The sequence below is a fragment of the Anaeromicrobium sp. genome, assembly GCF_025210435.1.
Taxonomy (GTDB): Bacteria; Bacillota; Clostridia; order Peptostreptococcales; family Thermotaleaceae; genus Anaeromicrobium.
This window is the reverse complement of sequence record NZ_JAOART010000110.1, coordinates 1-53,319: the sequence shown is the minus strand read 5'-3', so window position 1 is coordinate 53,319 and position 53,319 is coordinate 1. Positions and strand designations below refer to the sequence as shown.

Genomic DNA, 53,319 nt, shown 5'->3' with positions numbered 1-53,319 from the left:
TATGCTACTCCAACATGACACATGAACCTATATACGAAGATTCACACTTTCGCTTGTGACAAGGACTTGGGTGGAAAAGATTTTCAATAGTTTCCTGAAATAGGCCCACATAAAGCAAGTTTATACACCAGAAATCTATAGTATTATTAAAGCTTTCAAAAGGAGGATTTATTAGTGTATAATTTTTCTTTTTCACTAGTTCCCAAAATTGAATTTGGTGAAAACAAAATTCATGCGTTACCTAAGTATATTTTAAATTATGGATCTAATATTATACTAGTTACGGGAGGAAATTCCCTAGACAATTCAGGAAAATATGAAATGATTTCATGCCTATTAAGGGAAAATAATATTGATTTTCATCGGGTACAAGTATTGGGAGAACCCTCTCCCTATTTCATAGATGAAATTGTGAAAAATCACAGGGAAGAAAAAATAGATTTAGTAGTAGCAATAGGTGGTGGAAGTGTTATTGATACGGGTAAGGCCATATCTGCCATGTTTCTATTAGATGAATCTACTGTGGATTTTTTAGAGTTGCCTAAAAACACTAAAAAACATCCTGGTAATAAATTACCATTCATAGCCATGCCCACCACATCAGGTACGGGTAGTGAAGCTACAAAAAATGCCGTATTAAGTCACGTGTCTTCTGATGGATTTAAAAAATCCCTTAGACATAGTAACTTCATACCTAATGTGGCTATTATAGATCCTATTTTTATGGTAAATACACCTACTAAGGTTACCATATCTAGCGGACTAGATGCCTTCACCCAATTATTAGGTGCTTACTTATCTACAAAATCAAATCCCCTATCAGACGCATTAGCATTAAGTGGTATTGAAGCCTTCTCTGAGGGTTTTAATAAAGCATTGGAGGATGAAAAAGATTTAAATGCCCGTGCTTCCTTAGCATATGCTGCCTTCCTGTCAGGAATAGTTTTAGCTAATGTGGGCCTAGGCATCGTTCATGGTATTGCTGGTCCCCTAGGAGGTTATTTTAATATCCCCCATGGTACTGCTTGCGCCACCTTATTAGGTGAGGCTATTAAATTGAACATAAACAAACTTACATATGATGAAGACACTTACTATCTAGAAAAATATGCTAAAGTAGGAAGAATTCTTTCAAATGATCCTAGCTTATGCATACAAAAAGGTTGTACCACTCTTATAAACTACATAGATCACATAATTGATACTTATAAAATACCTAGATTGAGAGAGTATGGAATTACTGAAAATTCATTAGATAAAATAATAAAAAGTAGTTCTAATAAAAATAATCCAACAGAGCTTTCTTACAAAGATATGGAAAAAATATTAAAAAATAGGCTTTAGGCATATGAAAAAAGGGAAGAGGATAGTTATTAATAACTATCCTCTTCCCTTTTTACTTTAATAAATTCTAATTTAGTTTCAGTAATTATAATTCCTACAAAGATTACTATGCACCCTATAATCATTTCTCTTGTCATTATTTCTCCTAGTATATACACACCCAAAATAGTTCCAAATACAGATTCTAATGACAATATTATGGCCGCATGGGTGGATGATGTATATTTTTGAGCCACATTTTGCACCGTGTATGCAAATACTGTTCCAACTAGGGCTAAGTATAAAGCTGCCTTTAAAGTGTTAGGCTGTAAGATATATTTACTCCCTTCTACTATTAAGGCAGATACTAAAAATAATAAGGCCGTTACACCAAATTGAACTATACTAAGGACAATAGGTTCCATATCCTTTGCAAAATACCCTATAGATACAATGTGGCCTGCAAAAAATAGAGCACAACATAAAGTAAGCATATCCCCCTTATTAAGACTATCCACCCTAAAGCTTCCATCTATAGTTAAAAATCCAATTCCTATTAGGGCCAGTATGGCTCCTATTATGGAATAGCTATCTGGTGGTTTCTTATATATTATCCAAACTAAAAAGGGAACTATTACCACATATACGGCAGTTAAAAAAGCCTGCTTTGAAGCGGTGGTATATATAAGTCCTATTGTCTGAATCAAAAGGCCTAAATAAAGGATTACTCCTATAATGGCCCCTGCCCTTATCTCTGACTTATTAGACTGTCTAAGTTTCTTGTTAAATATTCCTCCTAATATGACCGTGGCTAAAATAAATCTAAGGGCCATAAACCCTAGTGGTTTAGCATGGGATAAAGTGTCCTTTATAACTACAAATGTAGAACCCCAAACCAAAGCTACTAAAACCAATGATAAATCTGCATATAACCATTTTTTATTCATATAAAATCCCTCCATAAAATATATAGATTTCTTGATTTTAAATTTGTTTTATACAGTAACTTGCCTACAAGGGAAAATATATTGAAAATCTTTGGAACCCTGGAACGTCACAACATCCTATGCTACCTCAACATGACTCATGAACCTACCTACGAAGATTCACACTTTCGCTTGTGACAAGGACTTGGGTGGAAAAGATTTTCAATATATTTTCCTGAAGTAGGCTCACATAAAGCAAGTTTACAAATAGGAAATCTATACCCCTTTTATATTTTATATATTAATTTGAAAAATCCTTTATATATAAAAAACTAACTGGAATATTTTTCCCAGTTAGTTTTTTAGTTTTTTTATTCTTTTATTTCTCATTAATATTAATCCTAATAATAATAAAACGTATATTAAAATAGAATTTGGTTCACTCATTTCTACTATATCTCCCAGTTCAAGAGAAGATTTTGCATCTAATAATTGTTTTTGCTTTTTAAGCATTCTATTTTCTTGATCTTTATTTTCTAAAACAATATAAGATGTGGAGTGACTCATGATCTTACTTCTAATACTTTCTTTTACCATGTTAAGGGTACTATCTACATATCTTTCAGGATGAAAGATACTACTCATATGAGCACTTCTTAATAAAAGGCCCTTTTCCCATATGTTATTTACCTTCACATCCTTTAAATCCATATTGTGATTTAATAATACAATACTATCTTCCCCATTATCTGGTAAATAATATATTCTTCCATCTTTACTTTGCCATTTTAGAACTTCTTTCTTTTCTATTTCATCTACTTCAAATGGCATATTAGTAAAATCTATATCACTTAAATACCTCTTTATAAGATTATTATTTTCATCCATTTCATAATAAGTCATTTCCTCTGGCATGGTAAATTTAAAATCCCTTAGGGAATCTGAAAGTACACCATTTTCTACCCAATTACTATAAACTACTATTATTGGCCTAGAGGTATTATCTTTCACATAGTTTTCATATAGTATTCTCTTTATAGATTTTTCTAAATAAAATCCCCCCTTATTTTCCACACCATTTAACTTATTTATCTTAAATTCATCATAATTAAATATATTCTCTTCATAATTTAATCCTATTATTTCTCCTACCTTATCCTTTAGGTTATTCTTTTCTATATAGGATTCTAGGTCTTTTATGTGATCATATGTATAATTTTTATTTTTATCTGAATAATCTACTATGAAATAATATTTATTAGGTCTAACTACCTTATCTAAATAATTTTTTCCTAGAGCTGATATATAAGCATAATGTTCATTTTCAAATTTCATGTTATTATCTTTTCCTTCTAACTTAATCTTTCTGCCTTCTAACTCCATCGTTATGGGCCCTTTATGAATTATTTCTATTCCAGTTTTTCTCAGTTCCTTATCCTCAAAGGGAAAAATTTTTAACAAGACCCTATTGTCTCCCCCATAAGTTAATACTCCTGGATCTCTTCTTTTTCTTTTTTCACTTTCATATATCCAATTGGCTGCCCTTTTATCTGCCACAAGGCCATATTTTTTAATATTATTAACATATAAATAATAATTACTTATAAATGACCCTTCTGGTATATTAAAGGTAGTTCTAAATTCATTTCTCCACCTCTTGTCATTTTGTACTTCTAAATGAATCCAACTTCTATATATTTTTGATTTTTCATCATATATAGTTTCACTGCTTATATTTTCTAAATGTATTCCTTCATTTTCTTTGTAGTAATCTTCCTCCCAAACACTAATGTGATCACTACCTAAAAATATTTCCTCCATTTTTTTAGCCTTTACCTTTGATATGGATTTACTTTCTAATATATTCTTTTCATAAAAGGATGTTATATAGGGAATAGTAGTTTTACCCATATCATTTCTTTCTAATCCCTTTATGTATTTTATATTAGTTAAAGTCCTTTTTATTGCTCCTAAATTTATATCACTTCTTTTAGTATCTTCAAAGGCCCTTTCATATACATATTCCATGGCCCTATTAAAATTATGCCTATCATTTTTCACACTAACATATAAGCCCATGGGTATTATATTAATTCCCATAAGAAAAATTAATATGAGACTTAACTTTCCACCTCTTACCTTTAAGGTGACAAAATCATTCCATAGACATATGGTGTGGACTATCATCAGAAATATGGGAACCATCATTAATATGCCTAACCCCATAAATACAATACCAACAATGGAAAGGGGAATTAGTTGAACAAATATTACAAAAAAATATAAAGTAAAGGAAAATGTTATGGATTTTATTCCATACAAAATTAATTTCTTTTTTTCATCTGATACATTCACAATAGATAAATTTACGCATGTTACAATGGCTACTATATAAAAAATAGGGTGAGAAAAGTCCCCAAACAAATTATCTATAGATTCATTTAAGGAAAGTCCACCTATTGCTCCCACTAAAATAATAATACTCGTATATTTCTTCCATGAACCATCCTTATTTTTCATCTTAGCATAAACAGCTTTAAAGATATAAAAAATAATAGCTATGATTGCTCCTACAATTATGGTCAATGTTCCTCCTAGGGCAGTTTCCTTTATGGCTAGAAATTTATTCATTATTAAACTAGCTATCACATACCATCCTAAAGGAACTCCTATGAAACACAGTTTTTTATATTCTTTTCTCATAAACCTTCCCCCATTTCTCAAAGCCCTTTAAAAATATATAATAGGATCCTATCATATAGGTGAAATAAAAGGACACACCTACAAACTCATGAATCAATCTTTCATACTTCATATACCCAACAGGAATTAATCTCATAATACATATGGATCCTATTATCCTAGCACTAGTGGATAAAATAGTAGCCATATATGAATATATTAATACTAACAGTATAAAGAATAGTTTATTTATACTGCTTTTTATGTTTTTCACAAATGAAGTAATTATCATAAAAAACATTACTATAAAAAAATTAATTCCTAGGCAGGACTTTCCAATATTTATATTCATATCTTCACTTAAAAATCCTAAATTTTCATAATAGGAAAAGTTAATATTAAGGTACTTTTTCACAATCCAAACTATGGGATTTAATAAAAATAAAAAGTTATTCAGTGGGGCTTTAACACTTATGAACTTAATAGTCCCTATTAAAATCCCCAGCAATATATACCAAATATAGTTCATTCTATACCCCTTCTAAGGCATATTCAAAAAATAAATTATTCATTTCACTGGTTATTTGAATTATTTTCTTCGTTATAAAATCGCTTACATATGTTCAATATGCTCCCTCACCATGCCTTGAAAATAATCCAAATCCCTTAGAGAACTGACTAGTTTATTTCTTTCTTATTCCTAAATATTTTTCATTACTTTCTCAAGTTTATTTTTGTAGTAATTATATTCATACCAATAGGAGCCCTTATGAGTTTTATTATCTATTATTTTTAAACATTTTTTAGCACCATCTACCACAAGTATACTTTGTGATTTTAGTAATACCTCTATCTCCTCTGTAGCATCACAGGATAGACTTGCCATATACCCCATATCAATGCCATAGTCCTTATCATATCTCTCTATGTTTTTTTTAGCTATTATTTTATCCACATTCATAAAGTTTAAAGATATATATACTATTAATGTACATACTGCAACAGATTTACATAAGGGTATTTTCTTTATCCATATACTTAATAAAAGAATTACTAGTACTAAACCTAAAAGTGCCATAAAACTTTCAACAAATAACCTAAGTCTAGTATAGCCAAATCGTTCTTCATATAGGGCCATCTTATAAGCGGCAGATACTAGCATATTACATGTAAATACCACTAATACACTATAGGATAGATCCATTAGTTTATTTAATTTTTCATTATCTTTCTTAGAGAATTTCATAAATAGCATTAGAATAACAAAGTTTATTAGAGTTACAAATATTAATTCAAAAAATCCCCTTCGAGCATAGGAAGCATGGGATAGACCTCCTGGTAGTACATTCTTTACCCCACCATATAAATAGGAAAATTGAATACTAGTGAATAATCCATAAACTATTGATATGAAAAAGATTATGGTTAATAAAGTTATAGGTTCCCATAATTTAATATTAATGATTTTTTTATTTATATTTTCTTTATATTCGTATTTAAAATTAGCTATGAATCCTATTGTATATAAACTAACCAATAAAAATACAAGGGTACGTATAAAAAATATATTTCTGTTCATATTAATTACGCCTTCGTATATGTCAGAGGTATAATAGGCAAATACCATATCTGCTGATGATAATAATTTTATTATTATTATTAATAAGGGACAAGATATTAAAATCCCCTTTAATATTCCCCTATATATGGTATTATTTTTACTTTTCTTACTTATTTCTTTTGAATGCTCTATTGTCCAGTCTGTAAACTCATAGGAGTTTGTCACAGAACCAACAGTGATTTTTTTCAATATATTCTTTAGAAAATTAAAATTTAATATATTCATCTCTTCATATGAAATTATACATAGGTATGAAACTATCAATAGGGGAATTAATACCATATTAATATAATTTAATACTTCATTATTGTATATTCCAAAGGAAAGACATAAAAGAATTATACTCAACAAAAGTACCCAACTAAACTTGTTAACCCTATACTCCTCTTTTCTTATGGTCCATATGGTTAAACTCAAAAATATGCATACATACATTACTACGGAAATACCTAAAAGCCTATCTACAAAAAAGTAATTAAATATGACTCCCATGATTATTCCAATAAAAATAATTTTTAACCTTTCATCTATACTCATACTATTCCTCCTAACCCCTTCTAACATAAACTATAATTTAATCCTCCACATACTCTAGTATGTCCCCTGGTTGACAATTGAGTTCATTGCATATGGCCTCTAATGTTGTAAATCTTATGGCCTTAGCCTTGTTGTTCTTCAATATAGATAAATTGGCATTAGTTATACCTACCCTACTAGCCAGCTCAGATAGTGAAACTTTTCTCTTTGCCATCATAACATCTAAATTCACCACAATAGCCATTTTCCCCCTCCTCTATATGGTAAAATCATTTTCTTCTTTTACTTCTACAGCCTGTTCAAAGACTTTAGATAAAATTAATATGAAAGACCCAGCAAATAAAAATATGAAAAATTCCATGTCCGTATGTATTCCTTTCATATCTACTGTAATTAGATTAAAGTCCACATACTTAGGGTTTATGAAAAAATTTATTAAATAACAACCTGTAATAATAAAACACTCTATGGCTATGGAATTGAGCCTTTTTACATTTTCCCTTATGAAGGGATTTACATGTACTAGTGAATCTACTATTTTCTTTAAGTTATAAACTATAAGTATTAAGGATATGCTTCCTATCACAAATAATCCATATATGGATATTTTCCTAAAAATACTTATGTTCAAGTCATTAGAACTTATCACATTCTTAGATATATAGGTAAACATACAAACTCCAATTATTAATAAAAGGTTTAAAACAAGTTTTAATATACTTGCTAAAGATCTTTCTCCATAATATTTCATATTATCTAACCTCCCCTTTAAATTTCTCCAATTCTCATTCATATAATATCATTAAAACGGATGTTTTTCAATATATTTTTATCGAAAAACGATATGTTTTTATTATATTTCAATATATTTTTTTATACAAACAAAAAAAAGATCTTTCACCTTTTTAGTGAAAGATCCTTAAATTTATATTATTTAGATTTTCTTTTTCTTCTTCTCTTGTTACTTCCATTAGCTGGTTCTATAACTATTTTATTTCCTTTGATAGTGTTTTTACTCATAATCTTTAATACCTTTTCAGCATCCTTTTCTGGTATTTCTACAAAGGTATAGTTATCATAAATATCTATATCTCCAATTGAATTTCCTCTAATACCCGTTTCTCCTGCAATGGCTCCTACCACGTCATTAACTCTTATTCTCTTTTGCTTTCCTATGTTAATGAACATTCTAACCATTCCAGCTTTTCCACCCGTATCATTATAACCACCAGAACGTCTACCTGACCCTCTTTTATTATCTCTATCTCCAAAGTTGATAACTTCAACTTCCTTAGAGTTTTCCATTTCAAGTTCCATTTTAAGTAGGGCTGCTGCAATTTCTACAGAAGTATGATCATCATCTTCCATTAATTTATCAACTATCTCAATATACTTCTTAAGTTTGCCCTCTTCAATCTTATCCTTTAATTTCTTCACAAAGGCTTCAATCTTTATATTCTCAATATCACTAATAGTTGGAATTTGTTGTCTCTTTATTTTCTTTTTAGTATATTTCATTATATTCTTTAATAGATAGAAATCTCTTTTAGTCACAAAGGAAAATGCTTGTCCTTCTCTTCCAGCTCTTCCTGTTCTTCCTATTCTATGAACATAATATTCTTCATGACTTGGTACATCATAATTGAATACACATTCCACATCATCAATATCAAGACCACGGGCTGCCACGTCTGTTGCCACTAACATTTCTACATCTGCTTTTTTGAACTTATCTATTACATTTAATCTTAGAGATTGCTTCATATCTCCATGGATTTTATCTACTAAGTAACCTCTCATTTGAAGTAAATTAGTTACTTCATCAACCTTTTTCTTAGTGTTACAAAATACTATGGATAACTTAGGATTATTCACATCTACAAGTCTAGATAATACTTCTAATTTATCCTTTTCTTTCATTTCTAAGTACCATTGGCTAATATTTGGTGTAGTCAATTCTTTATGTGCCACTTTTACTATTTGTGGATCCTTTTGGTATTTATTTATAATTTCTAATATGGCTCTAGGCATAGTAGCTGAAAATAATAGAGTTTGTCTTTCTTCGTTTTCAACGCCTTGTATTACAGTTTCAATATCTTCTCTAAATCCCATATTTAGCATTTCATCAGCTTCATCTAATATTAATACTTTAAGATTTTTCAACTTTAAAGTTTTTCTTCTCATGTGATCTAATACTCTACCAGGAGTTCCAATTACTATATGAGCTCCCCTTTTAAGTCCCTTTATTTGTCTTTCTATAGGTTGTCCTCCAAATACAGGAACAATTCTTAAGTTCTTTTTATATTTACTAATCTTAGACATTTCTTCTGAAACTTGAACGGCAAGTTCCCTAGTAGGACATAAAATTATCCCCTGTGTTGATCTATCGTCTAAATTGATTTTATCTATTAAAGGTATGCCAAAGGCAGCTGTTTTACCTGTTCCCGTTTGAGCTTGACCTACTACATCCTTTCCTTCTAATACAAGTGGAATCGCCATTGCTTGTATAGGAGTAGCTTCTTCAAAACCCATATCTCCTATGGCTTTTTTGATTTCATCCGAGCAATTCAATTCTTGAAACTTTACTTTTTCCATATCATCATTCCTCTTTAATTTTTAGTTTTTCGTCTAGCAAACACTTTATTATATCATTAATCTTCACTTTATAGTATTTTTTCTTTTTTTATTTATAATACACTGTATTTTAAATTTCTAATAAAGTTTTTTGTTAACCCAATAGGGTTTATTATATACATAGAGTGATGAATTTTTCAAGTGTTTTTTTATAAAATTTTATTTTAAAAAAATTCCTACCTATATGTTTAGTAGAAATTTTCATATTATTTTCTTCTTTTTTTGAGCATATTTTTTAAGAAATCCTCCACAGATGTTTCCTTTATATATTTTCCTATATCTTCTATTTCCTCTAGATCCACCTCTCCTCTTTTTAGTACATCTAAAGCCCCCAATAAGGTTATTTGTACTTGTTGGCTTGTATCTAAAGTCAAAGCAAACACCTGGAGGGCTCCTGTAAGTAATCCCGCTATTATTAAAATCTCTGCAGGTGTTATGCCTGGCCTTGTTCCCGATTCTATTTCACCAGACTCTGTTGTTTCTTGTTTTTTCTTATAGCGTTTATCACCTTTAAGCCCTAGACTTCTATTAAATTCATTTATTAATTCTTCCCATTCACTAGAAGCAAACACTTAATATCCTCCTCTTTTTTAATTTTATCCTATCACTATTGGTATAGGCGTACTTCCTGCTGTTGTAGTTTCTGTGGTTCCACTTAATAGAGCTGCTACTAAGTATGTAGCTATTACTATGAGTAATATGTCATTAAATAGATCTATGTTCCCACAATTAGTTGCCATATACTATTCTTCCCTTCTAAAAATATATTCGTCCTTCCTATTAACATATTATTTCACTAGGGGTATAATGGTTACTCTAATAATATATGCTTAGAAGTATCATAAAAGAATAAGGGGAATAGTATTTAACTATCCCCACAATTTTCTTCTCCCACATTTAAACTATACCTTTTCAAATACTTATCCACGTTTATTCCCTGATTTTTAAGTATCTCATATGTTTTTTCGCTCATTTGTTTAAAAGAAAACTTTTTACCTTCCTTTTCAAAATGTTCATCCGTATTCTCAATCATTAATATGGCCTTTAATAAATTTGATAAGTTATTATTAGAAATACTTTCTTTTAACTTGTTATCATAATATTTAGACATGACCTTATCAAGTTCACTAATAGTTCTTACACCCATATTTTTCAATTCTTTAATTACCTTATTATAACTTTGCTCATTCACTTGAATTTTACCCATGTTATTATCATTTATATGTTCTTTAAATTTAATACTCATATACTCCCTTAAGGATGTGGAATTTAATTCTATATCTAAATCCCCCTTCTCAATATTATTAACAGTAGCCTTTGCATACATATCTAGATCCTTTGATATGGAGTTAAATTCCCTATCAGCCATTTCTAATAGACCTGCTAAAAGGGCGAATCTTCTTTTTATATTAGATTCCTTAGGCAACACACCTTTAAACTTATAATTCCTATCATGTTCTATTTCAGCCCAAGTATGCTGAAGTAATGTTCTTACTTGTATTTCAAATACATCATCCTTATATCTTTTAAACTCTGGAAGTTCTAACCTTCTATCTGATAACCTGGCCACATAATGGACAGACTTATATCCAAAGGTATTATTTGTAAGACCACTGGATTTATCTATCTTCTCTTCCACCTTAAATAATCCTTCTATAACATGACAAGTACTTTTAACGTCGTCTTCAATATAATTTATAATTCTAATGCCGGATAAGTCTTGCATCTGCCTTAGTGGGTCCTTATAGCCCTTTCTTACAATTTTTTCAGCGAAACTTTCCACTTCCTTTGCCCTATTGTTAATACTGTGGCAACTTATATGTTTTTCTTGTAAAACTTCATTTATGATATTTTTCACTATCTCTGATAATTTTTTATAATGTTCTCTTTTATCTGAATATTGTCCAATGTATTTCTCGACTTTTTTAGATCTTGTCTCCATCCCTGTCCTCCTAAAGTGATTTACATTTTCTTTTTACTACTCTCGTATATTATACCAAGTCTTCCAGTTAAACCCTATACCTTATTTAAAATCCCCTTGTAAATTTTTACAAGGAGATTTTCACATAATATAGATTTATTGGTTTTAAATTTGTTTTATACAATAACTTGCCTATAAAGGAAAATATATTGAAAATCTTTGGAACCCTGGAACGTCACAACATCCTATGCTACTCCAACATGACACATGAACCTATATACGAAGATTCACACTTTCGCTTGTGACAAGGTCTGGGGTGGAAAAGATTTTCAATAGTTTCCTGAAATAGGCTCACATAAAGCAAGTTTATACACCAGAAATCTACAAAACCCTATAGATTTATCATATTTTTATCCTTCCCATATTCCCTAATTTTGTTATAATCCCTGACACTAAAGCCGTCAAAATAATAATCAATACTCCATATGCCATGGCCAGACCTATTTCATACTCAAATAAGGCATTGACCATTGCCATGGAAATAGGCTTATTCCATACGGTATATAAATATACGGATGTGGTATATTCTCCCACACATCTTATGAAACCAAGTAATATGCCTGCCATTATTCCTGGCATAATAATTGGCAATGTTATTCTTCTAAAGGTGTATAAAAAAGACCCTCCAAGACTTTTAGAAGCTTCCTCATATGTATCACTTAAGTTTTGTAGAGATATACTTGTGGTTCGAAGAACAAGGGGAAGTATCTTTACAAAATAAGCTAAGGGCAATAGGATATAGGTTCCCACGAGTATACCTTTAAAAGAAAATATTGATGGCTTGTTAAAGGCATTTATCATATTTATGGCTATTGCACTAGCTGGCATGGCCCAGGGTAACATGGCCAAAACTTCCACAATAAATTTAAACTTATACTCTGTCTTTACAATAATATATGCACAGGGTATGGCAACAAATGCACCAAATAAGGAAGCTATAATTGACATACTTATACTATTCATAAAGGGAGCCATTGTCCTTGATTTTGTAAATATTTTCATATAATTATCTAATGAAAATTCTCTTGGATAAATTTCTACCATCCATGTGCCAGGTTTTACAAAAGAAAGAAAAACTATGGTTAAAAGAGGTAATATAATAAAAAATATAAATGTGATGGATATTACCATAAATATGGTTTTAATAAATTTATTTTCAATATTTATAGGTACAAATCCTTTCCCATTAACAGATGATATGAAATGTACCCTCTTCTCATAATGTCTAAATAATAATAAAAATACAATAGATATAATAGTTAACATGATTACCTGTACTGCTGCCAATTCCATATAATTATTTGCCTTTGTAAAAAGAATCTGAGTAGTAAGAACTTTATAATGATCCCCTATTAAACTAGGTGCCGTAAAAGAACCTATCCCCGTCATAAAGGTAATAATACTAGAGGCAATTAATGCGGGCCTTATGAAGGGAAGAATAATAGTAGTAAATATTTTAAACTTAGATGCCCCCAAATTTTTTGCAGCTTCTATTACAGAATAATCTATATGTTTTATGGCCACAGATACATTCATAAAAAAATATACATATTGTGTATATGCATGGACAAAGAGAATTCCTAAGAACCCAGAAAAAAAATATGTTCCTTTATTCATTTTAAATAAGATTTCCACTGTCTTTGTGATCATTCCACTTTCCCCATATAACTGTATAAAAGCTATTACAATTATTATTCCTGGCAACATTAAAGGAGTAAGTAATAGTTTATATGTGAAATTCTTTAAGGGAAAATTAAAATAGGTCACATAAAAGGCTAAGGTTGTTCCTATTATTCCACAGACAATAACAGTGGAAAAACCCAGTATAAGTGTATTTACTAATGCTTCAACATTTTCCTTTGTTAAAAAAAATTCCTTGTAAAAGGAAAGGGTAAGACCCTCTTTTCCAGTGAAGCTTACACATATTGTTTTTACTGTGGGATACAATATATATCCACCTAAAACCCACACTACCATGAAAAAGACAATAATTTTCATCATATTAAATTTTTCCCTTGTAAGGATATTGTACATAAAAGTCTCCCTCCCTTCCATCCTAGCTTTTTTCAAATTCAAGATAAATAGCTGAAGCATCATCATTTTTTTTGAATCTAGGATATGCTTTTCCGTCCCAATCCTCTTCTTCTATTCGTCTTAGTATATTATACAATTTGTCTAAACCTAACTTTTCAACATATTTTATAAGTTCATCCATACTTAAATAATTATATTTTTCCCCAAGGGCATAAAATCCATCACTTCCTATGAAAATCTTCGTATTCTTCCTCACTTTTATCTTTCCATACAATCCATTATCTGAAGCCCTTTCATCAAAACCTAGTATCCAATATCCATCTTCCCTATTTTTCAAAAGTCTATTGTCTATGATCAAATCCATAATTTCACCTTTAGCTTCAATCATGGTCTTTTTTTCTCTATTCATTAAATCTTCTATGGCTTTGAAAACTTTATTATCTAATTTACCTATTTTATGATCCATTATAATTTCATTTTTCTCTTCATTTTGGATGATTAAAGCCACATCCCCTAATGAAAAATATTCTAAATACCCATCTACCCATCTAATTATTACAATAGAACTAGAGGGAAAATCTAGTTTAGATAATTGACCCCCTGTGAAATTGAAAAATTCATCTTTGATTAGTTTAATACCCCTTTTAACAATAATTTGAAGACTTTCAGCTCTACATATATTTTTTGATATGTATTCATCCCACCAGGTAACAAACCATTTTGCATCACTTTCTTCATGCATTATATTTTTTCCATTTAGTCCAGTGGCCCCATCTAGTACCCAAGCCCCATATTCATTAATATTTGCAATATCTTCATTGACTTTAGTTCCACCTTTGCATATTATATCTTTCTTTAAAATTTTCATAATAGATGCTGTCTATTACAGCTCCCCCCTTAATTATCCTTCAAAATCTTAATTACGTTTTTATGTATAACAATGAATACATAATCCCCTACCCCTATTTGAATATCTGTATATGGATTATTTAATTCACTAACTTTAAATTTTATTCCTTCCACATTTACCACATAATCTAGCACCATACCATTGAATTGGATTTTTTCCACTTTTCCCTTAAATGTATTTGCTTCCTTCTCTTTTCTTCTCAATATTTTCATATCTTCAGGTCTAATTGAAATATAATTTCCCACAGAGTCATTTTCAATTTCCAGTATGACATTATTATTTAAAATAGCCTTTGAATTTTCTATTTTTGCCTTAAATAAATTATTTTCTCCTACAAAAGTGGCAACAAAAGGGCTCTTAGGATTTGAATAAATCTCCCTTGGTTTTCCTATTTGTATACATTTCCCCTTATTAAATACGGCTATTTTATCAGACATGGTCAAAGCTTCCCTTTGATCATGGGTTACAAATAAAGTGGTTATTCCCAGTTCCTTTTGTAGATCCCCTATTTCTATCCTCATCTTATCCCTAAGCCTTGCATCTAAATTTGATAAGGGTTCATCTAACAAAAGAACCTTAGGTTCCATTACAAGGGATCTTCCTAGGGCTACCCTTTGTTGCTCTCCTCCTGAAAGTTCATTAATTTTTCTATTCCCATAACCATCTAAACTAACAAGGTTAAGATATTTATCAACCCTATTTAATATTTCCTTTTTATTTATTTTTTTTATTTTTAAACTATAGGCAATATTTTCATAGACATTCATATGGGGAAATAATGCATAATTTTGAAATACCATACCTATCTCTCTCTTTTCCGATGATACATGGGTCATATCCTTATTTCCTATGATGACCCTTCCCTTATGGTCCTTAACAAATCCTGATATTATTCTTAAGAGGGTAGTTTTTCCGCACCCAGATGGTCCTAAGAAAGTAAAAAAACTTCCTTCTTCTATAGCAAAATCTATATTCTCTAGGGCCACTGTATCTCCAAACTTTTTTGATATATTTCTTAATTCTACCTTACTCATTCCTGCCTCCTATAAAAAAGATTTTCATACATAAAAATATAATGAGGAAAAAATTCCTCATTATATTTTTATCTTTTTATTTTGTGTCCTTATTGGCATCCTTTATTTTTGTATCCCATTTTTGCATCCACTCTGACTGTTTTTCTGATAGTACTTCCCAATCCACATCCATAATCTTATACTCTTTTTCCTTCATCCACTCTGGAGAATTTTGTATAGCCTCTGGATGGGTTGGCATACGGTTAAATTTCTTTGCAATTTTTCCTTGAATATCAGGTCTTCCAGCAAATTCTATGAATGCCTTTGCAGCATTAGGATGTTTAGCTCCCTTTACCATGGCCATACTATCTGTTATTACTGGTGAACCACTTTTCGCATCTATAATTGTAAGGGGTAAATTATTCTTAACCCTATTGTCTACAATGGCATTTAATGGTGCATAACTTATGGCTGCTTCCTTACGTCCTATGGCTTGGAATTGTAATGATCCACTACCATAATACTTCTTTGTATTGCCATCTAAATCAGCCATAACTTTCCAACCCTCATCTAGTTTATCTTCCTCACTAAATTGATATAAAAGGCTTGAAAATGTAGCTCTTGCCGATGAGGATAATGCATTTCTAAATACTAATTGATCCTTATACTGATCCTTTGTAAGATCAAACCAATCCTTTGGTGCTTCTTTTTCACTAATCACTTCATTGTTATAAAATAACATTACTGGAGTTTGGATAGTTCCAAACCAATATCCTTCTGAATCTTTGAATAATGGATTTAATTTATCTGACCATGTGGGTACATACTTTTCAAATAAATCTTCCTTTTTTAGTTCAATAAACACAGAAGATGCTGCTCCATACATTACATCGGACTGAGGATTAGCCTTTTCTGCACGTACCCTATCAGGTAGCTCCCCTTTAAAGTTTAAAAATTCCACTTTTACACCTGTTTCTTTTTCAAACTCTGTAGAAACATATTCTAATAATTTTTCTGGGTGTGTAGAATAAATTACTACTTTATCCTCTAATTTTGATTCTGCTTCACCACTATTTTGTTCTTCCTTTTGTACACTATTACTTTCAGTTGATTTGTCACTAGTACATCCTACTAAACTAACAAATAATAATAATGTTAAAATAATACTCATTATTTTCTTCAAATCTGTACATCTCCTCTCTGTTCACATCATGTCCTTGATAGTACTAGACACTTCCATAAATTTCAATATTTATAAATTTTTTCTATATGTCAAGAAGATAGTATAAGGTTTTTCTATGCAACAAAAACATTTTATTACTTATAGGCATTTATTCTTTCCTTCATATTGAAAATACTTTTGGATTATTTTGAGAAATCAGCATCTTTATGCTAAAATATAGAAAAAAGTGGGAGGGATTCATATGATTGTTAGTTCCATGAAAGGCCGTATAAGAATTTTAGACTCAAACTTAAAGGATTTAAAAAGAATAGATTTGGTGAAAGAATCATTAGAAAAATTAGATGGTATCAAAGACATACGTATAACAGATACTGTAGGAAGTTTATTGATTAATTATGATCCTATTGTCATTCCATTAGAAGGAATATTAGGATCACTAGAAGGATTAGTAAATCTTGAAATGGAATCTGTGGATAAAAAAGAATCAAATATTCTAAATAAAAAGGCCATGGGAAACTTTTTAGGAAACATGATACAAGAGACAGGACGTGGACAAGGAAGAGGTGGGGGAAATGAAAGAAATATTAGTAATACTAATTTCCTTTCTATCTTTCTAGATCAGGTAAGTGACAATCAACTTGTTAAAACAGCTTTGCTTGGTTTTGTAGGCGTAAAAGGATATAAAAAGGGAAAAGGAATGTACAAAAATAGGTAAATCACATAAAAAAACGCATTTATCAAAGGATAAATGCGTTTTTTTATCAATTGAAAATTATTATCTATAAAAACACCCTATTTTATGTAGAAATATGGTATAATTAACAAAAAAAAGTAGAAAGGAGTGTGAACTCTTGAGTAATATAGTGGCTAGTATAGTAGCAGGTCTTTTTTTAGGTAAAAAAACATTCATAAAAAGGGCAAAAAAATCAAGATTACCCAGCTTTAAGGGTGTGATAGAAATAAAACATACCCTAAATGGGAGAATTAGATTATATGTTCCAAAACTCATTGGAAATGAAGTAGAAAAAGATATGTTACTAAGTCAAATGATTCGTATGAAAAGCGTTGAACATATTGAAGTCAACACCCTAACAGGAAGCATATTACTACACTATAATCCTACGGAAATTGAGCCAATAATCCTTATTTCTGTGATTATAAAGTTAATGGGATTAGAAGAAAACTTGGATAAAAATGAAAAATCTAAAATATCAAAGGAAATCCAACAATTTGGAAATGCCTTAAATAGATCCTTTTATGAAAATACACAAGGAATTGTTGATTTAAAAACATTACTTCCCTTAATGCTTATTTTCTGGGGGGCAAAAAAAATAGTTATTGATAAAAATAATACAACGCCAGGACCCTATAATCTGTTTTGGTGGGGCTACAATCTTTTAAGGAAGGGATAGATAATGATAAACATTTTTGGTAAAGTATTTGATATGTTTTATAAAATAAAAGTTGTTCATAGTATACCTGGTAGACTTCGCGTTCATATTCCTGCTATTAAAAATATTCCTTCAGAATGGCAAATCAAGGAAGATACTTTAAATCCTATCTTTTTAGAGTTACAAGGGGTAGAATCTATTTCTTTTAGTTACATATCTGGAAATGCAGTTATTCAATATGATAAGACAGTTACTAATGATAAGGAAATATTAGAGGAAATGAATAAAATTGTAAAGATTCTTGGTAAACACAGAAAAGAAATAGAAAATATTTCTCAGGATCAATTAGATGAAGAAGTACAACACATGATAGAAATTGTTAGAAATGAATTAAGGGGGTAAAAGTTCCGTGGGTATAAATAGAAAAACCCCACTTTTAAAGTGTGAAATTATACATAGTATAAAAGGAAGAATTCGAATAGGAATTAGGGCATTACAATACTTAGAAGATTATTCAGAGGATTTAGCGAAAAATTTGAATAACATTACTGCTATTAGAGAAGCTCATGTGAATAGCCTTACGAAGAATATATTAATTTTTTACGATAGTCAAGTAGCAACGCCAGAAGATCTTTTAGAAATTGTAGAGGCTGTTTTTTCTTCTTACTCTCTTGTAGCCCATAAGAGAGAAAGGGATGAAAAAAATCAATTAACTGTAACAGAAAGACGTATACAAGAAGAATCTATTTCTACAATGGTAAAGAGATTGGTAATAACAGGTGCTACAATTGGGTATTCTGCCATTGCAAATAACAAAACAACAGTGGGAGGATCCTTTTTATCTAGATTTACAACGATACCTGCCATAGGAAGTATTGCTTTATCTACTTCCATATTTAAAAGTGGAATTAAATCACTAGTAAAGACCCATCGTCCAAATGCAGATACTTTAACTATGGCATCTATTGTTACAAGTTTAATCACAGGAAGAGACGTTTCTGCTCTTACGACCATTTTATTATCTGATATTGCTGAATTGTTAACAGCTTATACTATGAACCGTACCCGAAATGCCATAAAGGATATGCTTCATGTGGGAGAAGAATTTGTATGGTTACAAAGAACAGATGGAAGTCTTAAGAAAGTTAGCATAAAAGAAGTACAGAAAGATGATTTAGTAGTAGTACACACGGGTGAAAAAATCAGTGTGGATGGTATAGTCCAATCAGGTGAAGGAGTTATTGATCAGGCTTCTATCACAGGAGAATTTATGCCTATTTTAAAGGAAAAGGGAGAAAATGTTTTCGCTGGAACAGTGGTTAAATCTGGAAACATCACTATTAAAGCACAAAAGATTGGTGATCAAACGGCTGTATCAAAAATTGTTCATTTAGTAGAAGAAGCAAGCCATCAAAAGGCACAGATGCAAGTATATGCAGATAAATTTTCAGCACAAGCTATCCCATTAAATTTCGCCTTAGCAGGACTAGTTTATGCCTTTACAAAGAGTGTTACAAGGGCTCTAAATATGATGATCATAGATTATTCCTGTGGTGTGAGACTTTCAACAGCTACGGCTCTTTCAGCAGCCATCCACACAGCTGCTAAAAATGGGGTTTTAGTAAAGGGTGGAAACTATATAGAATCCTTGGCTGAATCAGATACTTTAATATTAGACAAGACAGGAACCATGACAGAGGGAAAACCTAAAATTATAAGTATTGTACCAGCCCATGAGGACATGACTCCAAGAAGAGTAGTTGAAATTGCATCAGCAGCAGAAGAAGTATCTACCCATCCAATGGCTGTTGCAGTCATGAATAAAATAAACAGATCTGGTTGGAATATTCCTGCCCATGGAGAAACTAAGGTTCATGTGGGCAGAGGAGTAGAAACGGATGTTGATGGAAAAATTGTATTAGTTGGAAATAAAAAATTCATGAAAGAAAATCATATAGAAATTAATTCACTTAAGAAAGAAATAAACCAACTTTCATCAAGGGGAGAAAATGTTATTTATGTAGGATACGATGGAAAATTCATAGGTATTTTTGGCATACAAGACACGTTGAGAGAAAATATGAAAAAATCTATCAACAGGCTTCGTCAATTGGGTATAGATGATGCCATCCTTCTTACAGGTGATATTGAGCATCAGGCTGAGATTATTGCAAGTAGAATGGCTATGGACCGTTTTGAATCGGAACTATTACCAGAAGATAAAGCAAAATCCGTATTGCAATTACAATCTAAAGGATCAAAGGTAATCATGGTAGGAGATGGAATCAATGATGCACCAGCTCTAGCCTATGCAGATGTAGGTGTTGCCCTTGGTGGAGGAACGACAGATATTGCAGTGGAAGCTGCAGATATTACCATTACTCGAGATGAACCATTGTTAATACCTTCCATAGTGAATTTATCCAAGGTTACTATGAAAATTGTAAAACAAAATTTTGCAACAACTATTGGAATCAATAGTTTAGGATTGATCCTAGGATCTATCGGAGTATTGCCTGTATTTTGGGGTTCTGTCCTTCATAATTTTAGTACAATTGCAGTGGTATTAAATTCCACAAGATTGCTTTATCATGACTTCGAAAGGAGGACTTAGTCTTAGATGCAAACTTTAGGTATAACTATTTTACACACTTTATCTGGTCGTTTAAGATTATCTCTTTCCTGGCCACCTAAAAATGTAGAGAAGTTTGAAAAAGATGTTATGGGACATGCAGGAATTTATTCTGTTAAATATAGTCCTATTACAAAATCTATTTTGATTCATTATAATCCAAGTGAAGTAGATGCATCTGAAATACTCATAAGAGTAGGACTAGCTGTATCAGTAGATCATGATTTAACAGCAGTAGAAATTTCTACAAAAACAGCAGAGAAAGAGTTTCATAGCTTAGACCGTTATGCAGGAATTTCATTGACTGCTGCATGGGCCATGAAGCTTACAAAACTACCCTTAGGTATACAAAACTTTCTAAAATGGAATGCAGCACTAAGCAGTATTGGATCCATTATATACCATGCATGGTCTGAAGTTAAATCCCATGGTGTTTATGATCCTGAGGTTTTATCAGTAGTTTATCTTATTAATGCCATGAAAAAAGAAAACTTTTTACCAGCCACAACGGGAACCTGGTTAACTGCCTTTGGAAGACATTTAATTGATGCTTCAGGAGAGAAGATGATTCTACAAGCCTTTAAAGTCTATGACAAAGAACAATCATCCACCTATTATGATGTTGCAATCATGCCAAAGAAAAGTATAAAGGATGGTAAAGATCTAGTTGGTAGATTGATCTATTCAATGACCAAATCTATTGGACTAGAGACAAGTCAAATTGGATGGATGAAACAAATGAAGAACGTATCAAGATCCCATGGAGATATTTTAGAGGGTATTGGAAAATTAGACAATCGCATATTCTTAAGACTTAAATATTAATAAATACATAATTGAAAGGAGGTGAAATTATGCCAATAAAAAGTGAATACATTACTGGTTTTGCAGTGGGAGTAGGTGTTTCCGCTTTAGGATACTATGCTTATAAGAAAAACCAAGAAAAAATTGATGATTTCTTAAGACAACAGGGAATTCAAGTACCTAGTCACGGTACCTCTAAAAATAGAAGTACTATGACCTTAGAAGAGTTAGTTTTAGAAAAGGAAAATATTGAGGATTTAATAGCTGAAAAGGAAATGGCTGCAAATGATAGTTTAGTTTCTGATCAGGCTAAATAAACTCATCTATTTGTTTTAGGAATTGGGAAACCAGTTCCTTTTAACACTTGTTATCATAAACAATTTTATTTATATAACAAAACCAGTTAACAGGGATTTTTCCTTTGTTAACTGGTTTATATTTGTTTAAACAACTCAATAGGTATATCAGCACCTTTTTTAATTTTACCTGATGTTATACCGTAAGCAATACCCCTTGTTAAGAACCATAAGAACAAGAAAGTTACTATCCCCTTTAAGAATGGCAATGGTATAAAACCACCTGTATCACTTCCAAATGGAGAATCTTGTGGAATTAAAGATATTCCCACTAAAGCCCAATATACAATTGTGGCGATACCAGCACTTTTAAGTCCCTTTGCTTCTTCTTCAGTGATACCTGCTAATAATGCATCCGTTCCAACGATTATAAGGTTTAGAATTTATTCTAGAAAAAATAAAATCTCCTGTTAAGGAGATTTTATAGACTATGATTAAATTTTCACCTTCCATTTAGCCGCTGTTTCTCTGCTCATAACAAATGTTTTGTAAATGCCTTTATTAGCCATGAGCTCATTATGATTACCTTGCTGAACAATACTACCCTTATCAACCACAAGAAGTTGTTCTGCCGAGCGGACAGTTTTTAATCTATGGGCAATCATAATAATTGTTTTATTGTGGGTTAAGGATTCAATTGCCGTTTGCAGTTTATCCTCGTTTTCAGGGTCCACATTGGCTGTGGCTTCATCTAAAATTACAATAGGAGAATCTTTTAAAAGGGCACGAGCAATAGATAATCTTTGCTTTTCACCTCCAGAAAGAGTATCACCACCTTCGCCAATTACAGTATCGTAGCCATCGGGAAGTTCCATAATGAAATCATGACAACAAGCCTTTTTAGCCGCTATTATTACATCCTCTCGGCTTGCATTTGGCTTACCAAATTTAATATTATTTTCAACGGTATCGGCAAATAGGTATACCTTTTGAAACACCATACTAATTTGATCCATAAGTGATTCCAAACTGTAATCCTTTATATTCTTTCCTCCAATAGTTATACTACCACTATCTATATCCCAAAATCTTGCAATCAAATTACAAAGAGTTGTTTTACCAGAACCACTTGGACCCACAATGGCTGTAGTGGTTCTTTGAGGTATTTTAATATTGATGTTACTTAGAATCTTTCTTTCTTCATAAGAGAAATCAACATTTTTAAATTCAATATCATGATTCTTAGGTTGTATGTTTGTTCCCTTTTCGTCTATTTCGGGAATAGTATCCATTTTATTTGCCTCGTCTATTGAACTACTTACTATTCTTAGTAGAGATATACTACTACCAGCAGATTGAATATGGGAAAAAACCAAAAAAGACACAATCACCATCATCAACGTATTTAATAAAGTCATCGTTCCATCCAAGTAAAAATTAACACTTAAAAGGATTATAGCAATACTAAAAATTTGTAAAACAAGCTCTTGCATCATAATATAGGGAGTGAACATCTTTTCCATATTTAAATTACTTTCGCAGTTATTTTCCAAAGCATAACGCAATGTTTTATCCCCTTTTCCTGTAAGATTAAAGGATTTTACAATGCTCATACCTTGAATATATTCGAGCACAGCTGAAACTAGAATTGCTTGGGATTTTTGTCTTTTCGGAGCAAACATGACTGATTTTTTCTCCGTGGAAGAAGAAATGGTCAGATAAATAATAGTTCCTGCTACCACAAGAATTCCGATTCTCCAATCAAAAACAAGAATCATCACAGTAAAAATTAAAGAATTGATTAGTCCACTTAGGACATTTACCAAAACCATAGGTGCAACCATTTCCACAGTTTCTAAAACGGTAGTAGAAACACCTGTAATTTCACCCAAACTATTTTCGTTAAAGTATCCCATTGGTACATGCTTTAGTTTGTCGGCAATTTGAATTCTCTTATTTGCTACCATAAAATATCCGGCATGAGTTTGCTGTAATTGAGAATAATATTTCATTGTTGCTTTTCCAAATATGCTGACTAAAATTAAACCAAAGGCAATCAAAGCTATATTAAGATTTTGACTTCCCCCTAAGATTCCAGACAAAACCAAATATATTGAGGTAATTTCTAACATAGAAAATATTGCGTAAATAAAACTTATAAAAACTGACTTATTTATGTTTCCTTTTTCTTTTCCTGCAAAGCTCCATATTTTCTTAAATGTTTTAATCATGCTATTTCCTCCTCTCTCATGCCCATATGTGCCATCCACATATTTTTATAGAGTTTGTTTTCTTCTAATAATTCATCATGAGTACCCTCTGCTTCAATAAATCCGTTTTTCACCACCACAATTTTATCTACGTTTGTAATTGTAGATAAACGATGGGCGATTAAAATAAGAGTTTTACCTTTTACAAGCTTAGCAACAGCCATTTGAATAATCCCTTCATTTTCAGGATCTATATAGGCAGTGGCTTCATCTAAGACAACGATAGGAGAATTCTTAAGCATTGCTCTTGCAATAGAAATTCTTTGCTTTTCCCCTCCTGAGAGGTGCACTCCTCCACCGCCGACTTTTGTATAATAACCACGCTCTAATTCTTTAATAAATTCATTACAACCTGCCTGTATTGCTGCTGCAATTACTTGTTCATCTGTTGCCTTGATATTACCCATACGAATATTATTCATAACAGTATCATCAAACAAAAAATTATCTTGGGAAACAAAAGCAACTTCATCATAAAGCTGTGAAAGAGGAATATTTTTTACATCAACTCCGCCAATGGTGATTTTCCCTTCTGGAACATCCCAAAATCCTGCGATTAACTTTGCAATAGTAGATTTACCACTGCCAGAAGGGCCTACCAACGCTGTTACAGAGCCAGTTGGAATAGAGAGATTTAAATTGTGTAAAATCTCTTTCTCTTCATTGTAGCTAAAAGAAACATCTGATAGCTTAATATCTCTATTTTGGAGAACAACTTTTGTTGCTCCATGATTTTGTTCCTCAGCGTTTAATAGTTCATCCACAGAGGCAACCGTTGTTCCCACCTTTGCTAAATTGTCAATAAAAGCCATAGCAGCAATCAAAGGACCCACAATGCTCATTGATAAAATAATAATCATAATAAAGCTTTCTAAATATAAACTTCCATTTGAATAAAAAATAAATCCCATAGGAAGAACTGTAATTAAAGTAGTAGGCGCAATAGAAAAAGCAAGTGCCATGCCAAATTGGCAACGCTTCATCCAGTTGTAATAATAGGAGGCATTTGCGTTTACTCTAGTTTCAAATTTTGCATAGGAGTTTTTACCCTGATTATATGCCTTGATTACTTCGATACCACTGATATACTCAACTATGGTTTCATTCATATCTTGTGTGGTTTTTACGGATTTTTCATAGTCCTTTGAATAATTTCTCATAATCATCATCATAAAAAGCATACCGATAGGAATAGATACCAAGGATAAAAATGCCATACGCCAATCTAAAACAAAAAGGTATATAATAACCAATATTGGTGCGATTAGATTAGATGTCATTTCGGGTAGAAGATGGGCAAGAGTAGTTTCCATACTCTCAACTTGATCCACAATAATTTGTTTTAACTTACCGCTAGATATTTCCATTACAGAACCTAGGGGTAGCTTGGGTAATTTTTCTAAAACCATTTGACGAATATTTTTCAAAATCCTAAATGTCCCTTTGTGGGAAAAGGCAAGTGCTAAGTTGTAAAGCAAGGTACGCAAAAAATATCCTGACATGGCTATGCCACTCCAAAAAAGATAAAAGTTAAAAGTCTTTTCATCATTTAGCAAACCTACAACAATCTTTCCAGCGCAAAAATATGGTACTATGCCAAAAATCACGCCCAAAAGCGCCAATATAATAGCACTTTTTAACTTGCCTTGTTCACCCTCTCCAAGTTCCCATAACCGAAGCAAAGGATTTTTTGTTTTCATACTATTTCCCCCTTAAGTAGTTAGTTTTCTCTAACTTTTTTTATTGTAAGGCTGAAATCCCATTAAGAATAACAGCCCAATAAACTTATTTAGGTACATTGAAAGACAGCTTCAAAACCTGCAAGATGATAATTGCTTAATACTTTAATGTATTTTTTTGCTTCTTCTTTTTCCATATTATGACGAATCACTTCAAAAAAACTTTCAAAATAAGCAGTAGTAATCATATGAACGATGTCTTTTAAAAATTTAAGATTTTCGCATATTTCACAGCCTACGGTTTCAATATATTTGTGGGTATATTCCTCCTCAATAGAAATAAAATCATCAGTAAAATTCTCAAATTTTGTACCTTGGGAGCCCTCCAGTAGTAACTTACATTCCCCCAAATGTTCATACATAAAATCAATCATATTATCTACACTATGAGAGGTATATTCGCACATTTGTTCTCTTTGATCTTTTCTACTGAAATTATGGAAATTTTCCTGTATTTCTATAAACATAGCAAGAAGTTTCGTTGCAAAAGGCTCTACTATTGCTAAAAAAAGTCCTTCTTTATCTCCGAATCGAGTATAAATAGAGCCAGTTGTAGTACCTCCCTTTGTTGCAATAGTGCGCAAAGAAGCCCTTTGAAAACCATTTTGTAAAAATTCACTTTTTGCAACTGTGATTACTTTTTCATAGACCCCTTCAATTTGTTTTGCCATTTTCTTACCTCCATTCATAACACTGTTATGAATTTACCATATTTTACCGTTTATGTCAATAAGAAAGTTACCGACCTTCAGGGCAAACCCATATTTATAAGATATTTATTTAATATAATAAATAGTGTTGGAGAATTCATTGATAAAGCTATTTTAAATTAAAAAAATCTCCCAAATAGGAGATTTTTTATTTACATCAATATTTTTTATAATAGTCCATTATAAGCTATATGTGGACTTCTTTATTAAAACTTAAGCTTAGCCAATGCATCTGCTAAAGCAGTGTTTATTGGCTCATTATTCTTTTGTTGCTTCTTTAAATAATTTCCTACATCTCTTTTGGAACCTTGTTTTTTCTTTTCATCTTTTCTCTTTTTAAATGCAGACATTCTCTCTCTATGGCCACATGGACAAACGAATATCTGTCCTTCTCCTTGACCACGTAATTCCATCTTCTTATGACAATTAGGGCATCTAGCATTAGTAACTTTACTAATTCCTTTTTTGTATCCACATTCCCTATCTTGACATACTAACATCTTACCCCTTTTATTTTTCACTTCTAAAAGATATTTTCCACACTCAGGGCATTTTGTTCTAGTCATGTTGTCATGTTTGAATTTACCTTCACCAGTTTTTATGTCCTTAATGATTTCTTTAGTATAATCTTTCATTTCACTTATAAAGTTATTTTTCTTCATTTTACCCTTAGATATGGACTCTAGCTTTTGTTCCCATTTAGCCGTTAGTGCTGCTGATTTCAAGTCTTTTGGAACTAGGACTAGAAGTTGTCTTCCCTTTGAAGTAATATGTATATCTTTTCCCTTTTTCTCTATTAAATAGGAATTAAACAACTTTTCTATAATATCTGCCCTAGTGGCTACTGTTCCTATTCCACCTGTTTTACCTAGGGTCTTTATTAGTTCCTTATTTTCTCCTGCCATAAACTTAGCTGGGTTTTCCATGGCTGAAAGTAGGCTACCCTCATTAAATCTAGGCGGTGGATTAGTAGCACCCTTAGTCTTTGATATTCTATTTATCCTTAGGGATTGCCCCTCTTTAATATTAGGTATATGTTGTTCTTTAATAGAATCTTCATCTTCATCATCATATCTATTTGAATAAATCTCTTTCCAACCGTTTTTTAGTATGGATTTTCCCTTAGCTGCAAAATTCTCTGTGCCTACTTTTGCCTCAACACTTATTTGTTCATATTCAAAAGGATCTGATAATACGGCTAAAAATCTCTTTACTACTAAATCATATATTTTTCTTTCTTTATCTGAAAACTCTCCTAAATATGGAGTTTCCTCTGTAGGTATGATGGCATGGTGATCTGTTACCTTTTTATTATCTACAAAGGATTTACTAGCCTTTAGATTCTTTCTATAAAGTTTTGATGCAAACTCTGAGTATGGTCTTATCATACAAGCCTTTATTCTATCCTTTAGGGTAGGTACCATATCATCTGTTATATATCTAGAATCTGTTCTAGGATAAGTAAGGACCTTGTAATTTTCATATAACCTTTGAGTTATGGATAAAGTTTCCTTTGCCGAATATCCAAAGATTTTGTTAGCATCCCTTTGAAGTTCTGTAAGGTCATATAATCTAGGTGCATAAGTTTTTTTATGAGCTTTTTTAATGTTTACTATTTCTAGTTTTTCACCATTTAACCCCTTAATAATCTTATCTATTCGCTCTTCATTAAAGGAACTTGTACTTCCTGATTTATTATCTTTCCAAGTAAATTTTAATTTATCTGTAGAACAAGTTATTCCAAAATAATCCTTTGGTCTAAAAGTTCTTATTTCCTCTTCTCGCTCATTTATCATGGCTAGAGTTGGCGATTGAACTCTACCACAAGAAAGTTGGGCGTTGTGTTTACATGTAAGTCCTCTAGTGGCATTTAGACCTACTATCCAATCAGCCTCTGCACGAGCTTGAGCTGATGCATAAAGATTTTCATAGTCTTTACCATTCTTTAAGTTGTTAAATCCATCCCTTATGGCCTTATCTGTTACTGATGATATCCAAAGTCTTTTTATAGGTTTATTTACCTTAGCCTTTTGAATTATCCATCTAGCCACAAGTTCTCCTTCTCTCCCAGCATCTGTGGCTATTATTATTTCTGATACATCTTTTCTATGCATTAAACTTTTTACTGTGTTAAATTGTTTAGAAGTCTTCTTTATTACTACAAGACCTAATCTATCTGGAAGCATTGGTAGGTCTTCCATGTTCCAATTTGCATACTTCTTATCATATACTTCTGGAGCTGCTAGGGTTACTAAGTGACCTAAAGCCCAAGTTACTATATATTTATTTCCCTCAAAGGACCCATTCCCTTTTTTACTACAATTTAATACCCTAGCCAATTCCCTCCCTACTGAAGGTTTTTCAGCTAATACTAAACTCTTACTCATTTAAACATTCCTTTCAAATCTGTCTTCTTTTTATCTTCTCTATTTTACCACAAAATATCCTTCATAAAAAAGGGGATTAGTTCCTTCATAGATTAGCATTAATATCCCTTCTCAGTTACTTATTGGTTACTATATTCAAAGAAAGTGCGTACTTTACGTAAATTGGGTGAATCTGTATACTAGCATTATAAAGCAGAAACAATTTAGTAGAAATGAAATTTACAGCGAAATGCTGATAACTTGTAATCATATAGAATAAAAAAATTTTGGAGGTAATATTATGAAAAAATTAGTAGTTATAACAGGAGCCAGTTCTGGATTTGGAATGGAATTAGCAAAGGAATTTGCAAAAGATGGATATCCAATGCTTTTATTAGCAAGAAGAGTAGAAAAAATGGAGGCATTAAACCTACCTAACACAATGTGCAAAAAAGTAGATGTAACAGACAAAGAATCTTTTGAATCAGCTGTTAGAGAAGCAGAAGCTCAATATGGAAAAACAGATCTAATTATAAATAACGCAGGTGTTATGTTATTAGGTGATCTATCAGTGCAAGATCCAAAAGAGTGGAAAAGAATGCTTGATGTAAATGTAATGGGTGTAATGAATGGAATGCAAATTGTAATGAATGATATGAAGGAAAGAAGATTTGGTACTATTATCAACCTATCATCTATTGCAGGAGTAAAGCCATTTGCTAACCATGCAGCATATTGTGCAAGTAAATATGGAGTAGCAGGATTAACAGAGGTAGTTAGAGGTGAGTTATCACCATACAATGTAAGAACATTATACATCTGTCCAGGTGCTGTAAGTACAGAATTGTTAGGACATACAACTGATAAAAATATTATTGAAGGATACGAACAATGGAAAGAATCAGTAGGAGCAACTAATATAACAGCAAATGATGTTGCTAAAACTATTAAGTATGCCTATGAATTGCCACAAGCAGTTTCATTAAGACAAATCGTTATTACTGATACAATGCAAGATGCTTAGAAAGAAAAAACTCTTACACTTTAATTTGTAAGAGTTTTTTCTTTTTTTTAATTTTTTTACACAATCTAATTTACTCAGTATACCAATAAATATTTAATCCTAAACAGCTAATATTTTTTCCTCTTGTTTATCTAATTCTTCCTCCACTATCCTTTTTAATCTTTCAAGTATTTGAACATTTTCTTCCAAACTCAATCCATCCACACTCATGGTAGGTTTTTTAGTACATCCATCTACTGCTCCTGCCCTCAGCATACCTTCTAGGAGTAATATTTCCGTCTTGGCATCATGTAATAACATGACATTAGAAAGTATAGAAAGAGCTGCTACTAGGCCATGACCACCCCAATTTGATACTCCTGCTACTATTAGATGATCCGTAGCAATCTTGGCACATATTTGGCTACCCTTATTTACGGAATTTATCACAAAAGGTGCCACTTTTCCCATTCCTACTTCATTTCCACCATCTCCAACGGCCAATGTTCTTATTCCAAGTTCCTTTGATTTTTCAAATAGTATATCTGTGTTTGGAACTAAATCACTAAGATTTTCTCCTCTCATGGAATAGCAACATCCATCCTTGCCTCTACCAGATCTTTCTATTCCTACTATATGAGATGGATTATATTTTATTAATAAATCACTACAAAACTCTTCTGTGTCATTATAGGGAACCACTTCTATAGGAGTTTTCATATGCTTTACCATACAACAATTATACAACATATCTTTAGAATATTTGTCCGTTATAAGTACCACTTTTTTACCAAGCTTTTCTAATGCACTAGCCAATGATATGGCTCCTATAGGGCCATCCGTTTCCCCTGTAAGGCTATCTCTGATCACAAATCCAGTCACAATGAAAACTGTGGAACTTCTTAAAAGGTCTTTTACCCCTCTTTCAAATTCTCCTAATAATTTAATTTTATCCATGCCTCTTTTATCTAAATTTTTTCTCATTACATTTTCTATTTCTAAAAAATATTTTTTATCCATATGATTTCAGCCCCCTATATTTAAATACTATATTCTAAATTATAAAACTGCTAATTCATGATTTTTCATATCTGTTATGAACATATGTCCTGGTGCATGGGTTATGATTATTTCAGGTTTTACTTTCATTGCCACAGCTTGAGGAGTAACTCCACATGGCCAAAACACTGGAATTTCACCATCTTTTATTTCCACAGGATCACCAAAATCAGGTTTATTAATATCATTTATCCCTATTATTTTTGAATCTCCCATATGTATAGGTGCTCCATGTACCCCTGGATATCTAGAAGTTATCTGTACTACTTTAGATACTTTATCCAATGGTATAGGCCTCATACTCACTACTGTTGGCCCTGAAAATATGCCTGCTGGCTTACACTCAATATTTGTTATATACATGGGCACATTACTTTTATTTGTTATATGTCTAACTTCTATACCTTCATCCAAAAGGGCTGACTCAAAGGTAAAACTACACCCTAATATGAATGAAACAAAATCATCCCTCCAAATAGATTTTAAATCTCCATACTCTCCTTCAAGTTTCCCATTCTTATATACTCTATATTTAGGAATATCTGTACTTATATCTGACCCGGTGGCAATAGTTTTTAATTCCCTATGTCCCTCATCTGTAACTTCTAGTATGGGACATGCTTTAGGATTCCTTTGAGCAAATAATAAAAAATCATAGGCAAGGTTTTTAGGTAGAATTACTAAATTCCCTTGTACATATCCTCTGCACATACCAGCGGTTGGGCCTTGTATTTCACCCCTTCGTATCATCTTTCTCACTTCAAAGGGTTTAGAAAAAGATAGATCTATCATTACTTTATTCTCCTTTCAGTACAATCCAAATATTTTCTAGTTACTCAAATATATCTTAAAAAAATGCAGAAAGACCCAGTTAAACTATGCGTTAACTGGGTCTTATCTATAATTATATATAGAGGATAGTCCATATACTAATAAACAAAACTTAATATTCAATTTTTATCCATATATATTTATTATACTTATATAATACTCTATTTTGTTAAATATTTCAATTATTTTTAATCATCATATATTTATTTCTAGCATCCTTCACAGATGCAATTACTGCCTTCTGAGCCATTCCATAAAATCTTTCTCGTATCTCTTGTATAATTTCATCAATATCATCCACAAGATTATAATTTATGAGAATAGATCTTATAAAATCATTAGTAACGTCCCTTACCATATTACATGTTGTATCAATTATCTTACCACTATCCCTTTCTACTATAATTCCCGTGAAAAAAATTTCATACATGGCTGAAATGGGATCATTTTTACTTATCTTTGCAGTTCCTAAAATATAGATTGTATTTTTATCATAAATCAAATCTATGCCTCCCCCCTATTATAGATTTATCAACACTAAGCTTTATTTATACAGTAACTTGCCTACGAAGGAAAATATATTGAAAATTTTTGGAATTGTGGAACGTCACAATATCCTATGCTACTCCCACATGAATCATGAACCTATCTACGAAGATTCACACTTTCGATTGTGACAGGGACTTCAATGGAAAAAATTTTCAATATATTTTCCTGAAGTAGGCTCACATAACTCAAGTTTGAAAATGATAAATCTATATAGTTAATCTAATTATTTTACTACATTTTTTAATTCATGACCACAGGCTCCTGCTTTATATGATTTAACAAATAAATAAAATATGTCTTTTACCCTTTTGGCATTTACACTTTCATCATTCATTTTAAGAAGTTCTATACAAGCTTCTATGGTACATAATGACTCTATACCACGTCTTAAATCATATTCCGTTTTTAAATCCCCTTCTAAGGGTAATATGGGAATTTCATCTAGATAATGGCTTTTTCTTAATATTCTCCTGGCCTCTTTCCAAGTTCCATCTATCAATATGAAAAGAGGAATATTCTTTGATTTATTAAATAATCTTTTTCTTTTCTCAAGTTCTTCGTTATATGCTGGAAATACTATATATGGGTCGTATCTAGGATTTCTTATCATTTCTATAAGTTCCTTTGGTTCACCAGTTCTCTCCCATATTAATATTTTAGTTTTTTCTTCATTTAAAAGTTTTAATAACCTAGCCGTGTTAGATGGCTTTTTTACTTCCCTTAAGGTAGAAAGTATTACAAACTCTGCCTCTGTATTTATTTTTTCATATTTATCACAAATACATGTTACTATTGGTAATCCACAATTGTTGCAACTTTTGTATTTACTAGTTATTTCTTTTACTTTGAATTTTTCTTCCATAATTCCTCCAATAATCTTATATATCCTCTTTCACTCTACTTTTTATCCAATCCCTTAATCCTACAGCAAATAAAGAACCTATTACAATAATAATACCTATAACCTTTTTAATATTCATAATTTCATTTAAAAATAAATAACTAGCTATTGCTGTAACAGCAGGAATAAGATTCATGTATAAAGAAGAAATTTCCACACCGATTTTTTCCATTCCATAGATGTAAAAAAAATACCCCAAGGCTGAACATATAATACCTACAAACAAGAGATTTCCTATTAAAGGAACTAAAATATCTCTTTGCTCAAATACTTTTATTGCTTTTTCACAATCAAATAGGGCCACTACTAAAAGAAGTGCCGTTGCAGATAGAGTTTGTTTGTAAAGTAAATAAATGCTATCATATTTTCTTTGTAATTCGTAGGTTTTTATAGTATAAGCAATCCAACTAAATATAGCCAATAGCATAAAAATGCACCCTATTAGCTTTGAAAAATCAAATTTTTTCTCTAAACCTATATCTAATACTAATAAAACTCCTAGTACTGCTATTATGAAGTTTACTATTACAAAGGGGTCAAATTTTTTCTTGTATATAATAATATTGGCTATTAAAGTGAAAATAGGAATCATAGCACATATTAATGCACCTAGAGAAGCACTTATGTACACTAGGGCTAGTCCATACAAAGAATAGAAGATAGCTACCCCTAAGAAACCTGTAACTATTACTGATATCTTATCATCCCTATGAATTTTTTTGTACCCTTCACTTTTAAATGATTTTATTTTAACAATGAACCCCAGAAAAACAGAAGCAATGGCAAATCTTAAGAAAATTAATGTAAAGGGGGGTATATGCTTTATTAAGAACTTCATACTGACAAAGTTTATTCCAAAGATAAATACTCCTAATCCAACAACTAAATTTCCTATTTTCTTTTCACTCATCTTATCACTTCCCTCTAAAAAAATTCACAATCATTATAAATCCCTGTCTTATATGATATTTTTTAGCCATAACACCTACTCATATTTCAAAAGATAAATATAAGTTTATAGTTTCTACAAAATTTCTCCTTTTCCTCTTTTAATATACTTGTGCCATAGATTTTGCCGTAATTTTTCCATATTTTGTACTAACCATATGTTCTAATGATTTTAAACCTTACATAATCCATGGTTACATAGATTTATCAAGATTAAATTATGTATGTAGCCTCCTTTTAAAAGGTATGATACAATATTTAAGACTTTATTCAATTAAAAAAACTTAGAAAGTAGGAATTTCACATGAGATTATTAAAGAAAATGATACACAAAGATATAAAAGAAATAACAGGCAATATATATGAAAGAAAGGCAGCACGTGGAATAATATTAAAGGGTGAAGATATTTTACTTTTATATACAAAGAGATACAATGATTATAGCTTCCCAGGTGGTGGAGTAGATTTAGAAGAAAATCTGTTTGAAGGTTTAACTAGAGAATTAGAGGAAGAAACAGGGGCTAAAAATATTAAAATAATTAAAGAATACGGATTACTAGATGAGTATAGAAGTTGTTACTACGAAGGTTATGATCTAATGCACATGACTTCTTATTTTTATGTATGTGACATAGATGATGAATTAGGTGAAACTCACCTAGAAGATTATGAGATTTCTAATGGTATGGATGCTAGATGGGTAAATATTCATGATGCCATAGCTCACAACAAAAAAGTCATTGAATCAAAAGAAGATAGTATGGGCCTTTCCATTGAGCGTGAAACCTTTGTATTAGAATTAGTAGCTGAAGAATTAATTCATAAAAAATAGGGTGGTTTATTTTAAACCACCCTATTTTTTATATGCCTAAGGCCCATTAAAAACATCTTATCCTCCAAGGGTTACATCCTGTGTATTATACCAATTGATAGCATCATAAAAATGATTTTCCTTAAAATCTGGCCAATATTCATCTACCACATAAAAGTCTGCATAAATGGACTGGACAGGTAAAAATCCACTAAGGCGTCTTCTTCCTCCCCATCTTATTATTAAATCTAATCTAGATATATCATTAGAATAAATATGATCTATAATTTTTTTATTAGTATTGTCACCATTTTTCAAATAATTCAAATCCCATTTCCAACCATAATTAACTAAGAAATTAACTTTAGTTCCTCCATTCCCAAAGTTCTGCCTTGTAGTATAGGGCATTAATTCTTCTGGAAACATGGGTGACTCTGTATTTCCCACCACTAGTAATGATGCATTTTCCTTTGATAACTTCTTCACTGCATTTACACAAGCACCTGTAAAGGCAAGTCTTTGTTCTTTAGGTCTCTTAGTATTATCCGTAGTAAATCCATAGTAGGTTATCTCCTTTACCCCTATCTTTTCACAAAGCTTAAATAATTCTACTCCCACATCTAAACCTTCATCATATCCCTTTTCCTTTGTCATCCCTTTAGATGTGGCCCATCTTCTATTGCCATCTGGTATTACCCCTATATGATCTGGTATTCTCATCTATATCACCCCCTATTTCTTCTTTCATTTTTATATTATTGACATAGATTTAAGAGGTAATACTATATAATTATATTATTTTATCATATCTTACTAATATTTGTGTTCCTTCTGTTTTTTTTCAACATATGGTGAAAATTTCTTTTATTCATGGTTTTAAAGATAAAAAAATAAAGGTATGATACAGCCTAGAACGTATCATACCTTTCCCTAACTTTAAAGATGTTTAGCCAAATCCTTTAAAGAAATAATTAAGCTATTTAATTCTTGTACAGCATCAAATACTTCTTTTATATCAATAACATGCTCTGAAGAAATTGACTTGCTTTTTTCTACTAAATCCTTTGTCAATTGATTTGCTTTTTTTATATCTTCCAGTACAACTTTCACATCATTAACAGCCTCAGCACTTGAGGATCCAAGTTTCTTAACTTCATTTGCTACAACACTAAAGCCTCTACCAAAATCACCTGCTCTAGCAGCCTCAATTTGTGCATTTAGTGCTAATAAATTAGTTTGATTAGAAACCATTTTTATAAAATTTAGAACCTCATCTGTTTTTTTATAATTATTAAAAGAGTCTTGTACTGTTTTTACCATATTAGTACCAATAGATTCCTGACTCCTAGACCCTTCCAATATTCTATTTATATGACTTGATATATTTTCTATAGACTCCAAAAGTCCTTCACTAATATTAGATACCTGTTCTTCTATCTCAAGTTCATATCCTAATGCCATCCCTCCCACTATTGTTCTACCATTATCCCTTATGGGAATATAAATGGCTTTAAATGGAATTCCATATAATTCTCTATCTACCCTAATTTCCATAGATTTACCCGTTTTCATTACTTCTAACATTGGATCACCTTTAGGAAGTATTGAATTAGGCTGTATTTTTAAATCTATAACTTCATTTGGAAAATATCTTATGGTTTTCTCTAAATCAGTAATCCCTATCATAAAACCATTTTTTCTTCCTTTACCAAAGTAAGGGGCAACATCAATAATTTTTTCAATAACAGGATGTATATTATCCACTCCTCATCCCTCCAATTCTGAAAATATATTTATAGGATTATTTTCTACTATTTATCAAATAATCTAGGAATAGATTCTTCATATGGTGGGTATGCTATTCCCTTCTCAGTAATTATAGCACTTATATATTCTGCATCCGTTACATCAAATGCTGGATTGTAAGTTTTAATTCCTTCTGGTGCCATTGGTTTTTCATACCATGTCTTATATATTTCTTCACCAGGTCTAAGTTCAATATGTATATCATCACCAGTCTTTGTCTTCAAATCTATAGTTGATAAGGGTGCATGAACATAAAATGGAATGCCGTATTTTTTAGCAAGTATGGCAACACCAGATGTTCCAATTTTATTAGCTGTGTCCCCATTATAAGCTACACGGTCGCAACCAACAACAACTGCATCTATCCATCCATTTTTCATAACAATTGATGCCATATTATCACATATAACAGTAACATCTATGCCAGCCTCATTTAATTCCCATGCTGTTAATCTAGCTCCTTGAAGTAAGGGTCTAGTTTCATCTGCAAATACTTTAAAATCATATCCCTTTTCAGCTCCAAGATACAATGGTGCTAGGGCTGTACCATATTTAGCAGTGGCTATAGTTCCCGCATTGCAATGAGTTAATATACCCATCCCTGGCTTTAACAGGGATAATGCGTATTCTCCAATAGTTTTGCAAACTTCCTTATCTTCTTCTCTTATGGAGTGTGCCTCTAATCTAAGAGAATCTTTGATTTCATCAATAGTTTTATCCTTATTATTTTTTAAACATTCTTCCATACGATCTAAAGCCCAAAACAAATTAACAGCTGTAGGTCTAGAAGAGGCTAAACGTTCCTTTACTTTCATAAATTCATTGTAAAAATCTTCATAACTTGTAGATTTACTATGCTTTATACCTATATAAGCTCCATAAGCTCCAGCAATACCTATAGCAGGTGCCCCTCTTACCTTCAGCTTATATATAGCTTCCCATACGTCCTCAACAGTTTCAAGCTCTAAATAGCTTGTACGATTTGGTAAAGCAGTTTGGTCAAGAATAACAAGCTGACTCTTTTCTTCCTCTAGCTTAACTGATTGAAAGTTTAGTACATTATCTGACATACTCTCTACCTCCTTTAAATTTCTTCTTTGGCTTCCTTCATAATATTTAGGAAATCTCTACCCGTTTTTAGTTCTTCTCTTCTCATAATGAAGTTTTTACCTGAAATCATACAAAGTCTTTCCGCCCTTACACGCTTTTGTTCATCCTCAATTATAGTAATGTCTTTAACATGGGCAATTCCTACTATTCGTCTTATTCCTTCTAGTCCTGCAACTGCCGCAGTATCCCGTAGTACAGTATCTAGATAGTATTCTTTAAAACCTTTGTATTTTGCAGTATACTCAATAGCCTTCTCATCCCAAAGCTTTAAGAACTTCTCTTTAAATAAATCAATTACATCAACTATAGTCTCTTCTAGCCATTTTTTCTGCTTTTCATTGTCTAAAACATGAGCATTTGCTAATGCAAACATTAGGTTAGCAATAACATTTCCAACATCATATCCCATTGGTCCATAAAAGGCAAACTCAGGATCAATTATTTTTGTAGAGTCTTCCTTAATAAAAATAGAACCCGTATGTAGATCTCCATGTATTAAAGATTGGGCATTGTTCATAAACTCAAACTTTAACTTGGCAGTTTCAAGCTTTAAAGCCTCATCTGAATAAAGGTTATCCTTTACCCACTGCACATTAGGTCCAAATACCTGATTTCTGTTATTTACATCGGTAAAGGGTTCTGTATATACAAGATCTTCAGATATTTCACAAAGCTCAGGATTAATAAAGTTTTTTACTTGATCTTTTTTAGCCTTGTGGTCCATACAAACATCTGTAGTTAAAAGTAGTGTATTTACCATAAATGTTGATATATCATGGGCAAATTGCTTAAATTGCTTATGATTAATCATTTCTGTTCTCATTATCACATGGTCAGATAAATCTTCCATTGCAGTACAGTTCATAATAGGATCGTAGTTATATACCTCTGGAACTAGACCTGGAGCTAGTTTGCTCTGGGACTTTAGTATTTCATATTCGATCCTATTACGATCAGGAGATAACTTAAATTCATCTGATATTCTTGCAACAGGTCCAGATTGTTTTATTATAATTGATTTTTCACTATTCACTGAATAAATCTTGAAGATATAGTTTAGGTTACCATCTCCTATTTCTTTACAGATCAATTCTTCATTATCTTGAAAAAATACTAACCTTTCCTTAGCATATTCTATAGCATCAGCTTCACTCATAGTAAAATATTTATTAAATTTCATTTTACCCCTCCCAACTTGAGTATGTTCAAAAGATATATGATTACTTATGTTCATTTTTATAATATGTTAGACCTAATGCTAGGACTAATACAGCTCCTTTAATAATATCCATAGAATAGTATGGAACTGATAACATGACTAAACCATTAGAAAGGGATACCATCAATAGGGCTCCAAAGAAAGTACCTATAGCATTTGGTTTGCCTGCACCCGCCACAGAAAATCCTATATATGCAGCTGCAACAGATTCCATCAAATAGCCTGAACCAGCGGAAGGATTTGACTGACCAATACGAGCAGCTAGAAGAATACCTCCTACACCTGCTAACATGGCTGATAATATGTAAGCAACTCTTTTATACTTGGCAACCTTGACACCAGAAAGTCTAGCAGCCTCTTCATTTCCTCCAATTACATACATATATCTACCATGCTTAGTGTATTTTAGGAATATATGAACTGTAACTATAATTAATGCCATTATAATTATAATTGTAGGAACCTTTCCTAGTTCTCTAAACAATGGTGATATTAGCCCAACTGAAGTCTCTCCATTTGCCATTATCATATTTTGGGAAATAATTTTTCCACGTGAGAATGTAGTTGATACACCATTAAATATAAACATTGCGGCTAAAGTTGCAAGCATATCAGGAATCTTAACCTTTATAATGAAAATGGAGTTAATAAAACCTATTATGGCTGCAACTACTAATGATACAAAAATAGAAACAAATATATTCTGATCATGCCAAACGAACATGGCAACTGACACAGCCATGGTCATTGAAGCCACTGATCCAACAGATAAGTCAAAACCGCCAACAACTAGTGAAATCATAACCCCCGTTGCAATAACAGTTGTAATTGACATGGCCCTTAATATATTAATCATATTAGTGTACTTTAAAAATCTACCTTGTGTAGCAACTGAGAAAAATACAAATATTACAACTATAGTTATAAGTGTTCCATACCTATATATAAAATCAAAAAGATCAAACTTTTTATTCTGTTTTAAACTTGCATTCTCATTCATTATAAATTCCCCCCGGCCGAATGGAATAATATTTCATCCTCTAAAGTGTCTTTTGTGATTAATTCTTTTACAATTTGTCCATCATACATTACATAGATTTTATCAGAAATTCCTAATATCTCTTGAGTTTCACAAGTAGCATAAATTACTGATTTTCCCTTAGATACAAGATTTCCAATAAGATGAAAGATATCCGTCTTAGCTCCCACATCAACTCCCTTTGTAGGTTCATCAAATATGTACACATCTGCATCTGCAATTAACCATTTGCCAACTGCTACCTTTTGCTGATTACCACCAGAAAGATAAGTAACCTTTTGACTTTCATTAGGTGTCTTTATTCCAAGGTCTTTTATTATTTCCCATGATCTATCGTATTCTTTCTTAAATTGAATAAAGCTATTCTTTGAAAAGCTTTCAAGACTTCCTAGGGTTAGGTTAGTCATAACTGATTCCTCTACAAGGATTCCTTCCTTCCTACGTTCCTCAGGCACTAAGGCTATTCCCTCTTCAACAGCATGGTTAGGGTCCTTTAAAGATAAGTTTTTACCATTAAGAATAATTTCACCACTGGTAATGGGCTCTGCACCAAAGAGAGCCTTACATAATTCGGTCTTTCCAGCACCAACTAGGCCAGCTATACCAACTATCTCACCTTTCCTAACATCTAAGTTTATTCCTTTGAGCATTTTATTGTCCTTAAGATTTTTCACCTGTAAGGCAATCTCACCAATTTCAACTTCATACTTAGGATAACTCTCATCAAGACTTCTCCCCAACATGTGCTCAACTACTTCCTTTTCATCCGTATCCTTGATTCTCATTTTAGTGATAAATTTACCATCTCTCATGATTGTTATATTATCACAGATAGTAAATATTTCAGGTAATCTATGAGATATAAAAATTATTCCAACACCCTTTTCTTTTAACTCTTCAACAACTCTAAAGAGTTCATCCGTCTCAGATTTAGATAATGGTGCAGTAGGTTCGTCAAGTATTAATAAAGAGCATTTTTGAGCAATAGCTCTAGCAATTAAAACCATCTGTTTCTCAGCCAAAGTCAATTCTGCTGCCTTCTTTTTAATAGGAATGTCCACGTTAAGGTAGCCTAATACTTCCTGTGCCTTTTTATTAATACTCTTCCAGTTAATAAATTGTCTTCCATCCATACCATTAACCATTTCATCCACTAAAATATTCTCAGCTACAGTAAGATATGGTATTAAAGCCACGTCAACTTCTTGATATACTATTTGAATTCCAAGATCTTTAGCTTCCTTAGCTGATCTTATATTCACATGATTTCCATCAATGATTATGTTACCTGTCCAATGTGAATAGGCCCCCGATAGAATTTTCATAAGTGTAGACTTTCCAGCACCGTTAGCTCCAATAAGGGCGTGTACTACTCCACCTTTTGTAATAAAGTTGGCTCCCTTTAGAGCTTTAACTCCTGGAAACTCAATAGAAATATCCTGCATTTCTACCTTAAAGGCTTTCATTTAATCACCTCAAATTATTAATTTAAATGTTCTATATAAAGGTCATCTACTAGTAATCCAGATCAACCCATCCATAATATCTTTATCTATAATAAGGTTAAAATTTAGTTTAGGCTCATTAAAAAAATAAAGTAGTCACATTACCCAGTAATTTTGTTTAGTTTATTGATTAGGTAAACCCGGCCATATGTAAGGGTTTGCGTCATTGATAAAATGGACAAAAGGACAAGTAAGCTGTCTCATTTATTTTTTAGTGTGCCTTAATACTTTCTTTTACAATTTTTGAGGAAGAAAGTATTATCTTTCCTCCTCAAAAGTAGTATTTACTTATTAGATCTTAACTTCTTCATCCATTCTTCATTGAATAATTCAGATTTCCCCCAAGTATCATATACATCTGCTAATGTTTGAACAGTTACTTGTCCACCAGCTTTCATTAAATCATCTTGCTTTATAGTTGTTGCTGGTATCTCAAATGCATCTGGTGTTTCTTCTCCAGCTATTTTCTTAGCCAGTAGTCTAACATTTAAAGTACCTACAAGCTTAGCATCTGCTGCTGCAGTCATAACCCATGAAGAATTCTCTTGCTGGATCATTTGAAGGTCAGCGTTTGAAACGTCCACACCAAATATTTTTATTTCATTTCTATCATTTTCATTCAATGCAGTAAAAGCACCAGTGGCAAATGCATCCCAACTTGCCCAAATAGCATCAATTTCCCCCTTTGGGTATCTAGTAAGAAGTGAACCTATGGCATCAGCATTTAATCCTGCAATATTTGAAAAATCTCCAACTTCTCCTACTACTGCTATTTCTTCAATCTTACCTGCTTCAACATATTCTTTATACACTTCTTCTCTTCTCTCCATAGGAGGGAATCCAGCGATCCACATTTTAATAATCCTAGGAGTCTTACCCTCATTGGCCTTAACTAATTCTTCTAAGGATAATCGTGCTAAAGAAAAATCATCTTGTGCTGTACTTGTTACTCCACTAACCTTAGCATTGGTATCAAAAGTTACAACAGGTATGTTTTCTTTTATAGCTTGCTCTATTAAACCTTGAGCATTGTCCTGCCCATGAGATACAACTATACCATCATAGTCCCCAATTAGCACTTGATTAAAAATGTCTTCAAACTTTGCATTATCACCATCTGTAGTAAATGTATTTACCTCAAAGCCTAAAGATTTCCCCTCTTCAACTGCACCTGCCAAGAATTGAGCCGTATGCTCATCAGCACCAAGATTTCTAATAACAGCAATCTTAATTGGCCCCTTGTCTGCAAGAGGTGTTCCTTCATAAACATTCATCACTTCTTTGCTACCACCATTATCAGCACACGCAGCAAATGACATTACAGCCATTACTAAAACTAACAATAATGTGAATTTTCTTTTCATTTTTAATCTCCTCCTTCTTATTATCTATGAATAAATTAAATACCCAACAAAGTCATAAGTTGTCTAGTATAAGGATTTTTATTTTTATCTATATTCCTTATAAAATACACCTTTAGAATCAACCCTTTTAAGACCATTTAATTTATTGCCTATAGATTCCTTGATTTTAAATTTGTTTTATACAGTAACTTGCCTACAAGGGAAAATATATTGAAAATTTTTGGAACCCTGGAACGTCACAACATCCTATACTACTTGAACATGACTCATAAACCTATCTACGAAGATTCACACTTTCGCTTGTGACAAGGACTTCAATGGAAAAAAATTTCAATATATTTTCCTGAAGTAGGCCCACATAAAGCAAGTTTTTTGTTACAAAATCTATACAATTCTCCCATATATGTTTTTCTATTTTCATAATTCATTCTGCAATTTTCCCAATATAATGTAAAAATAACCAAATATTTGATTATTTTTACATTATATAACATGATCTTGACTTTGTGAAGTTTCTATTCTCATAGAAATAGCCCTAATTATAAGAAAAATACATATTTTTCTTATAATTAGGGCTATTCTTTAAGGAAATCCTAAAATATTTATAGATTTCGTAACACTAAGCTTTCTTTATACAGTAACTTGCCTATAAGGGCAAATATGTTGGAAATTTTTGGAACTCTGGAACGTCACAACATCCTATGCTACTTAAACATCACTCATGAACCTGTCTACGAAGATTCACACTTTCGCTTGTGACAAGAACTTGGGTGGAAAAGATTTTCAATATATTTTCCTGAAATAGGCACACATAAAGCTGGTTTATAAATACGAAATCTATAATTATGTGCCAATCTATTAATAATCTTTACTTTGCTCTTTGGGCTGAATAGGACCCACGCCTTCCCCTTCTAATATAGGGGAACATCTTATTTCTTCATTTTTTTGAATTTTAAATAACCTTTCTTTCTTAAATCACAAGCAGGACAATCTCCACATCCATTTCCTACAATTCCATTATAGCAAGTTAAAGTCTCATTCTTGACTATATCTAATACGCCTAGATCATCTGCCATTTTCCATGTTTCTGCCTTATCTATCCACATAAGTGGTGTATGGACTTCAAACTCATAGTCCATAGATAGATTTAGTGTAACATTTAAAGACTTAATAAATACATCTCTACAGTCTGGATATCCACTATAGTCGCTTTGGGATACTCCCGTTACTATGTGATTTATTCCCCTTTGCTTTGCAAATACAGCTGCAAAGGTAAAAAATAATAAGTTCCTTCCATCCACAAAGGAATTTGGTAATCCTTCCTTAGGAGCTATCTTGTCCACTTCTATATCTACCCTAGTTAATGAATTAGGTGCTAACTGATTTAATAATCCTAAATCTAATATATGATGCTCTATACCATGTTTTTTACATATATCCTTTGCACATTCTAACTCAAATCTATGTTTTTGATTATAATCAAAGGAAATGGCTATAACATGTCCAAACTTTTCTTTAGCCCAAAACAAACATGTGGTACTATCTTGCCCTCCACTAAATACTACAACAGCTTTTTTGTTATTCATATCTAAACCTCCTTATATCATCCTAAATAATCTATTATTAAGGATAGGGTCCCTATTAAATCTCCCCTTTAGGGTAGTCGTCATAGTTTTAGTACCAGGTTTTTTAATTCCCCTTACGGTCATGCAACCATGTTCCCCTTCAATAATAACTGCCACATCTTCACTTTCCGTTATTTTCATTATTATATCTGCTATATCTTCTCCAATTCTCTCTTGGAGTTGTAGCCTTCTTCCTACCATATCTGCAATTCTTGCTATTTTACTAAGGCCTATTATCTTAATCTTTGGAATATAAGCCACAGAAACTTTCATATTATACATTAAAGCTAAATGATGCTCACAATGGCTAAATATTTCTATATCCTTCATTAATACCATATCATTCTCACTATTATCACTCTTTATATTTTCTTCAAAGGTCTTTCCATACATTCTAGCTAAATCGTCATTTGAGTATTTCATTCCTTCAAATACTTCTTCATACATTTTAGCTACCCTAAGTGGAGTTTCCCTTAATCCTTCACTATCTATATCTGCTCCCATTGCTTCTAAGATTCCTCTTACATGTTCCTCTATTTTTTTTATGTCCATCTTAAACACCCCTTTCCTCTGGGTCCCAAATGAATTTATGCATTTGTAGCTGAAGTTTCACCTTATTTAATCTATTTTGTTTCATATAATCAACAATCTGTCCAGGAGTAATTTCTTCGAAGGAAGGACTTAGATACACATGACACCTATTAGTTAAATCATATTTTTTTATAATTTCCTTTGCCCTGTCTAAATCAACCCTTGTTCCTGCCACAAATTTAACCACATCACTACTTTTTAATTGATTATAGTTATTAGTATTCATTAGATTTTCCATATTACTCGATGGTAATTTGTAGTCTAATGTGAATGATGGAGTATTATCTAATTTTGAAAAAGAACTTATATCCACACTTCCATTCGTTTCAATTTCTATATTAACACTTTTATCTTTGGAAATAAACTCTAAAAGTTCATACATATTATCTTGAAGTAATGGTTCTCCACCTGTTAATGTAACATTTTTAACCTTACTCTCTTTAATAAGTTCATATATTTCTTCCTTGTTCATAAAAGTAAATTTAGTATGCCCTTTATTAGCCCACATGGTATCACAATAACTACATGTAAGGTTACACCCCTGAAACCTAATAAATAAGGCCAGTTCTCCCGCTTTTTTTCCTTCTCCATTTATGCTTATAAAATGTTCTACTACCTTATACATTATCTATCTCCTTCATATATGGCACAATTAGTAGGTGTTTCATATACTTCTATTCTTTTTACTTTATATCCCTTTTTAGTCATATAATCATAAAAATATTTAGAGAAGTTTTCAGCAGTAGGTCTAAAATCCACTTCCATTATTTTAAATCCTTCATCCTTTAAAAGTTCCACTAAACTTTTTTTCATAGTTTCCCTTTCTATTATTAATTTGTGGTCATGGAAGTCTACTATTTCCTTTAAATCCTTTTTCAAATCTCCAAAGTCCACAACCATTCCATCTAATTGGCCACCAGATTTTAATCTTTCTTCCATAACTTCTACTACTACTCTCCATCTATGTCCATGAATATTACTACACTTTCCCTCGTATCCAGCTAAAAAGTGAGCACTATCAAAACTATGTTCTGCCCTTAATATATACATTTATTTACCTCCGTTTACCTTTTCACCATAATAACAAGACCCTATCGCTCCATTAAATTGAGGACTTGAAACCTTAACTATCTCATCATAATCATTTACCAAGTATTTTTCTATGGCTTCATTTTTAGATACTCCACCTACTAATACTAATTTCTTTCCCCTAAACTTAGTAAGCATAGGCCTTAACCTCTTATACATGGAATAATTTACTCCTGCACACAATCTTTTAATATCTACTCCTTTAGCAATCTGTCCTATTAATTCCGATTCTGAAAATACTGCACAAGTGGCATTTAATTCTACTGGGTCCTTGTAATGTTTACTCATTTCATCTAGATGAATTTCTAGTACATTAGCCATATTTTCCAAATATCTACCACAGGAAGCAGCACATTTTTCATTTAACTCTAAATCCGTTATAACTCCCTTTTCTACCTTTACTATTTTCACATCTTGGCCACCCACGTCTAATAATATGAAATCCTTTAAACCTGTTTGATACATGGCTCCATATGCATGGGCTTTTATTTCATTTATAGCTTTAAATTTATTTAGGTCCGTATTATTTCTTCCATATCCTGTAGACACATAAATATCCACATCTTTAATTTTGAGTTTCTCTAAATTAACTATTATCTTTTCATCATAAGTACAATAATCCCTGTAAAAGGACATGGTACTTATTTTAAAAGTATTTATGACTTTCTTATTTTCCATCAAGGCAATCTTTACTTCTCTACTGCCTAAATCTATACCTAATATTCTCATATCCTACTCCTTTAAATCCTTTAACATATCTAAAAATGCTTCTAATCTAAGCTTTGTTCTTTCATCTAATTTGTTGTTAGTATCCCCTTCTATATTTAAAATAGGAATATGTAACTTTTCCTTTAATACAATGTCCTCTATGGCCCTATAACAAAAGGCTTGAGTATAATGGATTATTCCATCTAATTGCCTTAAGTCTATTTGCTTTTTTAACTCTTTTATCCTAAAGTTCACATCATATACATAAGTGTAGTCATAATATTGTTCGTAAATGTCTTTAGCCTCATGGGCCCTTGGAAATGCAAACTCCCTTTGTACTTCGTTGTATACAATAAGTCCATCTTGTTTTTCTACAAAATCGTATAAGTCTCCTGTCATAGGAGGAACTCCCACATACCCTATTCTTAGGGTCTTGTTAAGCTTTTTTCTTTTTTCATATTCATCTATTTTATTCTTTAGCTCTTCTCTAAAGATATTAATGTCTCCCCATAAATCACTAAAGGATACTTCATACAAATGATTCTCAAAACCACTAACTTTTAAATCTTCATATGTTAATCTATCTATTTCAATGCCTAATTTTCTAACTTCATTTATCTCTTGCCTTACCTTTTCTACTTTATCTATATTTACATTAAATCTCTTCATAAAATCATCTATTTGCACTTTTAGATCTTCCATTTTATGATTATGTGGAAATCCAAAGGGATGTACTTTTATTCCCTTTAATCTTAATACTTCTATAAGGCCCTTTGTATTAGAACAATCGCCTTCTGTAACCCCCACAATTTCCTTTATTCCCTTATCTATACAAACTCCATATATACCCTTTATCCAAGCACAAAGACTTTTGGGAAATCCATCCCTTTCTGCCATATCTATATATTTTTTATGATTTTCATCCGTTATAAATATATTATTTAAATCTATAGGCTTATATCCAGCAGCTAAAAGTACCTCCACAGGTACTGTTGTAGTTAATCCTATTTCTTTCAATGAACATCCTCCCTTTTCTATTAGGCCCATTAAAAAGTAGCTCTGCAAAAGGACAGTATTAGGCCTTTTTTTATTATTTTTTTAATTTAAAAAACAATAAAAAAAGGGCATAATCTGCCCTATAAACAAAAAACTACCTTGAGATAGTCATATCCTAGTTTTGTTTATAGACAGGATGGTTACGAACTGTCTTCATATTCATTTAGAAACCTAATTATATCATCTTATTTGTGCAAATTCAAGAATACATGGTGATTGGTTTTTTTGAGAATTTTGAGAAAAATCTGTTTTTTGACTTTTTTCTATTACACCTATGCCTTCGTCTCATATTTCTTGCAAATTTATGCAATATTTCTTTCTTATTGATTTTGTAAAACATATTCCTAAAAACCACCTCATGCTAGTAGCCTAAATGGATATGATCATATTTTTAGCATAATATATATTCATGGATTCATGTATAAAATAATATAAATATTGATACATATACATTTTTTTGCTATAATATTCTCATTGTTTCAAAAAATTTAATAGAAGAAAGGAGATTGAACAATGGGAGACTTATTGACGAATATAGTGGGAAGTCTTAACACTTTATTATGGTCTTATGTACTTATTTTTTTATTGATAGTTCTTGGAATTTATTTTTCATTTAGAACTAATTTTGTACAATTTAGGTTTTTAGGAGAAATGATTAAACTCCTAACCGATGGAGCTAAAAAAGAGAAAGGAGAAGGTATTTCATCTTTTCAAGCTTTCTGTATATCTACAGCATCTAGAGTTGGTACTGGTAACTTGGCTGGTGTTGCCATAGCAATAGCAACGGGGGGGCCTGGTGCTGTATTTTGGATGTGGCTTATAGCTTTAGTAGGGGGTGCTTCAAGTTTTGTTGAAAGTACCTTAGCACAAATTTATAAAATAAAAGACAAAGATGGTTACAGAGGTGGTCCTGCTTATTACATGGAAAAGGCCTTAAACCAAAGATGGATGGGTATTATATTCTCAATCCTTATAACATTATGTTTCGGTTTAGTATTTAATTCAGTTCAATCAAATACTATTGCCTTATCATTCCAAGAATCCTTTCATACTAGTAGGGCTATGGTAGGTATTATATTATCTGTAGTAACTGGAATCATCATATTCGGTGGAGTAAAAAGGATTGCAAGGGTAGCAGAAGTCATTGTTCCTGTAATGGCAGTTGCCTATGTAATAATCGCAGGATTCGTAATAGTGAAAAACATTGGATCTATTCCACAAATATTTAGTTTAATAATAGGAAGTGCCGTTGGTCTTAAGCAAGCTGCTGGTGGTGCCATTGGAGCTGCTTTAATGCAAGGTATTAAAAGAGGATTATTCTCAAATGAAGCAGGTATGGGAAGTGCACCTAACGCAGCTGCTACAGCTGAAGTATCTCACCCAGTAAAACAAGGTTTAATCCAAACATTAGGAGTATTTACAGATACTATTTTAATTTGTAGTGCCACTGCATTTATAATATTATTATCAGGTGCGTACACAAATGGAGATTTAACAGGTATACAATTAACTCAAATAGCATTAAGTTCTCAAGTTGGTCCTTGGGGAGGTTCCTTTATAGCAATATGTATATTATTATTTGCATTCAGTTCTATTATAGGAAACTACTACTATGGTGAAACTAATATTGAGTTCATAACTGGAAATGGAATTTGGTTAACAATATATAGAACTTGTGTTGTTGGTATGGTTTACTTTGGATCTGTTGCAAAAATCCAAATCGTATGGGATTTAGCAGACTTATTCATGGGACTTATGGCCCTTATAAACCTAATTGCAATTGGCCTTTTAGGACATATTGCCTTTGCCGCATTAAAAGACTATGCTAGACAAAAGAAAGAAGGAAAAGACCCAGTATTTAAAGCATCTAACATTGAAGGTCTAACAAATGCTGAGTGTTGGGAAAGTAATATTAACATGAAAAAAGTCAATTAGGTATATGAAAAAAATAAACTAGTCAGGACCCTGAGGGATTTGGATTATTTTCAAGGCATGGTGAGTGAGCATATTAAACATATGTGAGCGATTCCATAACAAAGAAAATAATTCAAATAACCAGTGAAATGACTAATTTATTTTTTGAATATGCCTTAATAAGGACTTAAGGATAATTACAAAAATCTAGGCAAAATCTTGCCTAGATTTTTGTTTTTTTGTATTTTTTTCACATTTCAATATTTTGCAAATTTTCAGGCAAAATGCTAAACTAGTACTAGGGAGATTATATTATTATGTTTTAAGGAGATGGACTATGAATATTAACTTAATAGGTGCTCCAACCTTCTATGGGGCCGACAAAAAGGGACCTGATCTAGCACCAAATAAACTTAGGCAACTAGGTCTAATAGGTGTTCTTAATAAATCTAACAAGGTTTATGACCTTGGAAATGTTTATGTTCCTTCTGTGCCTACGGAAAATAAGTTCTTAGATCACAGTAATGTGAAATACTACAACCCTCTTATGAGCTTAAATGCCAGTATAGCACATTTAGTATCCCTTTCATTAAAAAACAATTATTTTCCACTAATTATTGGTGGAGATCACTCTGTTGCCCTAGGAAGCATTGCAGGTATCAGTAGCGTTTATAAAAACTTTGGTGTAGTGTGGTTTGATGCACACACAGACATTAACACTTACAAAACATCTCTATCTGGCAATTTCCATGGTATGCCACTAGCCTATGCCATGGGCCTTGGGGATAATGAAATACAAAATATCTATTCCCATGGTTCTCATATTCCATGTGAAAACGTCTTCATAATTGGAGCTAGAGACATTGACCCAGGAGAAAAAGGATTTATCAAAGAAAAGGATTTAAAGGTTTATTCACCCCAATATATTCGTAAACATACTATAAAAGGTATATTTAATGAAATAATGAAAGATGTTAAAAATTTGGCCATAGAAGCCCTTCATATAAGTTTTGACTTAGATTTTTTAGATGAAAGGTTAGTTCCAGGAACAGGTACTCCTGTAGGTAATGGTTTTTCCCTTGAGGATGCTAAAGAATTTTTAAGTTTATTTAGTTCAACAAATTTGGTAAAATCTATGGATTTTGTGGAATATAATGTTATACTTGATAAAGAGGATATAACTGGAAATCTAAGTATAGATTTACTTAATCACATTTTTAATAAATCTACTTAAATTTTATGACCCTAATTATTAAGCTCATCATATTCTTATATACTTATGGGAGGAGGTTTTCTTATGAGAAAAACTAAATTAACCCTGTGCTTTATCATCCTATTCATTCTTTCTTTTTCTGTGGCCTATGGAGAAAATCCTAATTTATATGTAAATAATATTAAAATAGAAAATATGGACAACATAGATGAAAGTCTTATTTCCATAGAAAATGAGATTTTAAATAATCACATAGTAATAACCTATGTTTATGAAGATAAAAATACAGTACTAACATATAAGCTAAAGGATTTAGGATTTAAATTAGATAAAGTATCTATGATTAATGATATTTACAATTCCATGTATTACAATACTCAAATCGGTCCTGGTGGGCATGTCCACTTAAAAAACCACTATATTGTGGATGAACAGGTCTTTTTATCTGCTTTAGCTCCATTAGATGAAATCCCAATTCCTCCTATGGAAAATGCAAAATTACATATATCAAAGGGTACTATTACTATAATTCCAGAAGTAAATTCCTTTGAATTTGATAAAATTAAACTCATGGAAAATATAAAGGCTGCTTCTTTAACTGGAAAAGATACGTTTAGGGTACCTACTAAGGTGACTATAGCCCCTGTTACAACAAAAAACTTTGAGAACATGGATTTAGAACTACTCAGTGAATTTACTACGAAATATTCCCCATCAAACAAACCACGTTCTAGTAATATAGCCATGGCTACTAGCTATGTTAATGGAACACTATTAAAGCCTGGTGAAATATTTTCATATAATGACACAGTAGGTAAACGTACAAGTGAACGTGGCTTTAAAATAGCAGGAATATATAAAAATGGGAAGGTTTCTAAGGGATTAGGAGGAGGTATATGTCAAGGCTCTACCACCTTATATAATGCAGTTTTATTAGGTGACTTAGAAATAGTAGACAGAAATAATCATTCCCTTACAGTTCCATATGTTCCTTTAAGTAGAGATGCTACCGTATCTTGGGGAACTCAAGATTTTAAATTTAAAAATAATACGGATAAGGATATATATATTTATGGAAGTACTACAAGAAATACGGTTACATTCAAAATATATGGTAAACAACGAGATAAGGAAATTAAATTAATATCTAAAGTCCTAGGTAAAAAATATGCTCCCGTGGAAAAAATAGAAGATCCTAGTCTAAATCCAGGAGAAGAAAAAATATCAGATAAAGGTCATACAGGCTATACTTCACAGTTAATAAAAGAAGTTTATGAGAACGGAGAACTTGTAGATTCTTACGTAGTTTCTAAAGACTACTACATGACTACTCCAAAAATAATAAAAATAGGTACTAAAAAAGAAGCATCCCAATAGGAGGCCACTGAAAAAGTCTCTTTTTCAAAAAATCTATAAAAGAAGACATAATAATCATTGAAAATATGATTATTATGTCTTTTTATTATATAATTAATGTATCAAAAATAAGTAGGTGAATCACATGATAATGCAACCCAAAATGATTTTAAGTCCTTATATGGAAATATATAATTTAGTAGTCCCTAAAGATAATATGTTAAGAAAAATTAACGATATGGTTGATTTCTCTTTTATTTATAATGAATTGATTTCAAAGTACTCTATTAGCAACGGACGTGCTGCAATAGACCCTATTAGGATGTTTAAATATTTATTATTAAAAACCATATTTGATTTATCAGATGTGGACGTGGTGGAACGTTCAAAATATGATATGTCCTTTAAATACTTTTTAGATATGGCTCCAGAGGAAAGTGTTATTAACCCTAGTTCACTTACTAAATTTCGAAAACTTAGATTAGCAGATATGAATCTGTTGGATTTACTTATTAATAAAACTGTAAATATTGCTATTGACAAAGAATTTATTAAAAGTAACTCTATCAT

Annotated in this window: 50 protein-coding genes; 13 read left to right on the top strand and 37 right to left on the bottom strand. The window is 31.6% G+C overall.

Translation table 11 applies throughout. The features are described 5' to 3' along the window. The first annotated feature begins 174 nt into the window (after positions 1-174). The gene (locus N4A57_RS13880; RefSeq protein ID WP_293658591.1) at positions 175-1,344 is read left to right on the top strand and encodes an iron-containing alcohol dehydrogenase; all 1,170 of its coding nucleotides are present in this window, start codon (positions 175-177) and stop codon (positions 1,342-1,344) included. 29 nt (positions 1,345-1,373) lie between these two features. Here N4A57_RS13880 and N4A57_RS13875 read toward each other — a convergent pair whose 3' ends face one another. The 14 genes from N4A57_RS13875 to N4A57_RS13810 all read right to left on the bottom strand — a co-directional run bounded on the left by N4A57_RS13875 (position 1,374) and on the right by N4A57_RS13810 (position 16,844). Further along, complete coding sequence (locus N4A57_RS13875) at positions 1,374-2,270, bottom strand: DMT family transporter (RefSeq protein ID WP_293658590.1); 897 nt, start codon at positions 2,268-2,270, stop codon at positions 1,374-1,376. Positions 2,271-2,603: 333 nt separating this feature from the next. Further along, positions 2,604-4,952, bottom strand: a complete 2,349-nt coding sequence (locus N4A57_RS13870) for an MSEP-CTERM sorting domain-containing protein (RefSeq protein WP_293658589.1) — start codon at positions 4,950-4,952, stop codon at positions 2,604-2,606. Continuing rightward, entirely contained in the window at positions 4,936-5,460 is a 525-nt protein-coding gene (xrtK, locus tag N4A57_RS13865) for an exosortase K (protein ID WP_293658588.1), read from the bottom strand. Before xrtK ends, N4A57_RS13870 begins: the two co-directional genes overlap by 17 nt. Before the next feature lie 171 nt (positions 5,461-5,631). Next, the gene (locus N4A57_RS13860) at positions 5,632-7,089 is read right to left on the bottom strand and encodes a DUF4153 domain-containing protein (RefSeq protein ID WP_293658587.1); all 1,458 of its coding nucleotides are present in this window, start codon (positions 7,087-7,089) and stop codon (positions 5,632-5,634) included. 37 nt (positions 7,090-7,126) lie between these two features. Continuing rightward, positions 7,127-7,333 carry a helix-turn-helix domain-containing protein gene (locus N4A57_RS13855; RefSeq protein WP_293658586.1) on the bottom strand — a complete coding sequence of 69 codons (207 nt, stop codon included), beginning with the start codon at positions 7,331-7,333 and terminating at the stop codon, positions 7,127-7,129. A 12-nt stretch (positions 7,334-7,345) separates the two neighbouring features. After that, complete coding sequence (locus N4A57_RS13850) at positions 7,346-7,840, bottom strand: DUF2975 domain-containing protein (RefSeq protein WP_293658585.1); 495 nt, start codon at positions 7,838-7,840, stop codon at positions 7,346-7,348. Positions 7,841-8,019: 179 nt separating this feature from the next. Further along, positions 8,020-9,684: a DEAD/DEAH box helicase gene (locus tag N4A57_RS13845; RefSeq protein ID WP_293658584.1), complete on the bottom strand. Its 1,665-nt coding sequence runs from the start codon at positions 9,682-9,684 to the stop codon at positions 8,020-8,022. Between the two features lie 245 nt (positions 9,685-9,929). Continuing rightward, positions 9,930-10,295, bottom strand: coding sequence for a hypothetical protein (locus tag N4A57_RS13840; protein WP_293658583.1), 366 nt, complete (start codon positions 10,293-10,295; stop codon positions 9,930-9,932). Positions 10,296-10,319: 24 nt separating this feature from the next. Next, complete coding sequence (locus tag N4A57_RS13835; protein WP_293658582.1) at positions 10,320-10,463, bottom strand: hypothetical protein; 144 nt, start codon at positions 10,461-10,463, stop codon at positions 10,320-10,322. A gap of 125 nt (positions 10,464-10,588) precedes the next feature. Next, positions 10,589-11,665 carry a GTP pyrophosphokinase gene (locus N4A57_RS13830; RefSeq protein WP_293658581.1) on the bottom strand — a complete coding sequence of 359 codons (1,077 nt, stop codon included), beginning with the start codon at positions 11,663-11,665 and terminating at the stop codon, positions 10,589-10,591. Between the two features lie 381 nt (positions 11,666-12,046). Continuing rightward, positions 12,047-13,738 (bottom strand): ABC transporter permease, encoded by a 1,692-nt coding sequence (locus tag N4A57_RS13825; protein WP_293658580.1) that lies wholly within the window; start codon positions 13,736-13,738, stop codon positions 12,047-12,049. Positions 13,739-13,760: 22 nt separating this feature from the next. Continuing rightward, positions 13,761-14,606, bottom strand: a complete 846-nt coding sequence (locus N4A57_RS13820; protein WP_293658579.1) for a hypothetical protein — start codon at positions 14,604-14,606, stop codon at positions 13,761-13,763. Between the two features lie 29 nt (positions 14,607-14,635). After that, positions 14,636-15,682, bottom strand: a complete 1,047-nt coding sequence (locus N4A57_RS13815; protein WP_293658578.1) for an ABC transporter ATP-binding protein — start codon at positions 15,680-15,682, stop codon at positions 14,636-14,638. Between the two features lie 76 nt (positions 15,683-15,758). Then, the gene (locus N4A57_RS13810; RefSeq protein WP_293658577.1) at positions 15,759-16,844 is read right to left on the bottom strand and encodes an extracellular solute-binding protein; all 1,086 of its coding nucleotides are present in this window, start codon (positions 16,842-16,844) and stop codon (positions 15,759-15,761) included. A 241-nt stretch (positions 16,845-17,085) separates the two neighbouring features. Here N4A57_RS13810 and N4A57_RS13805 point away from each other — a divergent pair, with 241 nt between their 5' ends. The 6 genes from N4A57_RS13805 to N4A57_RS13780 all read left to right on the top strand — a co-directional run bounded on the left by N4A57_RS13805 (position 17,086) and on the right by N4A57_RS13780 (position 21,988). Next, entirely contained in the window at positions 17,086-17,559 is a 474-nt protein-coding gene (locus tag N4A57_RS13805; protein WP_293658576.1) for an HMA2 domain-containing protein, read from the top strand. A 136-nt stretch (positions 17,560-17,695) separates the two neighbouring features. Then, entirely contained in the window at positions 17,696-18,256 is a 561-nt protein-coding gene (locus N4A57_RS13800) for an HMA2 domain-containing protein (RefSeq protein ID WP_293658575.1), read from the top strand. Between the two features lie 3 nt (positions 18,257-18,259). Next, complete coding sequence (locus tag N4A57_RS13795) at positions 18,260-18,637, top strand: HMA2 domain-containing protein (RefSeq protein ID WP_293658574.1); 378 nt, start codon at positions 18,260-18,262, stop codon at positions 18,635-18,637. 7 nt (positions 18,638-18,644) lie between these two features. Beyond that, positions 18,645-20,849 carry a heavy metal translocating P-type ATPase gene (locus tag N4A57_RS13790; protein WP_293658573.1) on the top strand — a complete coding sequence of 735 codons (2,205 nt, stop codon included), beginning with the start codon at positions 18,645-18,647 and terminating at the stop codon, positions 20,847-20,849. A gap of 6 nt (positions 20,850-20,855) precedes the next feature. Next, the gene (locus N4A57_RS13785) at positions 20,856-21,692 is read left to right on the top strand and encodes a hypothetical protein (protein ID WP_293658572.1); all 837 of its coding nucleotides are present in this window, start codon (positions 20,856-20,858) and stop codon (positions 21,690-21,692) included. A gap of 29 nt (positions 21,693-21,721) precedes the next feature. Further along, positions 21,722-21,988, top strand: coding sequence for a hypothetical protein (locus N4A57_RS13780; protein ID WP_293658571.1), 267 nt, complete (start codon positions 21,722-21,724; stop codon positions 21,986-21,988). 116 nt (positions 21,989-22,104) lie between these two features. Here N4A57_RS13780 and N4A57_RS13775 read toward each other — a convergent pair whose 3' ends face one another. The 5 genes from N4A57_RS13775 to N4A57_RS13755 form a co-directional block, all read right to left on the bottom strand. After that, entirely contained in the window at positions 22,105-22,365 is a 261-nt protein-coding gene (locus N4A57_RS13775; RefSeq protein WP_293658594.1) for an AbgT family transporter, read from the bottom strand. A 96-nt stretch (positions 22,366-22,461) separates the two neighbouring features. Further along, positions 22,462-24,198: an ABC transporter ATP-binding protein gene (locus tag N4A57_RS13770; RefSeq protein ID WP_293658570.1), complete on the bottom strand. Its 1,737-nt coding sequence runs from the start codon at positions 24,196-24,198 to the stop codon at positions 22,462-22,464. Continuing rightward, positions 24,195-25,937: an ABC transporter ATP-binding protein gene (locus N4A57_RS13765; protein ID WP_293658569.1), complete on the bottom strand. Its 1,743-nt coding sequence runs from the start codon at positions 25,935-25,937 to the stop codon at positions 24,195-24,197. The genes N4A57_RS13770 and N4A57_RS13765 overlap by 4 nt, the downstream gene beginning before the upstream one ends. 89 nt (positions 25,938-26,026) lie before the next feature. Beyond that, positions 26,027-26,647 carry a TetR/AcrR family transcriptional regulator gene (locus N4A57_RS13760; protein ID WP_293658568.1) on the bottom strand — a complete coding sequence of 207 codons (621 nt, stop codon included), beginning with the start codon at positions 26,645-26,647 and terminating at the stop codon, positions 26,027-26,029. 245 nt (positions 26,648-26,892) lie between these two features. After that, entirely contained in the window at positions 26,893-29,073 is a 2,181-nt protein-coding gene (locus tag N4A57_RS13755) for a DNA topoisomerase III (protein ID WP_293658567.1), read from the bottom strand. 280 nt (positions 29,074-29,353) lie between these two features. On the opposite strand from N4A57_RS13755, the gene N4A57_RS13750 reads away from it, so the two are divergent. After that, positions 29,354-30,076 carry an SDR family oxidoreductase gene (locus tag N4A57_RS13750; protein WP_293658566.1) on the top strand — a complete coding sequence of 241 codons (723 nt, stop codon included), beginning with the start codon at positions 29,354-29,356 and terminating at the stop codon, positions 30,074-30,076. A 99-nt stretch (positions 30,077-30,175) separates the two neighbouring features. Here the strand turns inward: N4A57_RS13750 and N4A57_RS13745 are convergent, their stop codons facing one another. The 5 genes from N4A57_RS13745 to N4A57_RS13725 all read right to left on the bottom strand — a co-directional run bounded on the left by N4A57_RS13745 (position 30,176) and on the right by N4A57_RS13725 (position 34,305). Continuing rightward, a complete protein-coding gene (locus N4A57_RS13745) occupies positions 30,176-31,075 on the bottom strand; it encodes a DUF4392 domain-containing protein (protein ID WP_293658565.1) in 900 nt (299 codons plus the stop codon). A gap of 39 nt (positions 31,076-31,114) precedes the next feature. Beyond that, positions 31,115-31,906, bottom strand: a complete 792-nt coding sequence (locus tag N4A57_RS13740) for a putative hydro-lyase (protein ID WP_330671524.1) — start codon at positions 31,904-31,906, stop codon at positions 31,115-31,117. Positions 31,907-32,123: 217 nt separating this feature from the next. Next, the gene (locus tag N4A57_RS13735) at positions 32,124-32,447 is read right to left on the bottom strand and encodes a DUF3870 domain-containing protein (RefSeq protein ID WP_293658564.1); all 324 of its coding nucleotides are present in this window, start codon (positions 32,445-32,447) and stop codon (positions 32,124-32,126) included. A gap of 270 nt (positions 32,448-32,717) precedes the next feature. Further along, a complete protein-coding gene (locus N4A57_RS13730; protein WP_293658563.1) occupies positions 32,718-33,356 on the bottom strand; it encodes a tRNA-uridine aminocarboxypropyltransferase in 639 nt (212 codons plus the stop codon). Between the two features lie 16 nt (positions 33,357-33,372). After that, positions 33,373-34,305, bottom strand: coding sequence for a DMT family transporter (locus N4A57_RS13725; protein WP_293658562.1), 933 nt, complete (start codon positions 34,303-34,305; stop codon positions 33,373-33,375). A gap of 342 nt (positions 34,306-34,647) precedes the next feature. Between N4A57_RS13725 and N4A57_RS13720 the strand changes: the two genes are divergently transcribed. Beyond that, entirely contained in the window at positions 34,648-35,175 is a 528-nt protein-coding gene (locus tag N4A57_RS13720; RefSeq protein ID WP_293658561.1) for an NUDIX hydrolase, read from the top strand. Between the two features lie 57 nt (positions 35,176-35,232). Here the strand turns inward: N4A57_RS13720 and uppS are convergent, their stop codons facing one another. From uppS to N4A57_RS13655, 13 genes are all read right to left on the bottom strand, one after another. After that, complete coding sequence (gene uppS, locus N4A57_RS13715; RefSeq protein WP_293658560.1) at positions 35,233-35,874, bottom strand: polyprenyl diphosphate synthase; 642 nt, start codon at positions 35,872-35,874, stop codon at positions 35,233-35,235. 216 nt (positions 35,875-36,090) lie between these two features. Beyond that, positions 36,091-36,918 (bottom strand): methyl-accepting chemotaxis protein, encoded by an 828-nt coding sequence (locus N4A57_RS13710; RefSeq protein WP_293658559.1) that lies wholly within the window; start codon positions 36,916-36,918, stop codon positions 36,091-36,093. Between the two features lie 47 nt (positions 36,919-36,965). Continuing rightward, entirely contained in the window at positions 36,966-38,030 is a 1,065-nt protein-coding gene (mtnA, locus tag N4A57_RS13705) for an S-methyl-5-thioribose-1-phosphate isomerase (protein ID WP_293658558.1), read from the bottom strand. Positions 38,031-38,044: 14 nt separating this feature from the next. Then, positions 38,045-39,250 (bottom strand): S-methyl-5-thioribose kinase, encoded by a 1,206-nt coding sequence (gene mtnK / locus N4A57_RS13700; protein WP_293658557.1) that lies wholly within the window; start codon positions 39,248-39,250, stop codon positions 38,045-38,047. A 40-nt stretch (positions 39,251-39,290) separates the two neighbouring features. Next, positions 39,291-40,289 (bottom strand): ABC transporter permease, encoded by a 999-nt coding sequence (locus N4A57_RS13695; RefSeq protein ID WP_293658556.1) that lies wholly within the window; start codon positions 40,287-40,289, stop codon positions 39,291-39,293. Beyond that, positions 40,289-41,794 (bottom strand): sugar ABC transporter ATP-binding protein, encoded by a 1,506-nt coding sequence (locus tag N4A57_RS13690; RefSeq protein ID WP_293658555.1) that lies wholly within the window; start codon positions 41,792-41,794, stop codon positions 40,289-40,291. The genes N4A57_RS13695 and N4A57_RS13690 overlap by 1 nt, the downstream gene beginning before the upstream one ends. Before the next feature lie 323 nt (positions 41,795-42,117). Beyond that, complete coding sequence (locus tag N4A57_RS13685) at positions 42,118-43,197, bottom strand: sugar ABC transporter substrate-binding protein (protein ID WP_293658554.1); 1,080 nt, start codon at positions 43,195-43,197, stop codon at positions 42,118-42,120. A gap of 929 nt (positions 43,198-44,126) precedes the next feature. After that, positions 44,127-44,783, bottom strand: coding sequence for a 7-cyano-7-deazaguanine synthase QueC (gene queC / locus N4A57_RS13680; RefSeq protein ID WP_293658553.1), 657 nt, complete (start codon positions 44,781-44,783; stop codon positions 44,127-44,129). Between the two features lie 12 nt (positions 44,784-44,795). Continuing rightward, the gene (gene folE / locus N4A57_RS13675) at positions 44,796-45,374 is read right to left on the bottom strand and encodes a GTP cyclohydrolase I FolE (protein ID WP_293658552.1); all 579 of its coding nucleotides are present in this window, start codon (positions 45,372-45,374) and stop codon (positions 44,796-44,798) included. Position 45,375: 1 nt separating this feature from the next. Beyond that, complete coding sequence (gene queE / locus N4A57_RS13670) at positions 45,376-46,038, bottom strand: putative 7-carboxy-7-deazaguanine synthase QueE (protein WP_330671523.1); 663 nt, start codon at positions 46,036-46,038, stop codon at positions 45,376-45,378. After that, positions 46,038-46,463, bottom strand: a complete 426-nt coding sequence (gene queD, locus N4A57_RS13665) for a 6-carboxytetrahydropterin synthase QueD (RefSeq protein WP_293658551.1) — start codon at positions 46,461-46,463, stop codon at positions 46,038-46,040. Before queD ends, queE begins: the two co-directional genes overlap by 1 nt. Continuing rightward, the gene (locus tag N4A57_RS13660) at positions 46,464-47,231 is read right to left on the bottom strand and encodes an acyl-CoA dehydratase activase (RefSeq protein ID WP_293658550.1); all 768 of its coding nucleotides are present in this window, start codon (positions 47,229-47,231) and stop codon (positions 46,464-46,466) included. It abuts the gene before it with no gap. Positions 47,232-47,234: 3 nt separating this feature from the next. Beyond that, positions 47,235-48,227 carry a 2-hydroxyacyl-CoA dehydratase family protein gene (locus N4A57_RS13655; protein ID WP_293658549.1) on the bottom strand — a complete coding sequence of 331 codons (993 nt, stop codon included), beginning with the start codon at positions 48,225-48,227 and terminating at the stop codon, positions 47,235-47,237. Positions 48,228-48,779: 552 nt separating this feature from the next. On the opposite strand from N4A57_RS13655, the gene N4A57_RS13650 reads away from it, so the two are divergent. The 4 genes from N4A57_RS13650 to N4A57_RS13635 form a co-directional block, all read left to right on the top strand. Then, on the top strand, positions 48,780-50,201 hold the full coding sequence (locus N4A57_RS13650; RefSeq protein WP_293658548.1) for an alanine/glycine:cation symporter family protein: 1,422 nt from the start codon (positions 48,780-48,782) through the stop codon (positions 50,199-50,201). Positions 50,202-50,517: 316 nt separating this feature from the next. Beyond that, positions 50,518-51,414, top strand: a complete 897-nt coding sequence (gene rocF, locus N4A57_RS13645; RefSeq protein ID WP_293658547.1) for an arginase — start codon at positions 50,518-50,520, stop codon at positions 51,412-51,414. 63 nt (positions 51,415-51,477) lie between these two features. After that, on the top strand, positions 51,478-52,770 hold the full coding sequence (locus N4A57_RS13640; protein ID WP_293658546.1) for a VanW family protein: 1,293 nt from the start codon (positions 51,478-51,480) through the stop codon (positions 52,768-52,770). Between the two features lie 124 nt (positions 52,771-52,894). Continuing rightward, on the top strand, positions 52,895-53,319 hold a 425-nt coding region (locus N4A57_RS13635; RefSeq protein WP_293658545.1), incomplete at its 3' end, for a transposase.

Coding starts and splice junctions, on each gene's coding strand:
- N4A57_RS13685 (WP_293658554.1), bottom strand. CDS start 43,197: ATGAAAAGAAAATTCACATTATTGTTAGTTTTAGTAATGGCTGTAATG.
- N4A57_RS13755 (WP_293658567.1), bottom strand. CDS start 29,073: ATGAGTAAGAGTTTAGTATTAGCTGAAAAACCTTCAGTAGGGAGGGAA.
- N4A57_RS13690 (WP_293658555.1), bottom strand. CDS start 41,794: ATGAAAGCCTTTAAGGTAGAAATGCAGGATATTTCTATTGAGTTTCCA.
- N4A57_RS13650 (WP_293658548.1), top strand. CDS start 48,780: ATGGGAGACTTATTGACGAATATAGTGGGAAGTCTTAACACTTTATTA.
- N4A57_RS13695 (WP_293658556.1), bottom strand. CDS start 40,289: ATGAATGAGAATGCAAGTTTAAAACAGAATAAAAAGTTTGATCTTTTT.
- mtnK (WP_293658557.1), bottom strand. CDS start 39,250: ATGAAATTTAATAAATATTTTACTATGAGTGAAGCTGATGCTATAGAA.
- N4A57_RS13640 (WP_293658546.1), top strand. CDS start 51,478: ATGAGAAAAACTAAATTAACCCTGTGCTTTATCATCCTATTCATTCTT.
- N4A57_RS13740 (WP_330671524.1), bottom strand. CDS start 31,906: ATGATAGATCTATCTTTTTCTAAACCCTTTGAAGTGAGAAAGATGATA.
- queD (WP_293658551.1), bottom strand. CDS start 46,463: ATGTATATATTAAGGGCAGAACATAGTTTTGATAGTGCTCACTTTTTA.
- N4A57_RS13825 (WP_293658580.1), bottom strand. CDS start 13,738: ATGTACAATATCCTTACAAGGGAAAAATTTAATATGATGAAAATTATT.
- N4A57_RS13820 (WP_293658579.1), bottom strand. CDS start 14,606: ATGAAAATTTTAAAGAAAGATATAATATGCAAAGGTGGAACTAAAGTC.
- N4A57_RS13765 (WP_293658569.1), bottom strand. CDS start 25,937: ATGAAAACAAAAAATCCTTTGCTTCGGTTATGGGAACTTGGAGAGGGT.
- queE (WP_330671523.1), bottom strand. CDS start 46,038: ATGTATAAGGTAGTAGAACATTTTATAAGCATAAATGGAGAAGGAAAA.
- N4A57_RS13750 (WP_293658566.1), top strand. CDS start 29,354: ATGAAAAAATTAGTAGTTATAACAGGAGCCAGTTCTGGATTTGGAATG.
- N4A57_RS13805 (WP_293658576.1), top strand. CDS start 17,086: ATGATTGTTAGTTCCATGAAAGGCCGTATAAGAATTTTAGACTCAAAC.
- queC (WP_293658553.1), bottom strand. CDS start 44,783: ATGAATAACAAAAAAGCTGTTGTAGTATTTAGTGGAGGGCAAGATAGT.
- N4A57_RS13815 (WP_293658578.1), bottom strand. CDS start 15,682: ATGAGTAAGGTAGAATTAAGAAATATATCAAAAAAGTTTGGAGATACA.
- N4A57_RS13835 (WP_293658582.1), bottom strand. CDS start 10,463: ATGGCAACTAATTGTGGGAACATAGATCTATTTAATGACATATTACTC.
- N4A57_RS13720 (WP_293658561.1), top strand. CDS start 34,648: ATGAGATTATTAAAGAAAATGATACACAAAGATATAAAAGAAATAACA.
- N4A57_RS13730 (WP_293658563.1), bottom strand. CDS start 33,356: ATGGAAGAAAAATTCAAAGTAAAAGAAATAACTAGTAAATACAAAAGT.
- N4A57_RS13830 (WP_293658581.1), bottom strand. CDS start 11,665: ATGGAGACAAGATCTAAAAAAGTCGAGAAATACATTGGACAATATTCA.
- mtnA (WP_293658558.1), bottom strand. CDS start 38,030: ATGTCAGATAATGTACTAAACTTTCAATCAGTTAAGCTAGAGGAAGAA.
- N4A57_RS13875 (WP_293658590.1), bottom strand. CDS start 2,270: ATGAATAAAAAATGGTTATATGCAGATTTATCATTGGTTTTAGTAGCT.
- N4A57_RS13725 (WP_293658562.1), bottom strand. CDS start 34,305: ATGAGTGAAAAGAAAATAGGAAATTTAGTTGTTGGATTAGGAGTATTT.
- N4A57_RS13745 (WP_293658565.1), bottom strand. CDS start 31,075: ATGGATAAAAAATATTTTTTAGAAATAGAAAATGTAATGAGAAAAAAT.
- folE (WP_293658552.1), bottom strand. CDS start 45,374: ATGGACATAAAAAAAATAGAGGAACATGTAAGAGGAATCTTAGAAGCA.
- N4A57_RS13660 (WP_293658550.1), bottom strand. CDS start 47,231: ATGAGAATATTAGGTATAGATTTAGGCAGTAGAGAAGTAAAGATTGCC.
- N4A57_RS13760 (WP_293658568.1), bottom strand. CDS start 26,647: ATGGCAAAACAAATTGAAGGGGTCTATGAAAAAGTAATCACAGTTGCA.
- N4A57_RS13855 (WP_293658586.1), bottom strand. CDS start 7,333: ATGGCTATTGTGGTGAATTTAGATGTTATGATGGCAAAGAGAAAAGTT.
- xrtK (WP_293658588.1), bottom strand. CDS start 5,460: ATGAACTATATTTGGTATATATTGCTGGGGATTTTAATAGGGACTATT.
- N4A57_RS13845 (WP_293658584.1), bottom strand. CDS start 9,684: ATGGAAAAAGTAAAGTTTCAAGAATTGAATTGCTCGGATGAAATCAAA.
- N4A57_RS13795 (WP_293658574.1), top strand. CDS start 18,260: ATGATAAACATTTTTGGTAAAGTATTTGATATGTTTTATAAAATAAAA.
- N4A57_RS13850 (WP_293658585.1), bottom strand. CDS start 7,840: ATGAAATATTATGGAGAAAGATCTTTAGCAAGTATATTAAAACTTGTT.
- N4A57_RS13785 (WP_293658572.1), top strand. CDS start 20,856: ATGCAAACTTTAGGTATAACTATTTTACACACTTTATCTGGTCGTTTA.
- uppS (WP_293658560.1), bottom strand. CDS start 35,874: ATGAGAATACCAGATCATATAGGGGTAATACCAGATGGCAATAGAAGA.
- N4A57_RS13770 (WP_293658570.1), bottom strand. CDS start 24,198: ATGATTAAAACATTTAAGAAAATATGGAGCTTTGCAGGAAAAGAAAAA.
- rocF (WP_293658547.1), top strand. CDS start 50,518: ATGAATATTAACTTAATAGGTGCTCCAACCTTCTATGGGGCCGACAAA.
- N4A57_RS13860 (WP_293658587.1), bottom strand. CDS start 7,089: ATGAGTATAGATGAAAGGTTAAAAATTATTTTTATTGGAATAATCATG.
- N4A57_RS13780 (WP_293658571.1), top strand. CDS start 21,722: ATGCCAATAAAAAGTGAATACATTACTGGTTTTGCAGTGGGAGTAGGT.
- N4A57_RS13870 (WP_293658589.1), bottom strand. CDS start 4,952: ATGAGAAAAGAATATAAAAAACTGTGTTTCATAGGAGTTCCTTTAGGA.